The sequence below is a fragment of the Ensifer sp. LBL genome (assembly GCF_050435225.1).
Lineage (GTDB): Bacteria > Pseudomonadota > Alphaproteobacteria > Rhizobiales > Rhizobiaceae > Ensifer.
In genome coordinates this window covers 282583-337892 of sequence record NZ_JBNDJY010000006.1, presented here as the reverse complement: position 1 = coordinate 337892, position 55310 = coordinate 282583, and the positions used below count along the sequence as shown (strand labels likewise).

Here is a 55310-nt window from a genome sequence, read left to right as displayed (position 1 = left end):
ATGCGTTCGAGCCGCTCGGGCGACATTTCGTCGACCCGTTCGGTCGGGCCGACAATGCCGGCATTGTTGACGAGACCGTCCAGGCGACCGAAGGCGGCATCGACAGCCGCAAAGATCGCCTGGATATCCGCCTCGGAGCCGACATCGCCCTGAACCGCGATCGCCGTGCCGCCGGCTTGCTCGATCGCGCCGACGACCGCATCGGCCGCATCGCGGTTCGACGCATAGTTGACGGCGACCCGCCAGCCGGCTTTTGCGGCGCCAAGGCAGATCGCCGCGCCGATGCCGCGGCTGCCGCCGGTCACGAGGAGAACAGGGCCAGCGCTCATGCGGCGCATCCCTTGAAGGTGAAGGCATCCCAGCTGTCGGCCTCGGCCTTGCCCTTGCCCCAGGCGGTCGACGCGCGAAGCGACGGCCCGAAATCGGGAAGCAGCAGTTGCTCGGCCGCCGTCTCGGTCTCCTGCGGGATCTCGCTGATCGCGCCGGCCTTGTCGAGCGCGTAGACGACACCCTGCCACACCGTGCAGGCACGCAGCTCCTCGCCGGTCGCATCCCCTTCCGGGCAATTGTGCATGATCAGCCCGGTCGCGCGTTCCGGCTCGCCCGCCGGCATCACAACGCCGTCGAGTAGCAGGCCGGGCTTCAGCACCGCCACCTTGAAGTGGTTGCTGGTCGCCGCACTCGCCGATCCGACCGGCTCGAAGCGCAGTTCATAGCCACCGTCGCGGTCGCCGTAGATCGCGTGCGACTGCTTGCAGTCGGCGGCGATCGCCGGCGCAACAAAGACAAGGGCGAACAGGGCTGAAAGGAGACGACCGGAGCGCATGATCAGACAGCCTTCTCCGTCGCAAGCTTGAGGCCGAGCGCGATGAACACCACGCCGCTGGCGCGGTCGATCCACTTGCTGGCGCGAGTGAAGGCGGCGCGCATGCGCGGCGTCGTCATGAACATGCTGACGCCGACGAACCACGCGATCAGGCAGGTCGCCATGACAAGGCCGTAACCGAACTTGATCATCATCGGCGTATGGGCGTGAACGACCGTCGAGAAGATCGACAGGAAGAAGAACACCGGCTTGGGGTTGAGCGCGTTGGCGGCAAAGCCGAGGCCAAAGGCCTTGGCCGCCGACTGGCCCTTGGCCGACCCGCTACCTTCCGTGTGGTCGACCCTGATCTCCGTCTGGCCGGCGCGCAGCGCCTTGATGCCGATATAGATCAGGTAAGCGACGCCGCACCATTTGACGATGTTGAACAGATAGATCGACTGCGAAATGATCAGCCCGAGGCCGAGGATCGTGTAGGTCACATGGAACATCAGCGACGTGCCGATGCCGAAGGACGTGATGATCGCCGGGCGGCGGCCATGCACGATCGATTGGCGCATGACCATGGCGAGATCGGCGCCGGGGGAGACGATGGCGAAGGCGAAGATCGCCATCAGCGATGCGAGTTCGAAGAAATACTGGCTCATGGGTTTGCGACCGGTGCGTTGAAGGCCCAGACGTGGCCGAAGGGATCCTTTATGCGCGCGTAGCGTGCGTGCCAGAAGGTATCCTGCGGCTCCAGAACTGTCGATGCCCCGGCGGCCATCGCCTTGTCGTAGGCTGCGTCGACATCGGCAGGCTTTGCCAGGTTGATGCTGATCGCAACGCCGGTACCGCCGATCGTGTTGGGCGACAGCACGCTGCCGCCGAATTCGGGGAATTCGTCGTGCAGCATCACCTCGCCGCCGTAGATCGCCAGATTGGCGTGCATGACGCGTTTGCCGTCCTCGGCCATCGCGTGGAAGGTATTCACCGCACCGAGCGCCTTATCGTAAAAGGCGATGGCGGCAAGCCCGTCCTTGACGCAGATATGCGCCTGGATCGGCGGAACGTCGGGTCCGAATGCCATGCCAGTCTCCTCTTGCCTTGTCGCCGGGATGCTATGCCATGAGCCTGACGACCATCAGCACAAGCGCGATGATCGATACGAACCAGACGAGGGTACGCAGGACCGGAACGCCGGCCATGTAGAGAGCGGTGTAAACCACCCGCGCCAGAAGCCAGGTCGCCGCGCCGATGGCGCCAAGACCGCCGGTCTTGCCGGTCACCGCCAGCGCAAGGACGAGAGCGACGAAGGCCGGATAGGTCTCCAGCATGTTGTGAAGCGAGCGCAGCAGACGACCGGACACCACGCTCTTGGGCGCCCGTTGCTCGTCGCGCGGGCCGAGCAGGTATCTGATCGTGAAATCGCCGGACAGATCGAGCGACAGCGCCTGCACCAGGATATGCGCGATCAGGAATACCACGCTCCAGCCAAGCACCCAGATTTCAGTCGACGCTGCAGCGGCTTCCATCATCCCTCGCAATCGCAGGAGCGGTTCGGATCGGCATCATCGGCCCCGAGGGCCACTCTCCCCGGCCAGGCCGCAGAGACGGTTCTCGCCGTGCGTGATCGCGGACGGCGAAGGGCGGGGGCATGAAGGACGCCCCCGCCGTATCCGGATATTAGAGATCGAGAACCAGACGTTCCGGATCTTCCAGGCTTTCCTTGACGCGGACGAGGAAGGTCACGGCTTCCTTGCCGTCGACGATGCGGTGATCGTAGGAGAGCGCGAGGTACATCATCGGACGGATGACGACCTGGCCGCCGATGGCGACCGGACGCTCCTGGATCTTGTGCATGCCGAGGATGCCCGACTGCGGTGCGTTGAGGATCGGCGAGGACATCAGTGAGCCGTAGACGCCACCGTTGGAGATGGTGAAGGTGCCGCCCTGCATGTCGGCCATCGACAGCGCGCCGTCACGGGCAGCCTTGCCGAGACGGCCGATGTCCTTTTCGACCTCGGCGATCGACATCTGGTCGGCATCGCGAACGATCGGAACGACAAGACCCTTGTCCGTGCCGACGGCGACGCCGATGTGGCAGTAGTTCTTGTAGATGATGTCGGTGCCGTCGATCTCGGCGTTGACGGCCGGGATTTCCTTCAGCGCGTGGGTGACGGCCTTGGTGAAGAAGCCCATGAAGCCGAGCTTCACGCCGTGCTTCTTTTCAAAGATGTCCTTGTACTTGTTGCGCAGCGACATGACCGCGCTCATGTCCACCTCGTTGTAGGTGGTGAGCATGGCAGCAGTGTTCTGCGCGTCCTTGAGGCGACGGGCGATCGTCTGGCGCAGGCGGGTCATCTTGACGCGCTCTTCGCGAACGACATCTTCCGCCGTCGAAGGTGCACGGGCCTGGACCTTGGCCGGCTCGGACGCGGCCGGGGTCGAGATGCCCTTGGCAACGGCAGCAAGCACGTCGCCCTTCAGCACCTGGCCACGCTTGCCGGAGCCGTCGACCTGGTCGGCCGAGAGATTGTTTTCGGCAAGCAGCTTGCCGGCCGACGGTGCCGGCGGCATCGACGAGGCGGCAGGTGCTGCAACAGCAGCCGGGGCAGCCGGAGCGGCGGCAGCCGGCTCGGCCTTCTTTTCAGCGGCAGCAGCCGGAGCCGCAGCGGCGCCGGCGGCACCTGCAGCGATCTGGCCCAGCAGCGCGCCGAGACCGACGGTCTCGCCGGCCTGCGCGACGATTTCCGACAGCGTGCCTGCGGCCGGCGCCGGAACCTCGATCGTCACCTTGTCTGTTTCGAGTTCGAGCAGGGGTTCATCGGCCTTGATGGCGTCGCCGACCTTCTTGAACCAGGTGCCGACGGTCGCTTCGCTGACGGATTCGCCAAGGGTGGGAACGCGGATTTCTGTTGCCATGATTTTTGTTCCGTTGATCAGATATCTGTTTCTATTGGCTCAGAGCGAGGGGAGCATCAGCCCCCCAGCGCGTCCTCGAGGAAGGCGGCAAGCTGCGCTTGGTGCTTCGACATCAGGCCCGTCGCCGGCGATGCGGCGGCCGGACGGCCGGTGTAGCGCACGCGCTGATACTTGGCGTCGATATGGGCGAGAACCCATTCCAGGTACGGGTCGATGAACGACCAGCCGCCCATGTTCTTCGGCTCTTCCTGGCACCAGACCATCTCCGCGTTGCGGAAGCGGCTGAGCTCGTTGATGAGCGCCTTGGCCGGGAACGGATAGAGCTGTTCGACGCGCAGCAGGTAGATGTCGTCGATGCCGCGCTTTTCGCGTTCTTCGAGCAGGTCGTAGTAGACCTTGCCCGAGCAGAGCACGACGCGACGGATCTTGGAGTCCTTCTGCAGCTTGATCGGGCCATCCTTGATCACCTCGGCGTCGTCCCACAGCAGGCGGTGGAACGAGCTCTCGCCGGCCATTTCCGACAGGCTGGAGACCGCACGCTTGTGACGCAGCAACGACTTCGGCGTCATCAGGATCAGCGGCTTGCGGAAGTCGCGCTTCACCTGGCGGCGCAGGATGTGGAAGTAGTTCGCCGGCGTCGTGACGTTGGCGACCTGCATGTTGTCTTCGGCGCAAAGCTGCAGGAAGCGCTCGAGGCGGGCCGACGAGTGCTCCGGACCCTGGCCCTCATAGCCGTGCGGCAGCAGGCAGACGAGACCCGACATGCGCAGCCACTTGCGTTCACCCGACGAGATGAACTGGTCGAAGACGACCTGCGCACCGTTGGCGAAGTCGCCGAACTGGGCTTCCCAGAGGGTCAGCGCGTTCGGACGAGCGAGCGAGTAGCCGTATTCGAAGCCGAGAACCGCCTCTTCCGAAAGCATCGAGTTGATGACTTCGTAACGCGCCTGGGTCGGCGACAGGTTGGCGAGCGGGATGTAGCGCTCTTCGGACTGCTGATCGTAGAGAACCGAGTGGCGCTGCGAGAAGGTACCGCGTTCGCAGTCCTGGCCCGACAGGCGGATCTTGGTGCCCTCGACGCAGAGCGTGCCGAATGCGAGCGCTTCAGCCATGGCCCAGTCGACACCTTCGCCGGTCTGGATCATGTTGGCGCGGTTTTCCATGAAGCGCTGGATCGTGCGGTGCGCGTTGAAGCCTGCCGGGATCTCGGAGATCTTGCGGCCGACTTCCTTCAGCTGCTTCATCGGTACCGAGGTCTTGCCGCGGCGCTGTTCGTCCTGGTTGTCGGCCGAGCGCAGACCAGACCAGGCACCATCGAGCCAGTCGGCCTTGTTCGGCTTGTAGGACTGGCCGGCCTCGAACTCCTGCTCGAGGTGGGCGCGCCAGTCGGCCTTCATCTTTTCGACTTCGCCTTCGGAGATCAGGCCTTCGGCGATCAGTCGGTCCGAATAGAGCTGGACGACGGTCTTGTGGCCGCGGATGACCTTGTACATCTTCGGCTGCGTGAACGCCGGCTCGTCGCCTTCGTTGTGGCCGAAGCGGCGGTAGCAGAACATGTCGATGACGACAGGCTTGTGGAACTTCATCCGGAATTCGGTGGCGATCTTGGCCGCGTAGACGACCGCTTCCGGATCGTCGCCGTTGACGTGGAAGATCGGCGCTTCGATCATCTTGGCAACGTCGGACGGATAGGGCGACGAGCGCGAGAAGGCCGGATTGGTGGTGAAGCCGATCTGGTTGTTGATGATGAAGTGGACCGTGCCGGCAACGCGGTGGCCGCGCAGACCGGAAAGGCCGAGGATTTCGGCAATGACGCCCTGGCCGGCGAAGGCCGCGTCACCGTGCAGCAGCAGCGGCATGACCTTGGAGCGTTCGCGCAGCGGAATGATGTCGCCTTCGAACACGGTCGCCATCTGGTCCTGCTTGGCGCGGGCCTTGCCCATGACCACTGGGTTGACGATTTCCAGGTGCGACGGGTTCGCCGTCAGCGACAGGTGAACCTTGTTGCCGTCGAATTCGCGGTCCGAGGACGCACCGAGGTGGTACTTCACGTCGCCCGAACCTTCGACGTCGTCAGGTGCGTAGGAGCCGCCCTTGAACTCGTGGAAGATGGCGCGGTGGGGCTTTGCCATGACCTGGGAAAGCACGTTCAGGCGGCCGCGGTGGGCCATGCCGAGAACGATTTCCTTGAGGCCTTCCTGGCCGCCGCGCTTGATGATCTGCTCGAGCGCCGGGATGAGCGATTCGCCGCCGTCGAGACCAAAGCGCTTGGTGCCCTTGTACTTGACGTCGATGAACTGCTCGAAGCCTTCCGACTCGATCAGCTTCTGCAGGATCGCCTTCTTGCCCTCGGGGGTGAAGTCGACGCCCTTGTCCGGACCTTCGATGCGCTCCTGGATCCAGCCCTTCTCTTCCGGGTTGGACATGTGCATGAACTCGACGCCGATCGTCGAGCAGTAGGTGCGCTCGAGAATTTCGACCATCTCGCGAACGGTCGCGTATTCGAGGCCGAGCACGTTGTCGATGAAGATCTTGCGGTCGAGATCCTTGTCCTCGAAACCGTAGTTCGACGGCGACAGCTCGTTGTAGTCCTCAACCGCGGCAGCGAGGCCGAGCGGGTCAAGCTTGGCATGCAGGTGGCCGCGGGCGCGGTAGGCGCGGATCATCATGATGGCGCGGACGGAATCGCGCGTCGCCTGGTGGATGTCGGCGGCGCTGGCAACGGTACCGGTGGCGGCAGCCGTTTCCTCAACCTTCGCCTTGACCTTCTTCTCGATGACCTTTTCGACCGTGCCCCAGTCACCATCGAGCGCCGAGACCAGTTCGCCATTGGCCGGGATCGGCCAGTTGTTCTTTTTCCAGGAGGCGCCCTTGGCTGCCTTCACCACATCTTCCGGCCGGTCGGCGAGCGCCTTGAAGAAGGCCTGCCATTCGGCCGACACGGACGCCGGGTCCGCCTCGTAGCGTGCATGGAGCTGCTCGATATAGGCGGCGTTGGCGCCGTCCAGAAACGAAGTGAGCTGGAATTGCTCGTTGGCCTCTTGCCTTGTCATGGTCTCACGCGGACTGATCTGTCCGCCTCCTGACTGAAGTTGGGTTGCCGGGTATCCCGGTCGTTCATGTTCGTTCGGCGCGTCCGGGCGCCGGGCCTTTTTCCTACGATGCCGCGCATCCTCGAGGACGCGGCGGGTCACCGTGGCACTTCATTGCCGCGTATCCTGATCTTCAATCAGCCAAGGAAACACGCGGACTGCAGATTGACCGGGCCGGATCGCTCCGCCCCGGTCAGAGGTCTTGCGATCAGCCCTTGAGGACTTCGACGAGCGTCTTGCCGAGACGAGCCGGCGAAGGCGACACGCGGATGCCTGCCTGCTCCATCGCTGCAATCTTGGATTCCGCATCGCCCTTGCCGCCGGAAACGACAGCGCCGGCGTGACCCATGGTGCGGCCCTTCGGCGCGGTACGGCCCGCGATGAAGCCGGCCATCGGCTTCTTGCGGCCCTTCTTGGCTTCGTCGATGAGGAACTGTGCAGCATCCTCTTCGGCCGAGCCGCCGATTTCGCCGATCATGATGATCGAGGTCGTGGCTTCGTCGGCCAGGAACATCTCGAGCACGTCGATGAACTCGGTGCCCTTGACCGGGTCGCCGCCGATGCCGACAGCCGTCGTCTGGCCGAGGCCCTCGTTGGAGGTCTGGAACACGGCTTCATAGGTCAGTGTGCCGGAGCGCGAGACGATACCGACCGAACCCTTGCGGAAGATCGAGCCCGGCATGATGCCGATCTTGCATTCTTCCGGCGTCAGGATACCGGGGCAGTTCGGGCCGAGCAGGCGCGACTTGGAGCGGTCGAGGCGAGCCTTGACGCGCACCATGTCGGCGACCGGGATGCCTTCGGTGATGCAAGTGATGAACGGGATTTCCGCGTCGATCGCCTCGATGATCGCGTCCGCGGCGCCTGCCGGCGGAACGTAGATCACGGATGCGTCCGCACCGGTCTTCTCACGGCCTTCGGCAACCGAGGCGAAGATCGGCAGGGTTTCGCCCTTGGAACCGGTCCAGGTTTCGCCGCCCTTCTTCGGGTGGATACCGCCGACCATCTGCGTGCCGTAATAGGCAAGCGCCTGTTCGGTATGGAAGGTGCCGGTCTTGCCGGTCAGGCCCTGAACGAGGACCTTGGTGTTCTTGTTAACGAGAATCGACATGAGGTGGTCCTTCAGTTAGCCGTTGATCGCGGCGACGATCTTCTTGGCAGCATCGTCCAGATCGTCGGCGGCGGTGATCGCCAGGCCGGATTCGTTCAGGATCTTCTTGCCAAGCTCGACATTCGTGCCTTCGAGACGAACAACCAGCGGAACCTTGAGGCCGACTTCCTGCACGGCCGCAACGACGCCTTCAGCGATGACATCGCACTTCATGATGCCGCCGAAGATGTTGACGAGGATGCCCTCGACCTTCGGGTCGGCCGTGATGATCTTGAAGGCAGCCGCAACCTTCTCCTTGCCGGCGCCGCCGCCGACGTCGCAGAAGTTCGCCGGCTCCTTGCCGTAGAGCTTGATGATGTCCATCGTCGCCATGGCGAGGCCGGCGCCGTTGACCATGCAGCCGATGTTGCCGTCGAGCGCGACATAGGCGAGATCCCACTTCGAGGCCTCGATTTCCTTGGCGTCTTCTTCGGTTTCGTCGCGCAGCGCCTTGATGTCGTCGTGGCGGAACAGCGCGTTGCCGTCGAACGAAACCTTGGCGTCGAGAACGCGCATGCGGCCATTCTTCATGACGATCAGCGGGTTGATCTCGAGCAGGCTCATGTCCTTCTCGACAAAGGCCCTGTAAAGGATCGGGAAGAGCTTTTCGGCGTCAGCCTTGGCTTCGCCTTCGAGCTTCAGGGCCGCCGTGAGCTTGGCGAGATCAGCGGCGGTAACGCCGGCTTCCGGGTTGATCGCGACGTTGACGATCTTTTCCGGCGTGTCGTGCGCAACAGCCTCGATGTCCATGCCGCCTTCCGTCGAAACGACGAAGGCAACCTGGCCGACCGAGCGGTCGACGAGCAGCGACAGATAGAGTTCGCGTTCGATGTCGGCGCCGTCCTCGATGTAGAGGCGGTTCACCTGCTTGCCGGCCGGGCCGGTCTGGGCGGTGACGAGCGTGTTGCCGAGCATTTCCTTGGCATGAGCCTTGGCTTCGTCGATCGAGAAGGCAAGACGAACGCCGCCCTTGGCGTCGGCGGACAGTTCCTTGAACTTGCCCTTACCGCGGCCGCCGGCATGGATCTGGCTCTTGACCACGTAGAGCGGGCCCGGGAGCGACTTTGCAGCGGCTTCAGCTTCGTCAGCCGAGAAGATCGCGACACCTTCCGCGACCGGTGCGCCGTAGCTCTTCAGGAGAGCCTTGGCCTGGTATTCATGAATGTTCATGGTGTTTTTCCTGTCTGGAGCATTGTGCGGGCAGGTGGGGGCACCTACCCGCACCAATGCGGCAAAAACAAAGAGGCCGAGCGGCGACAGAGCGTCCGCTCAGCGGGACGCGATTACTGCTTCAGGCTCGGCGCAATGCCGATGCAGGCTTCGCAAAGACCGGCGACCGAAGCGACGGACTTGTCGAACGCTTCCTTCTCGGCCTTGTTGAGATCGATTTCGATGATGCGCTCGACGCCGCCGGCACCGATGACGGTCGGAACGCCGACATACATGTCCTTGACGCCATACTGTCCGGTCAGGTGCGCAGCGCAAGGCAGAACGCGCTTCTTGTCCTTGAGGTAGGCCTCAGCCATTTCGATCGCCGAAGCGGCCGGTGCGTAGTAGGCCGAACCGGTCTTGAGCAGACCGACGATTTCGGCGCCGCCGTCACGGGTGCGCTGGATGATTTCTTCCAGGCGCTCCTTGGTGACCCAGCCCATCTGCACGAGGTCGGTCAGCGGAATGCCGGCAACCGTCGAGTAACGGGCGAGCGGCACCATGGTGTCGCCGTGGCCGCCAAGAACGAAGGCGGTGACGTCCTGGACCGAAACGTTGAATTCCTGGGACAGGAACAGGCGGAAGCGCGAGCTGTCGAGAACGCCGGCCATGCCGACGACCTTGTTCTTCGGCAGGCCCGAGAACTTCTGCAGCGCCCACACCATGGCGTCGAGCGGGTTGGTGATGCAGATGACGAAGGCGTTCGGGGCATACTTCTTGATGCCGGCGCCGACCTGTTCCATGACCTTGAGGTTGATGCCGAGCAGGTCGTCGCGGCTCATGCCCGGCTTGCGGGCAACGCCGGCGGTGACGATGCAGACGTCGGCGCCTTCGATGGCGGAGTAGTCGCTGGCACCCGTCAGGTTCACGTCGAAGCCTTCGACCGGGGAGGACTGACCGATGTCGAGGCCCTTGCCCTGCGGAATGCCGTCGGCGATGTCGAAGAGGACGATGTCGCCCAGTTCCTTCAGGCCGGCGAGATGTGCCAGCGTACCACCAATCATCCCTGAACCGATAAGTGCGATCTTGTTGCGCGCCATGAAAGTGCTTCCTTTGTGATCCCAAATCTGATCGAGGCCTGGAACGCGGCAAACGCCAAACCTTCGCCGCAAGCCATTAAACGGCAAACGTTAAAATATCAATCGATACTTTTTGGCGAAGTAATTTCAATCGGTTAGATCATAAAATTCTTACGTAAACGTAAGAGTTTTCGCCACGATCACGTCACGAAACAGCAATATTGGCGGGGTGCGCGGCGGCATATTCCTCGCTTTGCATCTCGATCAGCCGCGAAACCGTACGGTCGAATTCGAAGCCTTCCGTGCCCTTCTTCTGGGTCAGCAGATCCTGCGGCTGCGCCGCGGCCGAGGCAAAGAGCCGGGCACCGTTGTCGTAGAGCGTGTCGACCAGGAGGATGAACCGCTTGGTCTCGTTGCGCATGTGCGGACCGAGATGCGGCACATGGTCGACGAAGATCGTCGAATAGCGCTCGAGGATCGCCAGATAGTCCGCAGCCCCAAGCGGTTGCTGGCAGAGGTCGGCGAAATTGAAGCGCGCACTCTTTCCGGACGCGGCCGGCACGGGGATCTTGCGCCCCTTGCGCGGCACCTCCGCCGGAGCGGCCGGTGCGTTGGCAGTCTCATGGGCCCAGGCCTTCGCCATCGCGGCATCGGCCTCGGGCCCGAGCGGCGAGAGCCACACCGGGCTGCCATCGGTCTTTGTCAGCCGGTAGTCGGTGTCCGTGTCCAGCGAGATGACCTCGGCATTCGCCTTCAGGAGATCGATGAAGGGCAGGAACAAGCCGCGGTTGAGGCCGTCGCGATAGAGATCGTCGGGCGCGACGTTCGAGGTCGCGACCAGCACGCAGCCCTTGGCGAAGAGTTCGCCGAACAGGCGGCCGAGGATCATCGCATCGGCGATATCGGTTACGGTGAACTCGTCGAAGCAGAGCAGCCGCGCTTCACCGAAGAGTTCCGAGGCGACCGGCGGGATCGGGTCGGCCTGCTTGGTCTCGCCGTTCTTCAGCTTCTGCCGGTGCTTGTAGATGCGCTCGTGCACATCGGCCATGAACTCGTGGAAATGCGCCCGGCGCTTGCGCTGGATCGGCACCGCGTCGAAGAACATGTCCATCAGCATGGTCTTGCCGCGCCCGACACCCCCGTGGATGTAGAGACCCTTGACCGGCGGATGGTCCTTCTTGCGCGAGGCAAACAGCCAGCCGAGCGCATTGGTCTTGCGCGACGGACGGCTGGCGAGCAGCTCGGCGGAGAGGTGATCGAACCGCCGGGCGATCGTAAACTGCGCGGGGTCACGCTTGCGCTCGCCGCTCGCGACGAGCGCTTCGAGCTTGCGGTAAATGCTGTCGTCAGGATTGAGCACGTCTCACCCGAGATGGGACGGAAAACAAAAGCCCGGCACGAGACCGGGCTGGAGAGGCATCAGCGGCTGAGGCTGACCGGCTGACCGCCATTGGTCGAGCCGTCGAAACGGGCGTCGGCCGTCTTGTAGAGGCGAGCGATGGCATTGCCGTTGCGATCCTTGAGGACCACCTGCTTGCCGGCCACTTCCCAGGAGCCCATGGTCGTCAGCTCGCCGGCGCAGCCGCGGGTGCCGCCGCGCGAACCGGAACCGAGATTGGTGAGCGTCAGGAACATGTCGCAGGAGCTGCCGGCGCTCGAAACACGCCAGTTGCCGACCATCGATTCCTTGGTGACGTCAAGTCCGCCGCCCGCCGCCGCAGCGACCTGCGTGCCGGGCTGCTGAACCGTACCGGGCATCGCCGTGCCGCTCGTCGGTGCAGCCGGGAATTGTGAGGTGTTTCCGGTCGGCGCCGGAAGCTGGTTCGACGAAACCGACGGAACCGGTGCTGCCTGGATGGGAGCGGGCGAGGCGTCCTGGGAGCTGAAACCGCCCATCGACGTCCGTTGGCATCCGGTCAGCGCAAGCACAACCGCCAGCCCCGCCGCCGCATGAATTACCCGCATATCCCTACTCCTGTTCGTGTCCGCGAACCATGATGCAACGCGATAATATAGGCCGAAATACAGCAAATCCACCTGACAAATCAAGGGACGACGATTCCTGGCGACCTGTTGCAGGATTGAAACGTCCGAACGGCCGGATCGCGCGGCCACGGCCTCGTCAGGTATCCTCACCTCCGACCGGCAACCCGCCTCTCCCGCGCCGGCACAATCACGAATTGTCCGCCGCCCTGGAGAGGGGCAAAACAGAAAACGGCGAGCCATGGCCCGCCGTTTCCAAAAGCTTCATCTCCGGTCCGACCGATCAGACGCGACGCTCGACCAGCATCTTCTTGATCTCGCCGATCGCCTTGGCCGGGTTCAGGCCCTTCGGACAGGCCTGGGCGCAGTTCATGATCGTGTGGCAACGATAGAGGCGGAAGGGATCCTCGAGGTTGTCGAGGCGCTCACCGGTCGCTTCGTCGCGGCTATCGATCAGCCAGCGATAGGCCTGCAGCAGAACCGCCGGACCGAGGTAACGGTCGCCGTTCCACCAATAGCTCGGACAGGAGGTAGAGCAGCAGGCGCACAGGATGCACTCGTAGAGGCCGTCGAGCTTGAGGCGGTCCTCGTGGCTCTGCTTCCATTCCTTGGCCGGCGTCGGCGATACCGTCTTCAGCCAGGGCTCGATCGAGCGGTGCTGGGCGTAGAAGTTGGTGAGGTCGGGAACCAGGTCCTTCACAACCGGCATGTGCGGCAGCGGATAGACCTTCACCGCGCCCTTCACCTCGTCCATGCCCTTGGTGCAGGCGAGTGTGTTGGTGCCGTCGATGTTCATGGCGCAGGAGCCGCAGATGCCTTCGCGGCACGAGCGGCGCAAGGTCAGCGTCGGGTCGATCTTGTTCTTGATGTAGAGCAGACCGTCGAGCACCATCGGGCCGCAATCGTCGACATCGATGTAGAAGGTATCGATGCGCGGATTGGCGCCGTCATCCGGGTTCCAGCGGTAGATGCGGTATTCGCGGACATTGGTCGCGCCGGAAGGCTTCGGCCAGACCTTGCCTTCCGTCATCTGCGAGTTCTTGGGGAGAGCGAGTTCAACCATGTGGCTTGTTCCTCAAGATCAATAGACGCGGGCCTTCGGCTCGATCTTCTTGGGATCGATGCCGTCGGCGATCAGGTCGGTATGGACGGGGCGGTAGTCGAGCTTGACGTCGCCGGCCTCGTTGACCCAGGCGAGCGTGTGCTTGCGCCAGTTGACGTCGTCGCGGCCGCCGAGCGGACCGTCGGTGTAGTCCTCGCGGGCGTGCGAACCACGGCTCTCCTTGCGCGCTTCGGCGCCGTAGATCGTCGTGATGGCGTTGGCCATGAGGTTTTCGAGTTCCAGCGTCTCGACGAGGTCCGAGTTCCAGATCATCGAGCGGTCGGTGACCTTGATGTCAGGCAGTTCCTTCCAGATCGCCGAGATGCGCTTGCAGCCCGATTCCAGCGATTCCTGGGTGCGGAACACGGCCGCGTCTTCCTGCATGGCGCGCTGCATCTTTTCGCGCAGCACCGCCGTCGGCGTCGAGCCGTTGGCGTTCCGCAGGCGGTCGAAGCGGTCCATGATCCGGTCGCAGGCGGCCTTGTTGACCTCCGGGATAGCCTCGTCGCGGTCGATGACCTGACCGGCGCGGATGGCGGCGGCACGGCCGAAGACCACGAGGTCGATCAGCGAGTTGGAGCCGAGGCGGTTGGCGCCGTGCACCGAGGCGCAGCCGGCTTCGCCGACGGCCATCAGACCGGGCGCGATGCGCTCGGGGTTCTGGGCGTCGGCGTTGAGCACCTCGCCCCAGTAGTTGGTCGGCACGCCGCCCATGTTGTAGTGCACCGTCGGCAGAACCGGGATCGGCTCGCGCGTCACGTCGACACCGGCAAAGATCTTCGCCGATTCCGAGATGCCCGGCAGGCGCTCGTGCAGGACCGCCGGATCGAGGTGATCGAGATGCAGGAAGATGTGGTCCTTGTTCTTGCCGACGCCGCGGCCTTCGCGGATTTCCATCGTCATGCAGCGCGAGACGACGTCGCGCGAGGCAAGGTCCTTGGCGGACGGGGCATAGCGCTCCATGAAGCGCTCGCCTTCGGAGTTGACGAGATAGCCGCCTTCGCCGCGTGCGCCTTCGGTAATCAGGCAGCCCGCGCCGTAGATGCCGGTCGGGTGGAACTGGACGAACTCCATGTCCTGCAGCGGCAGGCCGGCACGTGCGATCATGCCGCCGCCGTCGCCGGTGCAGGTGTGCGCCGAAGTGGCCGAGAAGTAGGCGCGGCCGTAACCGCCCGTCGCCAGCACCACCATCTTGGCGGAGAAGCGATGGATCGTGCCGTCGTCGAGGTTCCAGGCGACGACGCCGGTGCAGCGGCCGTCATCCGACATGATCAGGTCGAGCGCGAAATACTCGATGAAGAACTCGGCGTTGTTGCGCAGCGACTGACCATAGAGCGTGTGCAGGATGGCGTGGCCGGTACGGTCGGCAGCAGCGCAGGTGCGCTGTACCGGCGGGCCTTCGCCGTAGTTCTGCATGTGGCCGCCGAACGGGCGCTGGTAGATCTTGCCTTCGGCGTTACGCGAGAACGGCACGCCATAGTGCTCGAGCTCATAGACGGCCTTCGGCGCTTCCATGGCGAGATACTGCATGGCGTCGACGTCGCCGAGCCAGTCGGAACCCTTGACGGTGTCGTAGAGGTGCCACTGCCAGCTGTCCGGCGTCATATTCTGCAGCGAGGCGGCAATACCGCCCTGGGCCGCAACCGTGTGCGAGCGGGTCGGGAAGACCTTGGTGATGCAGGCGGTCTTCAGACCCTGCTCGGCCATGCCGAGGGTCGCGCGCAAGCCCGCGCCGCCGGCGCCGACGACGACCACGTCGAAGGCGTGGTCGACATATTGATAGGCCTTGCCGTTTGCAGCGGGCGAACTGTTCGATGCCATGGCGAAATTACCCTGCAAAAGCGATCTTCAGGATGGCGAAGAGACAGAGCCCGCCAACCGCGATCGTGAAAAATGTATTGAGCATGAGAAGCACGATCTTCATGCCTTCGCCATGCACGTAGTCTTCGATGATCACCTGCATGCCGAGCCGCATGTGAACGAGGCCCGAGAGCACGACGAGCGCCATGACGACGGCGACGAAGGGGTTCGCCAGCGCGGCAAGGACATCCGCATAAGGGGCGCCTGCGTAGCGAACGAGGAAGATGACGAAGAAGATCAACAGCGGAACGTTGGCGACGGCCGTCAGGCGCTGGCGCCAGAAATGATCCGTGCCTTCCTTGGCCGAGCCAAGACCGCGAACCTTGCCGAGAGGAGTGCGCATATCCATGAGTATTCTCCCCTCAGTCAGCGAACGAGGTAGCCGACCACCCAGATCAGCAGCGTCAGCGCCACCGAACCGATGATCGTTGCCTTGGCCATCTTGGTGGCGAAGTGCTTCTCGTAGCCGTAGCCGAGATCCCAGGCGAAGTGGCGCAAGCCACCGAGCATGTGGTGCACCAATGCCCAGGTATAGCCGAACAGCACCAGCTTGCCGATCAGCGTACCGAACAGCCAGCTGACCCAGTCGTAATAGGCAGCGCCCGACGCGGCGGCGATCAGCCACCAGGCGACGAGGATGGTCCCGAAGTAGAGCGCACCACCGGTGATGCGGTGCACAATGGACATGACCATTGTCGGGATAGGTTTATAGATTTGAAGATGCGGCGAGAGTGGCCGGCTTCTTGTGACATTCGTCATCGGAACCTCACGGAATGCCCGGATTTCCGCCCAAAAAACTGGACGATTTTAGTCCGGTATCGCACCTGATTGTGCGCAATTCAGTCATTCGGACCTTTAATCACCATAAAGCTTAACGACAAGTGTGTTTGCGGTGCAAAATCAATTTAATCGATTAGACGAATTGCGCCATTTTCCTGCCAGCCGGAGACATGGGCGCGCGTTAACGATAGCGACAAAAAGCCAAGCAATTCCGTGACTTTCCCGCCGATGTGGCTCAGAGTGCCCTTAACGATTTGTTAAGCGTCACCCGGAGGGCGGGCAGAATGATTCTGTTCAGGGCAATCCATGCGACCAAAGTGCTAGCGCTTGCCGGCCTGGTCATCGCCACCAGCTGCATTCCGATGGAAGCCCGAGACCGGGGCGGACTGCCGGAGGTGCAGACGCGAACGCGCCATGTCAGGATGAACGCCGATCGTCCCTACCCTCGTCACGATTTCGACCGCACCGGTTATCGCAACGACCGGGACCGCCATCGCGGACCGCGCAGCGACTGGGCGTCCAACGGTGGGCCGCCGGAAGTAAACACGCGCACCCGGCACGTTCGCCTGCCGCGCTACCGCCCCTACCCCGGCGCTTACGCCGGACGGTCTGAGCAGCGTGGCGGATGGGTGCGCGACGGAGCCGGTCGCGACTACTGGACGTCCGACGCCCGCCGGCACGACGGTCGCCCTGGCATCTATGACGTGCCGCCGCAGGTCTCGACCCGCACCCGCCATGTCCCCCTGCCGCAATATCGGGCCTATCCGGAGCGTTGGGGCAATGGCGGCGGATGGATGCGCGATCAGGCCGGGCGGGAGATCTGGACATCGAACAACCAGGGCCGTGACTATCGCCCGAACTATTACGGCGGCGATGAATATCCGGATGTCATTCCCGGTATCGGCACTTATGTCGGCGGGATTTCCGCCTATGTCGATGTCGGCAACGGCATCTATTTCAGCCAGGAAGGCGACTACGGCTATGCGGATGAGGCAGACTTTGCGCCTCAGCCCGAGGCGAGACGCGGCAAGATCATCGACGTCACGCCACAGACGATGAACAGCTCCTGCACCTACGAACACGGCGTCTGCGTCATCCGCCGGTAATCGCGGCGACGGGCCTTGTCAGGCTGTCAGGTCAGCGGCTTCGAAGATCGGGTGTATCGTCGGAGATGCGGGCACGATTATCATGTACGCCTGTGCCGAAGCGCCAGACGGTGGTGCGCTTGACCTCGCTGTCCTCCAGCGCCCGGGTGACGGGAACCTCGTAGGTGGCAAGGGACGTCATCATTTCGCGCGGGCAGTAGGAACGTCCGGGATCGCCGACGATCACGGAGGCGCCACTTGCGGCAAGCCCCGAAAACCACGGCTTCAACCGGTCGGCAAAAGCCTTGTCGTAAAAGACGTCGCCGGCGAGATAGACCTCGGCTTCAAGGTCGCGGCCGGTGATATCGTCGCCTGTATAGGAAAGGGTGACGTCGTTGAGTGCGGCATTGAGCCGGACGGCCGTTTCCGCCCAGGGGTCGATATCGGCGGCGAGCACCGATGCTGCGCCCGCCTTCATCGCCGCGATCGCCACCAGACCCGAACCGGAGGCAAAGTCGACGACACGGCGGCCGCGCACGACCTCGGGATGATCGAGGATGTAGCGGGAAAGCCCCTGCCCGCCAGCCCAGGCAAAGGCCCAGAACGGCGGCGGCAGGCCGATCTCCTGCAACTCTTCCTCGGTCTTCAGCCAGAGTTCATGCGCCTCCGTCGCCAAATGCAGGCGGATCTCCGGCACATGCGGCGGCGTGAGCACGTCGGTGTTTTCGAGGATGAAGCTTTCCGGATCGGTCTTCACGAAACTCTCCGCGCCTGCCCGAGCGTCCCGGACAGGCGGAAAACAGGACTAGCGCGGCGGATTGTCGAGCCCGCCCATGCGGCAGATCTCGATCCACTCGTCCTCGGTCACCGGCTGCACCGATAGGCGCATGGACGTGACCAAAGACATGTTGGCGAGCTTCGGATTGTCCTTGATCTCCTTCAGCGTCACCGGCCGCGGCATGTCCATCACGGCGCGGATATCGACGCAGTCCCATCGGGCGTCGCCCTCGGCGGTCGAGTCCGGATGCGACAGCGCGCAGACCTCGCTGATGCCGACGATCTCCAGCCCTTCGTTCGAGTGGTAGAAGAAGCCTTTGTCGCCGATCTGCATCGCCCGCATGTTGTTGCGCGCCTGGTAGTTGCGCACGCCGGTCCATTCGGTGCCCTTGGCGCCTGCGTCCTTCTGCATCTGCCAGGACCACTTGAACGGTTCGGATTTGTAGAGCCAGTGCGCCATGTTGGTTTCAAGCCTCCGGATTGTTGAAGACCCAGTTGAAGGCCTTGATCTCGACATTGGAAAAGAGCCCGGCCTTGGCATAGGGGTCGGCCTCAGCAAGCGCACGGGCTTCGTCGATCGTTTCCGCCTTGACGAGCACCAGGCTGCCGGTCGGCTTGCCGTCGTCTCCGAGGAAGGGACCGGCCATTTTCAGTACGCCCCTGGCGTTGAGATCGTTGAGATAGGCGACGTGATCGGGACGGGTGTCGAGCCGAAGCTGCAGCGCGCCCGGCTTGTCGGTGCAATGAAGTGCGAAGAGCATGCTTCCTCCTAGAGTTTTCGTTGGCGCGGGTGCGAGCGAAAGTCCGCCGCTCCCTTCATTCCTGGGTGATCGGGCGGGTCATCAACTGTTCGAGCGCGGTGCGGACATCGAGCTTGCCGTCGATGATCGCCGCCACCGCTTCGGTGATCGGCATTTCGACGCCAAGATCATGGGCGACGCGGGCGGCGACCGATGCGGCGAACGCGCCTTCGACCAGCTCGCCCTTGCGCCCGCTGGCCCGACCGTCCTTGCCGAGCGCGATGCCGAAACGCAGGTTGCGCGACTGGTGGCTGGTCGCCGTCAACACGAGATCGCCAAGGCCGGAAAGACCACGCACCGTATCGGCCTCGCCGCCCTCGGCAGCAATGAAGCGCGACATCTCGGCAAGGCCGCGCGAGATCAGCGCGGCACGGGCACTGTCGCCAAGGCCGGCGCCCTCGACGATGCCGCAGGCGATCGCCAGCACATTCTTCAGCGCGCCGCCGAGCTGCACGCCGATGCGATCCTCCGAGGGGTAGAGCCGGAAGGTCGGCCCCGAGAGCACCTCGGCCAGCATCGTCGCCGTCGCGGCATCGGCCGCTGCGATCACCATCGCGGTCGGCAGGCCCTTGGCGATGTCGGCGGCAAAACCGGGACCGGAGAGCACGCCGATCGAACGGCCGGACAGTTCCTCCGCCAGCACGTCGGTCAGCAAGCGGCCGGTCGCCTGCTCCATGCCCTTGGCACAGGTGACGATCGTGGCTGCAGCGTTGATCTGAGGGCCATACTGCCGTGCCGCATCCCGGTGCGCCTGCGACGGCATGACGAAGAGCACGACTTCGGCGTCCGCGAGCACGGAGACATCGGCCGTATGCTTCAGCGCCGCCGGCAGGTCGATACCCGGCAGGGCATCCTCATTGCGGCCGGTGTCGCGGCAGGCTTCGGCAATCTCCGGACGACGGGCCAGCAGCGTCACGTCGCTGCCTTCAGCCGAGGCGGCAACCGCGGCGAGTGCGGTGCCGAAGGCGCCTGCGCCGACCACGACGATCTTCGGCCCGTTCTTGGAAATGTCGCTCATGCTCTATCCGTATGCTTTAGATCTTGTCACGCCTTGGCGCCGCGCTTGCCGGAACCGAGCAGCGCCTGCGCCTGGGCGTCGAGCGGCCAGCGCGAGCGCGGCGCGACATCAAGGCCGTCGGCTGCGATGCCTGCCGCCAGCCGTTCGGCACCGGCCCAGGCGATCATCGCCGCGTTGTCGGTGCAGAGCGAAAGCGGCGGCGCGATGAACTCGAAGCCGTTCTTGTCACAGAGTTCCTGCAGCGTCGCCCGCAGCACCTGGTTGGCGGCAACGCCGCCGGCCACCACCAGCGCCGGGCGCGCAACACCGTCATGCTCCGCCTTGAAGCGCTTCAGGCCGCGACCGACGCGATCCTTGAGCGTGCGCGAGATCGCCCGCTGGAAGGAGGCGCAGATATCGGCGATGTCCTGCTCCGTGACCGGCTCCAGCGATTGCGCAGCCTGGCGCACCGCCGTCTTCAATCCCGAAAAGGAGAAGTCGAGCCTGGCGTCGCCGACGAGCGGGCGCGGAAAATTGAAACGCTGCGGATCGCCCGCAAGCGCTGCCCGCTCCACCGCCGGACCACCCGGGTAGGGAAGGCCGAGCAGCTTGGCTGTCTTGTCGAAGGCCTCGCCGAGTGCATCGTCGATCGTCGTGCCCCAGCGCTCGTAGTCGCCGACACCCTTGACGAGGATGAGCTGGGTGTGGCCGCCGGAGACGAGCAGCATCAGGTAGGGGAAGGAGAGCCCATCGGTCAGCCGCGCCGTCAGCGCATGGCCCTCGAGATGGTTGACGGCATAGAGCGGCTTGCCGGTTGCCCGCGCGATCGCCTTGCCGGTCATCAGCCCGACGATCAGGCCGCCGATCAGACCGGGACCACTTGTCGCAGCAATGGCGTCGATATCGGAAAGCGTGACGCCGGCCCTGAGCAGCGCTTCCTCGATCAGCGTATCGAGCGCCTCCACATGGGCGCGCGCGGCGATCTCCGGAACCACGCCGCCATAGGCGCTGTGCTCTTCCAGCTGGCTTAAGACCACGTCGCCGAGGATATGGCCCTTGCCGTCGGAATCGCGCAAAATGACGGAAGCAGCGGTTTCGTCGCAGCTTGTTTCTATGCCGAGGATGCGCAGGGGCGGAGACATCAGGGTTTACTCAAAGATTGCGGTCGCACCGAAAGGTGGGTACACGGAACTCCGGTAACAATGGATAGCCTTTGATGCAAACAAAACCTTTCCGGATCGGCACGCGCGGCAGCCCGCTGGCGCTCGCTCAAGCCCATGAAACGCGCGATCGCCTCGCAGCGGCGCATGGTCTTTCGCCGGAAATGTTCGAGGTCGTCATCCTCTCGACCAAGGGTGACCGGATCACCGACCGCTCGCTCGCCGAGATCGGCGGCAAGGGCCTGTTCACCGAAGAGATCGAGCAGCAATTGCTGTCGGGCGAACTCGATTTCGCCGTGCATTCGTCCAAGGACATGCCGACGAAACTGCCTGACGGGCTCTGTCTTTCCGCCTTCCTGCCGCGTGAGGACATTCGCGATGCCTTCATCGGCCGGACGGCAAAAAAACTGATGGAACTGCCACAGGGCGTGACCGTCGGCTCCTCGTCGCTGCGCCGCCAGGCGCTGATCCGCCGGCTGCGTCCGGATATCAATGTCATCACCTATCGCGGCCAGGTGGAGACGCGGCTGCGGAAGCTTGCCGAGGGCCAGGTCGACGCGACGCTGCTCGCCTATGCGGGCCTCAAGCGGCTCGGCATGACCGACGTTCCGACCGAACTTCTCGACCCCCAGGAATTCCCGCCGGCGCCGGCGCAAGGCGCGATCTGCATCGAGAGCCGCATCGGCGACAGCCGCATCAACGACCTGCTCGCAGCCATCGACGATGCCCGCACCCATGAGGCCGTCGCCTGCGAGCGTGGCTTCCTTGCGACGCTCGACGGCTCGTGCCGCACGCCGATCGCCGGTCTCGCCACCTCGGACGGCAGCCATCTCAGCTTTTCCGGCATGATCCTCACGCCAGACGGCCAGACCCATCACCGGGTTACGATCGAGGGCAAGGCCAGCGACGCCGAAGCGCTTGGGCAAAAGGCCGGCGAAGAGATCCGCGCCAAGGCCGGCCCCGGCTTCTTTGCAAGCTGGACTTAAAGCCATGCGCGTGCTCGTCACCCGGCCGCTTCCCGCCGCCGAGGCGACGGTACGCCGGCTGGAAGCCGCCGGCCACCGGCCGATCCTGCTGCCGCTGATGCAGGCGACCCATCTTGCTGCCGTCTCCGTCGCCGCGCTTGAAGTGCCGCATGCGGCGATCGTGCTCACCAGCGCCGAAGCCATTCGGGTGCTCGTATCGTCAGATGCAGACCTGTCACAGCATCTGGCGACCCCGTGCTTCTGCGTGGGCGCCGCCACGGCGCAGGCGGCAGCCGGGCTCGGTTTCTCCGATCTGCGCATAGCGGAGGGAACCGGCCAGTCCCTGGCGGAACTGATCGGCGCGACCATCGACACGCTGCCGCCACTTCCCCTGCTCTATCTGGCAGGAACGCCGCGCTCCGAAGGGCTGGAAATGGGCCTGAGGCAAAACGGCATCGAGCACCGGACGGTCGAGTGCTACCGCATGGAGCCGATCGCCCATTCGCGCGCCGCGATCGAAGATCTGCGGCGGAGCAGCCGTCCCGACGCCGTGCTTTTATACTCGCGAGAGACCGCGCGACAGTTCGTTCGCCTGCTTTCCGAAGCCGGTGTCGATGCTGCTTCCTTTGCGCCGCGCTACCTCTGCCTCAGCCCCGTGGTGGCCGAGGCGCTGCCGGGTAACGTCGTGGCAGAGACCGCCGCAAAGCCCGATGAAGACAGCCTTTTCAGTCTTCTCTAACATCGAATTCACCCAAAAACGGAACGGAGGGGCTTTCCCTCACCGTTCCGGCTGACTAGGTTTGAAGGAAGAGCCGACAGGCACCAACGGTAAGAGGTCACCATGGTATCGGAAAACCCGCCGCGCCGCTCGAAGTCCGAGAAGGAACCGCTGACGATCGACCTCGAAGCGGAGAAAACCGTTGCGGAACCGGCCGGCCCGGAAGCAACCCGCGAGACGCTGGCAGACGCTGCGACCGAAAGCGCATCGAACAAGACCGAGACGGATGAACCGGTAACGGACAGCAGCGACAACAGCGCCGCCGGATCCCGCCTGGACGAAGAAATCGAGGAGCAGCGCGCCGATGCCGCCGCCGACGCGGCCGCGGCCGTCTTCGCCGAAGAGCCGCCGCATGTGGCCCGCGAGCCGGAACCGGCACCGCCACAGAAACCGGTCTCCAATTCTGGAGCGCTTGCGGCCGGCATCGTCGGCGGTCTCGTGACGCTGCTCGGCTTCGGCGGCCTGCAATATGCCGGCATCGTCCCCGGGCTCGGGCCGACCCGCGGCGTCGAGCAGAACATTTCCGGCGAGCTGCAAGCCCTGCGCGACCAGATCGCGGCGCTGCCCACGCCCGCAGCCGTCGTCGACAACACCGCGCTCGAAGGTCGTATCGCCGCGCTCGAGCAGTCCGCCTCCCAGCCGGCCACAAACGGCGCACGCAGCGCCGAGGTCGAGACGCTGAAGGCGGAAGTCGACAATCTCACCAAGGAGCTTGCAGGCCTGAAGACGGCGCTCGCCGACGCGCAGCAGGCGGCAACCGCCGAGAAAGCGGAACTGACGAGCCGCATCGAGACCGCCGAGCAGAAGCTCAACGAGCCAGTCAACGATATCCAGATGGCGAAGGCCGTTGCGGTCACCGCACTGAAGTCGGCGATCGATCGCGGCGGGCCCTTCCTCGCCGAACTCGACGCGCTGCGCAGCATCGCGCCGGACGAACAGGCCGTCGCCGCGCTCGCCCAGGATGCCCAGGTCGGCGTGCCGACCCGCACGGATCTGCGCCGCGAATTCCCGAAAACCGCCGACGCCATGCTCGACGCTCTCAACCAGCCCGATCCGAACGAGGGCATCTTCGACCGGCTGGTGTCCAGCGCCATGTCCGGCATCCGCGTGCGTCCCGTCGGCAGCGTCGAGGGCGAAACACCCGAAGCCATCATCGCCCGGATCGAGGACAAGCTGAACAATGGCGACCTCAAGGGCGCCGCTCTGGAATGGGATGGGCTGCCGGATGCGGCCAAGCCGGTGGGCGAGGCGTTCAAGGCCAAGCTCGACCAGCGTTTGCGGGTCGAAGCCGCGATCGATGCCGCCGTCGCTGCGACGATGGCAAAACCAGGCACGGAAGGCTGAGGGAACCAGATATGATCCGCATTCTGATTTTCATCCTGATCGTGCTTGGTCTCGGCCTCGGCTTCGCCTGGCTCGCCGACCGGCCGGGTGAACTCTCGGTCGTCTGGCAGGGCCAGTTGATCGAGATGAGCCTGATGCGTGCCGCATCGCTGCTGATCTCGCTGATTGCCGCAGTGCTGATCGTCGTCTGGCTGGTGCGCACCATCTGGCTCTCGCCGCACACGGTCACCCGCTATTTCCGCGCCCGCAAGCGCGACCGCGGCTACCAGGCCCTCTCGACCGGCCTGATCGCCGCCGGCGCCGGCGACGCCAATCTTGCCCGCAAGATGACTGCCCGCACCCGCGGCCTGATCAGCGCCGATCAGGAACCGCTGATCCACCTGCTCGAAGCCCAGACAGCCCTGATCGAAGGCAAGTACGACGACGCCCGACGCAAGTTCGAGCTGATGGCCGACGATCCGGAGACGCGCGAACTCGGGCTTCGCGGCCTTTATCTCGAGGCCAAGCGGCTCGGCGCCCACGAGGCCGCGCGGCAATATGCCGAGCGCGCCGCCGAAAAGTCGCCGCACCTGCCCTGGGCAGCCCTTGCGACCCTCGACAGCCAGAGCCAGGCCGGACAGTGGGACGATGCGCTGCGCCTGCTCGACCAGAGCCGTGTCGCCCATGTGGTCGATCGCAAGGAGGCCGACCGCAAGAAGGCGGTGCTCTTGACCGCCCGGGCCATCGGCAAGCTCGACGGCGACATGAAGGCGGCGCGCGACGACGCGCTTGCCGCGCTGAAGCTCGACGAACATCTGGTGCCGGCGGCGCTGACGGCCGCCAAGGCGCTGTTTCGCGAGGACAACCTGCGCAAGGGCACCGCGATCCTCGAGAAGAACTGGAAGCACGAGCCGCATCCGGACGTGGCGCGGCTCTACGTGCGCGCCCGCGGCGGCGACACCGCCGTCGACCGGTTGAAACGGGCACGCAAGCTCGAAGCCTTGAAGCCCAACAATGCCGTGGCGATGGCTGCCGTCGCCGAGGCAGCACTCGAAGCGCGCGAGCTGCTTCTGGCGCGCACCAAGGCGGAAGCCGCCGCCCGGCTCGACCCGACCGAGAGCATCTTCCTGCTGCTTGCCGACATCGAAGAGGCCGACACCGGCGACGAGGGCCGCATCCGTCACTGGATGGCGCAGGCGCTGAAGAGCCCGCGCGATCCCGCCTGGACCGCCGATGGCGTGACCTCGCCGACCTGGCTGCCCGTCTCGCCGGTCAGTGGCCGTCTCGACGCCTTCGAATGGAAGGCACCGCCGCATACGCTTTCGGCCACGGTCGACCACGACCAGTCGAACGCCGACGAGGCGATCCGCAGCCTGCCCGCGGTGGTGGAGGCGCATGTGCACGAGCCGGCACCCGCAGCCCGGCGCAGCGAGGCGCCCGTGATCCTGGAGGCCGAGCGCGAGGAACAGCGTCCGGCGCCGCAGCCGATCAAGGTCGCCGAGCGCAAGGCGCCGGAACCGGTCGCCGACAAGCCTCCGGTCAAGGCGGAAAAGGAAGAAGGTGCGAATGGCGAACACATGCCCGATCCCTTCTTCGGCCGCCCGCCGGATGACCCCGGCGTGCGCGATCCGGCCGCCGGCGAGAAGGCGCCGGAAAAGACGACTTTCCGATTGTTCTGAATTCTCAAGGGGCTGTGGCAAAATACATGTTTGAACGCTTACGGACGTTTCTCGATGGCCTGACCGGCCCGGCGAAGCGGATAGAGCATGGCGATCCGCGCGTGGCGGTCATCGCTCTCTGTTTCCAGGTGATGGAGGCCGACGGCCGGATCCTCGCGTCCGAGCGGCGCAAGATGCGCAAGGTCGTCAAGGAGCACTACAAGCTCGACGATGCCTCGCTCTCGGCCTTGATCGAAGCCGGCGAGACTGCCGAAAGCGAGGCGATCGACTTCTATCAATTCACCGCCGAACTCAAGCGCCACCTCTCCGAGGAGCAACGCGTCGAACTCGTGGGCATGCTCTGGGACGTCGTCTATGCCGATGGCGAGCGCAGCGAGATGGAAGATCACGTGATCTGGCGCATCGCCGATCTGCTCGGCGTTTCCGGTCGCGACCGGGTGCTGCAGCGTCAGGAGGCGGCGGCCAGAAGCGACACGGTCGAGAAAGCCGAGTCACAACAGGATATCTGAAATGCCGATGCCCGACGACAGCGCGCGAAAACCCGTCCTGATCATCCTGCATCAGGAGCGATCGAGCGCCGGCCGCGTCGGCCAGATACTCGAACAAAAGGGTTTCGGGCTCGACATCCGTCGCCCGGCGCTTGGCGACGACCTGCCGGAAACGCTGGAACGGCACAGCGGCACGATCGTGTTCGGCGGCCCGATGAGCGCCAACGACGAGGAAGAGTTCGTCCGCCGCGAGATCGACTGGCTTTCCGTGCCGCTCAAGGAAAACAAGCCTTATCTCGGCATCTGCCTCGGCGCGCAGATGTTGGCGCGCAACCTCGGCGGCTCGGTGGCGCCGCATCACGAGGGCATGACCGAAATCGGCTGGTATCCGCTGGTTGCGACCGAAGCCGGAAAGGCGCTGATGGACTGGCCGGCCATGGTCTACCATTTCCATCGCGAGGGCTTCGACCTGCCCTCCGGCGCCGAGCTGCTTGCAACCGGCGACACCTATCCCAACCAGGCCTTCCGCTATGGCGACAATGCCTGGGGCATCCAGTTCCACGGCGAGCTTACCCGCGCCATGATGCACCGCTGGGTCGTGCACGGCGCGCACCGCTTCGAGATGCCCGGCGCGCAGGTGGGCAAGGCCCATCTCGACGGCCGCATGCAGCACGACGGGCCACTGCGCACCTGGATGGAAAACTTCCTGGAACTGATCTTCCTGCGCAATGAACGAAAGGCGGAAAGCGCGTAACGCGCCGTCCGCCCCCCACCCGTCTACTTGTGGTGATCGGGCACGTCGAGCGTGTCGATCTTGCGCAACTGCGGAAAGCCGAGCGCCCAAAGCCCTGAGACGAGCAGGGTGCCCATGCCGCCGAAGACAACGGCAAAGACCCCGCCGAAACCGGACGCCATCATGCCGGCGCGGAATTCGCCCAGCTCGTTCGACGCGCCGATGAAGACCATGTTGACCGCGTTGACGCGGCCGCGCAGCTCGTCCGGCGTCCAGAGCGTGATCAGGGTCTCGCGCACATAGACCGAAACCATGTCGGCAGCGCCCATGACGACGAGGGCGGCAATCGACAACCAGGGGGTTGCCGAAAGGCCGAAGATAACGGTGCCGAGGCCGAAGAGCGCCACGCCGACGAACATGTAGAAGCCGGCCCGGTGGCGGATCGGGTGGGCCGCCAGCCAGATGGCCATGCTGACCGCACCGATACCGGGTGCCGCCCGCAGCAGGCCGAGCCCCCAGGGGCCGAGGTCGAGGATATCGCGGGCAAAGACCGGCATCAGCGCCACAGCGCCCCCAAGCAAAACGGCAAAGAGGTCGAGCGATATGGCGCCGAGCACCACCTTCTCCGCCTTGATGTAGCGGAAGCCGGCGGTGATCGTTTCCCAGCTCTGGGCGGATGGCGCGGTGCGCGTCGCCGGCTTCGGAATGGCAAAGACCATGAATGCGGAGGCGAGGAAGAAGCCGAAGCCGATGGCATAGGGAAAGACCGCACCGAGCGCATAGATGAGACCGCCCGCGACCGGGCCGACGATCATCGCCGTCTGCCAGGAGGTGGAGTTCCAGGCGATCGCATTGGGTAGGTCTTCCGGCGGCACGAGGTTGGGCGCCAGCGATTGCGACGCGGGCGCCAGGAACGCACGCTCGATGCCGAAGACCACGAGAACCGCATAGACCGGCCAGGGCGAAAACAGCCCGGTGACCGTGAGTGCGAGCAGCGCCGCTGCGCAAAGCGTGCTGACGACCATGCAGACACCCATGATCATGCGCCGGTTGTAGCGGTCGGCCACGGATCCGGTGACGAGGATCAGCACCAATGACGGCAAAAACTGGAAGAGACCGATCAGGCCGAGATCGAAAGGATCGCGCGTCAGATCATAGATCTGCCAGCCGACGGCGACAGAGATGATCTGGATCGCGAAGTAAGCGAGGAAGCGGGAAAAGAAATAGCGGCGATAGCCGACATGCCGAAAGGCGGCAAAACGATGCGAGGCATGAACGGCAGACATGCGGAAGGAACTCCTGCTGAGGGCCGGTCATCACGCCTTCTCACGTTAAACATGATCGCGCCCGATAAACCGGCGTACTTGCTCGTTTAGGTCTCAATGTCTACATGTCTGTCAATAACGATTTGGAGACCGGCATGCTTGCTGTCATCGGCACCTTGAACTTCATCATCAACATCGCGTGGTTTCTGGTCATCGCGTCGGCCATCTTTTCCTGGCTCTACGCGTTCAACGTCATCAACGTGAACAACCAGGCGATCAACATGATCGGCCGTTCGCTCTACCAGCTGACCGAGCCGCTCTACCGTCCGATCCGCCGCGTGCTGCCGGACATGGGTGGCGTCGACCTGTCGCCGCTGGTCGTGCTGGTGATCCTCTATTTCATCCAGCTCTTCCTCAACACCACGATCGCGCCGGCCCTGCTCGGCTGACGATGGCCAATCCGGCCGTAACCGCGCACGGCGACCACGTTCGCCTGACGGTGCGCCTGACGCCGAACGGCGGCCGCGACGCCATTGATGGCCTGGAAGCGGCTGCCGATGGAGAAGAACATCTGAAAGTGCGTGTCAGCGCGGTTCCGGAGAAAGGCAAGGCCAACCAGGCGCTGGTTGCCTTTCTCGCGAAGAAGCTCGGGCTTGCCAAGAGCAAGCTCTCCCTCATCTCAGGCGATACGCAGCGTAAAAAAATCCTCCGGATCGAGGGCGACCCGGAGGATTTGATGAGGCAACTTGCCGAGCTGGTCGGCAAGTAAAAGATTACTTGGCGCCCTTGGCCCGTTCGACAGCTTCGGCGATCAGCTGCTTGGCGACGGAAGCATCCTTCCAGCCGAAGATCTTTACCCACTTGCCGGGCTCCAGATCCTTGTAGTGCTCGAAGAAGTGCTCGATCTGCTTCAGCGTGATTTCCGGCAGGTCGGTGTATTCGTGCACCTTGTCGTAGCGCTGCGTCAGGTGACCCGACGGAACGGCAATGATCTTTTCGTCCTTGCCGGAATTGTCTTCCATCATCATCACGCCGATCGGGCGCACGTTGATGACGCAGCCGGGAACCAGCGGACGGGTGTTGCAGATCAGAACGTCGATCGGGTCGCCGTCGTCCGAAAGCGTGTGCGGGACGAAGCCGTAGTTGCCCGGATAGGTCATCGGCGTATAGAGGAAGCGGTCGACAACCAGCGTGCCGGCTTCCTTGTCCATCTCGTACTTGATCGGATGGCCGCCGACGGGAACTTCAACGATCACGTTGACATCTTCTGGTGGATTCTTTCCGATGGAAATCGCGTCGATGCGCATGGATCTACTCCAGGGTCGGTTTGAGAAGTTTGCCCGTCGGATAAAGGGAAACATGCCGCGATGCAACATAACTTTCGTCCGTAGCGCAGATTCAACCGGTCGTTTCGCGCCTGTCGATCGATCGCCAAGGGTCTGCCAATCGCGTTTGAGGGAGTTTCGTATGAACGGAAGGGTTGCATGCCTGGCGCTGGTGCTTTTGTCCGCCGGCCCCGTCTTGGCCAATGAGAGCGTCTATACCGACTTAGGCCGCGACACGTGCAAGACGATCGCCGAAGAGGAGGGCATGTACGCGCTGATGACCTGCCCCGGTCATGCGGACTACCCCGTTCGCTTCAAGGAGGCCGACATCCGCCAGAGCGTCTCGTTCGGTCACCTGAACCAACGCTATGCCGACGATGCTTTCGAGAGTTTCATTCCGTTCAACCACGCCGGCACGACCGTGGAGTGGCGGATTGCCAAGGATGGCAAGGCCGTCGCGACGATCCTGCGCTGGTTCATCGAGAACACCGACGCGTCCGGCGCTTCGGTTCCTGCACTTCAGGGGCAGGTGCTCGTCATCTCCAAGGTGGCCGAGAAGGATGACGGCAAGGGCTGCGTCGCCGCCTACGTCGATGCGCTTGCCAATCCCGATCCGAATGCGCTCGCCCGCAAGATCGCCGACGAGGTGGCACCGACCTTCCGCTGCGGCATCGACAAGCCCGCCTATCACGGCACGCGGGGCGACAAGGCGGCCGCCCCCAACAACCAACTGCCTGAATAACTCTTTGATTTCAGTGTTGCGAAGGCATCGCGCCTAGTTCCAGGCGAAGCCGACCTTCTTCAGGTGCTTGTCGCCGAAATCTTCCATGCCTTCGGCGATGTCGGTACCGCCGGCACCCTGGAAGAACTGGTAGGCATGCTCGCTGTCCTCGAGGCACCAGACGACGAGGCCACGGCAGCCGAGCGAGCGCAGCAGGCTCTTGGCCTCGCCGAAGAGGATGCGCCCGAGGCCGATGCCCTGGTATTCCGGCCGAAGGTAGATCTCGTAAATCTCGCCTTCCTGCGGCAGGGCCTTGGCCCGGCTGAGGCCAAGCGTTGCATAGCCGGCAATGGTTCCGGCCACATCGACGACGAGCAGCGTGGCAGGCCCGCGGGTCGCCTTGCGCCACCAGGTCTCGTCGCGGCGATTGACCATCTGAACGAGCGGACGATGGGGGATGAGACCACCATAGGTCTGCAGCCACGAAACGCGGTGCACATCGGCAATTGCCGACGCTTCCTGCGGCTCCCCGGGCCGAATCTCTATCGAAACAGTCTTCATGACTCGCGACTCTAAACACACACAAGGCGAACAGGAATCCCGCCCGGTTGCCGGCCTGCGTTAACCCACAGGCAACTTTAACGGCACCCAATGGAAGGTTAACGCCTTTTTAACTTTATCCGCAAGTCGCCCATCGGTGGCACACACAGCAAAAAACCCCGGATCGCTCCGGGGTTTTTCTGAAAGTCATGGGATCGGTCAGGATCGATCAGGCAGCGCCGGCCGTGCGGGCCTTTTCGAAGCGCTTGCGATCGTTCGGGTCGAGGTGCAGCTTGCGCAGACGGATCGACTTCGGCGTCACTTCGACGAGCTCGTCGTCCTGGATCCAGGAGAGCGCGCGCTCGAGCGTCATGCGGATCGGCGGCGTCAGGCGAACAGCTTCGTCCTTGCCGGCGGCGCGCATGTTGGTGAGCTTCTTGCCCTTGAGAACGTTCACTTCGAGGTCGTTGTCGCGGGTGTGGATGCCGATGATCATGCCGGCATAGACCTTCTCGCCGGCGTCGATGATCATCGGGCCGCGGTCTTCCAGGTTGAACATCGCGTAGGCCACCGATTCACCGGCGTCGTTCGACAAGAGAACGCCGTTGACGCGACCACCGATCTCACCCTTGTAGGGCTGGTAGGCGTGGAACAGGCGGTTCATGATCGCCGTGCCGCGGGTGTCGGTCAGAAGTTCCGACTGGTAGCCGATGAGGCCGCGGGTCGGAGCGAAGAACACCAGACGGACGCGGTTGCCGCCGGACGGACGCAGCTCGACCATTTCGGCCTTGCGCTCCGACATCTTCTGCACGACGACGCCCGAATGCTCTTCGTCGACGTCGATGACGACTTCTTCGATCGGCTCGAGCAGCTGGCCGTTGTCATCCTTGTGCATGACGACGCGCGGACGCGAAACGGCAAGTTCGAAGCCTTCGCGGCGCATGGTTTCGATCAGAACCGCAAGCTGCAGTTCGCCGCGGCCCGATACGAAGAAGGAGTCCTTTTCCGAGGATTCTTCGATCTTCAGCGCGACGTTGCCTTCGGCTTCCTTGAACAGGCGGTCGCGGATAACGCGGCTCGTGACCTTGTCGCCTTCGGTGCCGGCGAGCGGACTATCGTTGACGATGAAGGACATGGTGACGGTCGGCGGGTCGATCGGCTGCGCGGTCAGCGCTTCGGCGACCGACGGGTCGCAGAAGGTGTCGGCGACGGTGCCCTTGGTAAGGCCGGCAATCGCGACGATGTCGCCCGCATGCGCTTCCTCGATCGGCTGACGCTCGATGCCGCGGAAGGCGAGGATCTTCGAGATGCGGCCATTTTCGAGCAGCTTGCCGTCCTGACCCAGAACCTTGACGGCCTGGTTCGGCTTCAACGTGCCGGAATGGACGCGGCCGGTGATAATGCGGCCGAGGAAGGGGTTGGCTTCAAGGATCGTGCCGATCATGCGGAACGGGCCTTCGGCAACCGTCGGCTCCGGCACGTGCTTGAGCACGAGATCGAGCAACGGCGCCATGCCCTGGTCCTTCGGACCTTCCGGGTTGACGTTCATCCAGCCGTCGCGACCCGAACCGTAGAGGATCGGGAAGTCGAGCTGCTCGTCGGAAGCGTCGAGGTTGGCGAAGAGGTCGAAGACTTCGTTGATGACTTCTTCGTGGCGACCATCCGGGCGGTCGATCTTGTTGATCGCGACGATCGGCTTCAGGCCGACTTTCAGCGCCTTGCCGACGACGAACTTCGTCTGCGGCATCGGGCCTTCGGAAGCGTCGACGAGAACGATGGCGCCGTCCACCATCGACAGGATGCGCTCGACTTCGCCGCCGAAGTCGGCGTGGCCGGGGGTGTCGACGATGTTGATGCGCGTTCCCTTCCACTCGACCGAGGTCGCCTTGGCGAGAATGGTGATGCCGCGTTCTTTTTCGATGTCGTTGGAGTCCATGACGCGTTCGGCAACGCGCTGGTTTTCGCGGAACGAGCCCGACTGCTTCAGGAGCTCGTCAACAAGGGTCGTTTTCCCATGGTCGACGTGCGCGATAATCGCGATGTTACGAATGCTCATTTTTCGTCTCGGAAGGTTCAGGGCAAGCCCCGATGGGCCACGCCGCTTTTTCAATGGTCGCGCTCATACAGGTTTTTTTGCGATTGCGAAAGGGGGGCGCACGCATGAGCGTCGTGGTCAAATGCCGGTAGGCCATGGGTTTGAACTCGCCAGGGGTCTCGCGAACGCCGTTTGGAAAGCTGTTGGCCGCGACCGAATTCCTCATGCAATTGCGGCCGGATCGAGCGTCACGCGCCAGAGTTCCTGGTCCTGCCGGTCCATCAGCCGCACCGTCATTTGCTGCGTCTGGCCGTTGATATCGACGATGCCAAAGAACTGCAGGCCGGCCGACGGCGGCAGGTTGCTGTCGATGCCGCCGCCAGACGCCTTGATGAAGCGAACCTCCGGCCCGAAGGTCATGTCGAGCTCCTTCGGCCCGTAGGTGCCGGAATGCAGCGGCCCGGACACAAACTCCCAGAACGGCGTGAAATCCTTGAAGCCGGCGCGCGCCGGATCGTAGTGATGCGCGGCCGTGTAGTGCACGTCCGCGGTCAGCCAGACGAGATTGTCGATGCCGTTGTCGCGGATGAAGCGCAGAAGATCGGCAAACTCGCGCTCGCGCCCCGTGGGCGGACCGTTGTCGCCATTGGCGATCGCGTCCGAACCGCGCCGGTTGGTGTAATCGTCCCAGACGACGAGACCGATCGGCATGTCGCAGGCAATCACCTTCCACGTGGCCCGCGAGGCAGCCAGCTCACGCTTCAGCCAGTCGACCTGCCGCCAGCCGAACAGCGCGCCGCCGCCGTCTTCCTGGTTTGCGCCGCGATAGGATCTGAGGTCGACGAAGAACACGTCGAGCAATGGACCATAGGCGATCTTGCGAAAGATGCGGCCGGGCTGCGTCGCAACGTTGCGGATCGGCGTCATCTCGTTGAACGCTCGTGCCGCCCGCTCCGCATAGACGGCGACATCCTTCTCCGGATAGCGGGCATCGTCGCGAAGGTCGGTGGAGGCCGACCAATTGTTCAGCACCTCGTGGTCGTCCCACTGGTAGAAGGTGGGGCACATGGCGTTCAGCTGCCGCACATGCTCGTCGAGCAGATTGTATTTCCATTGTCCGCGATATTCTTCGAGCGTGCGCGCCACGTCACGTTTCTCGTGCGTCACCACCCGGTTCTTCCAGATGCCGCCGTCGCGAAGCTTGATCTCGTCGGGGATCGGGTTGTCCGCATAGATCGTATCGCCGGAGTGAATGAAGAAGTCCGGCTCGTGCTGGCGCATCGTCGAATAGGTCTTCATGCCGACATCGTCGATGCCCCAGCCCTGCCCGGCGGTATCGCCAGACCAGACGAAGCGGATCGAGCGCTTGCGCAAGGGGGCCGTGCGGAACCGGCCGGTGACCGGCTCGGAGACGCGGTTCACGTCGTAGAGATCCGTGGCGGTGAAGCGATAGAAGATGTCCTGGTCCGGCAACAACCCATCGAGCGAGCACTTGACCGCACAGTCCGTCTGCGGCGTCGCGGTCAGATCGGCAAGGCGAAAGGGGTTGGTGAAGCTCTCTGTCGTCGAATATTCGACTGACACCTTCGACGGGCGATCCACTCGCGTCCAGATCATGCCGGAGGATGTGTCGACATCGCCCGATTGCACGCCATGAATGAATTCCGGCCGACCGTAGCCGCGCGCATAGAAGGGAGTCGCGAGACCGGATGAGGCCACGAAGCCCGCGGCACCGGCGGAAAACAGGAAAGAACGCCTTGAAAGCGTCTTGAGGATATCGGCCAAACAGACCTCCGATTCGGCAGCGCCACCGCGCGTGCCGGACCTTTGGTCATCTGGGTGTCAGCGACGTAACAGGGCCATGAAACTATTTGAACGGTTTGGCGACAGTTCGGTGAAGGTCGGCGCCGGCCGCGGCGACAATGGCACGATGGCAATCGCCACCAATACTGCTATCAAGGTGACCGTCGTTGACCTCGGCGAACCCAGGCAACGACCCCGCCCCTGCCGCCGATGGCGGCGCCCTATTCGACAGGTGATCATCGTGCCCCACGCCGCCAACGTCTCCGTCCGCGACCGCCTGGAACAGATCCTGAGCCGGCTCAACGATCGCCGGCACGCGGAAAAGGCTTTCGTCCGCCTCTATGAAGAGAGCGCGCGCCGCGAGGCCGACGCAGCCGACCGTCGCCGGCAGGCGGGGGACAGCCTTGGACCGCTCGACGGCAAGATCATCTCGATCAAGGACCTGCTGGATGTCGCCGGCGAACCGACGCTTGCCGGCTCCATCATTCGCCGCGGCGCGCCGCCGGCCCAAGAAGACGCGCTCGTTGTCCAGCGGCTGCGTGCTGCCGGCGCCGTGATTATCGGCAAGACGCATATGACAGAGTTCGCCTTCACGGCGGTCGGGCTCAATCCGCACTACCCCGCGCCCGGCAACGCCGCCGACGAAAGCCTGATCCCCGGTGGCTCATCCTCTGGCGCCGGTGTCTCGGCGGCCGAAGGCACCTGCGACATCGCCATCGGCTCCGACACCGGCGGCTCCATCCGCATCCCTGCGGCGCTGAACGGCATCGTCGGCTTCAAGCCGACGGCGAACCGCATCCCGCTCGACGGTGCCTTTCCGCTCTCGCCGGTTCTCGATTCGCTCGGACCGCTCGCCCGGACCGTTGCCGATTGCGTTGCAGCTGACGCCGTGATGGCCGGCGAGCAGCCAAAACCGCCCGTCGGCCGTTCGATCGCAGGCCTACGGATCGGCATCCCCCGCGGCAGGTTGTTTGAAGACCTCTCCCCCGAAGTCGCCGATGCCTTCGCCGCAAGCCTCGACCGGTTGGAGAAAGCGGGTGCTGAGATCGTCGACTGCACCATCGACGACCTGATCGAGAAACTCGGCGAAGCGACACGCATCGGCTCGATTGCGGGCCTGGAGGCAAGCCGTGTCCACGCGGACTGGCTGGGCGACGAGACCGCCCCCGTCGACGACAGGGTCAAAGTCTCGCTTCGCCGCCGCATTTTGGTGCCCGATGCGGCAATCTCGGCCCTGCTGCAAACCCGGCTTGCGCTTGCAGCCGCCATGGACGAGCGGCTTTCGCCCTATGACCTCATCGCACTGCCGACAACGCCGATTGCCGCCGTGTCGATTGCCAGCGTCGACAACGACGCCAAAGAATACGACCGCGTGGAAAGTCTGCTGCTGCGCAACTGCCAGGTCGCCAACCAGTTCGATCTCACCGCCATTACCCTGCCGAAGCCGGGCCTCGTGCGTCCGGCTGGACTGATGCTGGTGGGGAGAAACGGAACCGATGCGACGGTTCTATCCGTCGCTCTTTCGGCCGAAGCGTTGCTGCAGGAAAACTGAGCAGCAGCCGCTGGTCATGCCACGGCCCGTCGGCCTGTAAGCAGGCCGGGGCGGCAGTCGTTACGGACAAGGGTGCGGGAGTGACGATCGGGCCGTCCAAACAGGATCCGCAGAGCCTTGTCCTTTGCAGCCGCGCGCCCGCCTGCCTGCGGGCGCATCGCGTCAACGCTTCAGGGCGCGAAGGATCAGCCAGACGGGCACACCGATGACCAGCAAAATCACCACCCAATGCCAGATAGAAATTGTCATCATGCGCCTCCACCTCTTGCGCTAGCGACGCGCATTCCGAGCTCTCTCGAAAGGTCGACACGCCGCCGGTTAGAATCGGGCGAAGATAGGATGTTTCCTCACCGATTCGCAACCGATGGTGGATCAGCCCGGAGGGGTAGCCCGCCGGGGAGACGCGCGCTGCTTCAATGCATCGTTTCGCCGGAGATCTCGTCGCTCAGGATGCGGAAGGCATCTTCAAGGGCAGCGACCAGCACGTCGGTCAGTTCGTCGCCGTCATTGTTCGCGAGATAGAGGGCAACCATCGAATCGGATGGATCGCGGTAGTGCTCGATATCGTTTGACATATCATTGTCCTTTATTCGCCGTGTCACATCCCGGCCATTGAGGTGACGATAGGCGAAGGGACTTGCGTAAAGCTGGATGCATGATGTCCGGCAAAAGGCATTCTGCACGCAACGTCGCGTTACTCTCCCTGCGTTCCCTAACGAGGCCGGCCGACAAAGGATAGAGGATAGCGACCTATTTCGCTCGCGCCGGGCGGCCGAGCACGCTAGAGCATGTCGCGGACGAACGGCGCGGGAATGAGCATGTCGAAGAAAACCAAGAGCGACGAAACCGCGGACGTGCAGCGCCTGAAGCTCGATTTCCCTGATATCCATGCGGATCTCATCGCCGGGCGCATCCCGTCGCTGCGCAAGGCGCTTATCGTGGCAGGGCTCAAGGACGAGCGCACGCGCCTCGACAAGCTCAAGAATTCCTGGACCAAGGCAAGCCCGGCCGAGCGTGAAACGTTCCTCAATTGGCTGAGCAGCAACGGCGCCGCTGACGGGCTTGCTCCGCGCACTCAAATCGATCCACCGCTTGCATCGCCCCCGGCGATTGCCAGCGGTCGCTACCTGCTTCCCGAAACAGTCGCCGAAATCCGCGCGATCATGAACCGCCGCCGGATGCGGGCGAACGACATCATGGCCGAGATGGGATTTGCCGGCGACGACCTGTCCCTCACCCGCGCCCTGTCGAAGGGCGCGAGCCTGCGGCTCTCGGTGATTGCCGCGCTGGAAACCTGGCTGCGCAACAACGCGGCGGAATAACCCACAGGTCAGTCGTCCGCTTTCGACGCCCCATTTCTCCGCCGCTGCAACCCGCATTGCCGGCGCCGCGACCGGTGCGCGCGTTCAGCAAAAGAAAATTGCAACTTAAACCTGAGTAGATCCTTGAAAGCACGAAAGCGGTGCTTTATGTTATTGCTCATGGCTCAGAGCAACCACACGTCGATCTTGTGCTACGACCTCGCGCCGGACGCGGACGCCAGACACGCGCTGGAAGAAACCTTCGTGGCCTACGCCGACATGCTGGCGATGCTCGATGAACTCGCCGGCGAAAAGGCCGGCGCCAACCTCGTAACGCTGCATGAACTTGCCTACGAAACGGTCCGGGAGCGCACCGGGCTTCCGGCACGCATGGTCACGCTCGGATTGCGTGACTTCGCCGCAAATCGCGGACAGCAGGCCAATGCCGGCCGGCTGCCGCTCGACGACAAGCTTTTTGCAATCAAGGGACCGTCGGACCTGACCGTCGCCACCGTGCGCGGTCGCGTCGCGATCCCATACGACGTCGCCGGTTATACGTCCGGCACCCTGAATATCTTCGCCGCCCAGCTCGTTGCGCAGGACGGCGGCTATCAGATCCACATCGGCGTCACCCCGCATTCCGACCGAACGGAGAAGAAAATGATGACGAATGAAGGCATCCTATCCCGCATGGGCCGCTTGATCGCCGGTCTCGCCAATGCCGCCGTCGACAAGGCGGAAGGCAGCAACAAGATCGTGATCGTCGAGCAGGCACTCCGCGAAATCGACGCGGCCGCCGAAGAGGCCCGGGTCGATATCGGCCAGGCGCGCGCCGAGGAGTATCGCATCCTCAGCCGCCGCGACGAAATCGGCGCCGATCTCGAAAAGCTGGACGAAAAGATCCGGACCGCGATCTCCGCCGCGCGAGAGGACCTCGCCAAGGCCGGCGTCGCCCGCCAGATCGACCTGGAATCGCAGCTGGCCGCGCTGGACAAGGCGCTCGCCGGCGCCCGCACCGATCTCGAAGAGGGCCAGCAGGCGCTGCAGGCGGTGCTCGCCACCCGCCGCGAGGCCGAGGCGCGGCTTGCCGATCTCAAGCGCAGCATCGCCCAATTCCCCGACAGCAAGGTTTCGGGCCTGGCGAAGCCCAGCCCGGTGGACGGTGCGGCCCGCGCCGCTGCCGCCGTCTCCCGCGCCACGGGGGTACCGGGCGGAGAACACGGCAGCAGCGCCGAGCTGGACGAACTCGACCGCCTGCATCGCGACCAGGCGATCGAGGCAAGGCTGGCCGCGCTCAAGGCAAAGCAGCACTAACGCCCATGCTGTTCTTCCTCGCCCCGGAATCCCTACCCTTCGCGGTTGCGGCGGTGATGTTGGCCGCCTTCACCGGCATCGAGCTCCTTTGCCTGCTGCTCGGCTTCTCGCTGGGCGAGGCGATCGACAAGGCCTGGCTGGACGACCACAACGCACTGGGCGGACTAATGTCCTGGTTCAATGTCGGCGGCGTGCCGCTGCTGGTCCTCCTGATGCTTTTCCTCGGCCTCTTCGCGATGACCGGCTTTGTCATTCAGGCGGTGGCCGGGGCCCTGTGGGCGCCGTTGCCGGCCCTTGTCGCGGCGCTGCCGGCCCTCGCCGTCTCACTGCCTGCGGTTCGGATGTCGAGCCGATGGGTGGCAAAGATCGTGCCGCGTGACGAAAGCTATGCCGTCGATCTCGGTGACTTCGTCGGCCGCAGCGGCGAAGTCACCGTCGGCCCGCTGGACCAGGGCCTGCCTGGACGCATCCGCCTCAAGGACCGCCACGGCAACTGGCATGTGCTGCGCGCACGCGCCGCCCGCAACGAGCAACCGATCGCCATCGGCGCGCAGGTGCTCGTCGTCGATCGTGTTTCCAACATTTTCATTGCGATATCGGCGCCGGCAGACCTGCTGACGCCGCCCAATCCTTAATATTCCCTCGTCTTAAAGTCTCACGGAGCAACCATGTTTTATGAACTCTTGGTGCCGGCCGGCATCGGCATCGTCCTGATCCTCGGCATCGGCTTTGTTCTTGCATCGCTCTATACCCGCTCGAGCCGCGACGAAGCCTATGTGCGCACCGGCCTCGGTGGCCAGAAGGTGGTCCTCGACGGCGGCTCGATCGTGCTGCCGATCTTCCACTCGATCGCCCGCGTCAACCTCAAGACGCTGCGCCTCGAAGTCCGGCGCGGCGAAGGCGATGCGCTGATTACCAAGGACCGCATGCGCGTCGATATCGGTGCGGAATTCTACGTGCGCGTGAAGCCCGATGCCTCCTCGATCGCGCTTGCTGCCCAGACGCTCGGCGACCGCACCAACGACGCCGAACAGCTGCGCGTGCTGATCGAGGCCAAGTTCGTCGACGGCCTGCGCTCGGTTGCCGCCACGATGAGCCTCGACGCGCTGCAGGAACAGCGCATGGATTTCGTCAAGGCGGTGCAGGAAGCCGTCGGCGCCGACCTGCAGTCGAACGGTCTCGAACTCGAATCCGTTTCGCTGACACGGCTCGACCAGACGGATATCAAGCACTTCAACGCCAACAACTTCTTCGACGCCCATGGTCTCGCAGCGCTGACCCGCATCACCGAAGGCCGCAAGAAGGAGCGCAACGAGATCGTGCGCGATACCGAAGTCGCGATCGCCCAGAAGGACCTGGAAGCCCGTCAGCAATCGCTGACGATCGAGCGCACCAAGCGCGAAGCGGAACTGAACCAGGAACGCGACATCGCCAACAAATCGGCCGCCACGCGCGCCGAAACCGCGCAGCAGGAACAGGCGGCCAAGCGCGCCGAGGAAGAAGCCCGCATCGCCGCAGAACAGGCGATCGCGGAGCGCGAAGCGCTTGCCAAGCAGGCGCGTGAAAGCGCCAACATCGACGCCACCCGCGCCGTGCAGCAGCGCGACACCGAAGCCCGCCGCGACCTGCAGATCGTTTCGCAGGAGAGCGCCATCGCCGTTGCCAACAAGAGCCGTGAAGAGTCCGAGGCCAAGGCCCAGGCTGAAACCGCCCGCGCGCTCGCCATTGCCGCGGAAGAAAAAGTGGAGACGGCAAAGGCCGTTGAAATCGCCGAACGCGAACGCCAGATCGCCGTCATCGACGCCCGCAAGAACGCCGAAACCGAAGCGACGGCCGTGACCGTTGGCGCGGAAGCCGAAAAGCAGGCGGCCCTCGACCAGGCCGATGCGATCAAGACGCTTGCCACCGCTGAGGCCGACGCCGCCATCATCAAGGCCAAGGGCGTACTCGAAACCGGCAAGGCCGCGGCCGAAAGCGAGGCGCTGCTCAACGACGCCCGCAACAAGCTGAGCTCCGCCATCATCGAGTTCGAGATCCTGCGCGAACGCATCCGCATCATTCCCGAAGCACTCGCCGAAGCGGTCAAGCCGATCGAGAAGATCTCCGACATCCGCATCTTCGACACCGGCGGCATGCTCGGCCGCAACGGCGGCGGCGACGGTGCTGCGAACGGCATCGGTCTTGGCGACGGCCTGGCGGGCCAGCTCCTGTCCTACCAGGCCAACAAGCCGATCGTCGACCAACTGCTGAAGGAGGCCGGCTTCAACGGCGAAAACGCTATTTCGTCGCTGCTAGGTAACCTGCAGCCGCCGGCAGCACCGGCAGAGAAGACACCGAAGAAATGATGTGGCCTGGCCTTCCCTGATCGATCTGACGGTCGGAGGGCAAAGCCGAACGGCCCGATCCTTCGGCAAAATTGCAGGAAGGCGGCAATCGCCGCCTTCCTCCTCGACATCTGATGCTAGCGGCGCTTCTTGCGCCAGGGCGCATCCTTCTGCCAGTCGCCCGCCATGATGCATCCGTAAGGGATGACCTCGTCGACGATGTCGGCAAGGCCGTACTCGGCGATCTGCTCCCGAACGGCCGCCGCGTTCTTGTAGGCGCTCGGCAACTCGGAAACGTCGGGGTGGCCGGAAAAGAAGCGTGCGTCGAGGCCGACGGTCTCGCGCTCCATGACGGCAGCGATGTTGTTCGGGCTGAGCCCGCGACCGTCTGCACCGAAATCGTCGCCGAGCCGGCGCATATGTGCCGTACGCGAAAAATTCCGGCCGGCCCCGTGCGGCGAAAACCCGAGCCCGTGAGCCGCATTGGACCCGCGCACGATCAGGATCGGCTCCGCCATGTTGAGCGGAATGATCGTCAGATCGGTCGCATCGCCAGCCCATCCGTCAAAGGCGGGCGTTGCCCCCTTGCCGTGATAGAACAGGCCGTCGGACTTTCTGAAAACGAAGTTATGCTCGTTCCAGAAGCGATCGCCGACACGCGTAGCCAAGCGTTCCGCCGTCATGTCATGGATCGCGTAGTGGTTCTCCTTCGTCCACTGGCGGATCGTCTGCAATGCCGACCAGTACATTTCCCCCTCGTCGCTGTCGGCCGGAATCCAGGCATTGTCCCGGAGCGTTTCGGGCGACAGCTCCTCACGGAACCGGTTGGCGATCTTCATGCCGCGATCGTAAAGCCGCGCGCCGGGGGCACGCGACCCGTGATGCGTGACGAGCGCCGTCTCGCCGGTCGACTTCATCTGTCCGACATAGGCGAAGTGGTTGCCGTCACCCTGGGTGGCGAAGTGGTCGATGCCGATGCTGATGAAATCCTTCAACAACGGGTTTTCCTCAAACGCCGACAGGGTCGCTTCCGAAGGCTTGATCTGGGAGCCGCGCGGACGACCACCCGGACCGAAATGCGTCACCGCATGCACGGCATCGAGCAACGCCTTCGGGGCCACGCCCGGAAAGATGGAGATCGCCATCGAGCAGCAGATATCGGCCGAATGCATGCCCGGATGGATCGCTTCGGACGCGACCACGCCGCCAACCGGGATCGTTCCGACCGGCCCGGACGGGCAGGCGTCAGGCATGATCGCCGCCGACCGCACGACCGGCGTGCGGGCGAGCTCGCGCATGGTCGCGCGCACCTTTTCGATATTCTCCTGTTCGTAGGCGTTCTCGGCGCGGATGTTCATGTGGATCGGCACGTCGTTGGCGGCCTTCAGCGGCAGGGTCGGCCCCGGCTGATAGCCGCGAGCGATTTCCAGCGCATCGGTCATGGAGCTGCCGGCGCTAAGCGCCCTGTTGGCGGCGTCCAGCGCATCGCGAAACCACTTGCCCTGGCTCATGCCGGCATCGATCAAATCCTGTCCGCTCATTATCTCGGTCATCTTCTTTTCTGCGTTCGCAGTCCTTCTGTGCTCTGTGTTTCATCTTGTCCCCAACCGACAAGCGTAGGCCGGAAACATTGCCGCTCGCATTCCACGGTCGTGGCGCGATGCGACCCCAATGGTGTCTCCAGCGGCATTCGCCGTGGGTCGTCTCCCGGCGACGAGTTTTGGCAGGACGGTTTGCTGAGCTACGCTCCGCCTTTCGGGGAAGCGGGATGACTTGAACATCCGACCTGCCCGCCGAAACCGGCGAGCCGCTCTACCTGTAGTCCTGCCGGCATTCGCCGGGCATTTCACGCCCGCCAGGCGGACGTCATTGAAAGCCATGCAGCGGCGACGAGGGTGGACGAAACCGGATGGCCCCGCTCGTGCCAGAGAGCGTATGCCGAGGAGGAGTCGAACCTGCCAGGCCATCCAGTTGTGGTGGCGATGTAGTTCCGTCCGGCATTCGCCGCTGCATTCGGCCATGGCGAAAAGTGATTGAGAAACGCCCCGCTACCGAAGGGATGCGTGATCCCTTGCAGGATTCGAACCTGCCGCGGCCATGTAGTTCCTCTTGCATTCGCCATGTCTGTGGTCCGTGACGACGAGGTGTGGTGAAACGTCCTGCTCTGTCCACTGAGCTACGGGTCCACAAAGTGGAGGACCCGACGGGATTCGAACCCGCGACCTGGAGATTAACGATCTGTAGTTTCAACCGGCATTCGTCACGGTCCCCCGCGCCGTTCACGGCGGCGCGAGGGTATTGCCTTGTTTTTAGAGTTCGGTCGCCTCGATGGTTTTCACCCAGCCGTCCGCACCGTTGGTGCCGGCGGCAAAGGACGCGATGACCCCATAGACGGCATCCGAGAAGCCGCCGATGTTGAGAACGTCGTCCCGTGTCGGCGCCTGCGTCGTGGCATAGGGCTGGATGTCGAGGCAGACCAGCTTCGCAGCCGGGTTGACCCGCTTGATCCTTGCCCATTCCTCCATGACCGCCGTGGCGTGACCGCCCCGGGTCGCATCCATCCAGGATTCGTTGTCCGAGATGAAAACGACGAGATCGACCTTGGCCTTCTCATTTGCGAGCGCCCTCAACGGTGCGGAGCAGTTCGTTCCGCCACCGCCGACGGCAACCAGTTTCTCGGCATTGGTCATGACCGTGTCTCGCCGGTTGAGGCTGACGTTCACCACGTTGTTCGCGAACGGCAACACGCGTGCTTGCGGGTTGCGCTGCAGGAATGCGGCCGTCATCAGCGCGGCAACGTCAATGCAACGAACCGCGGATGTGGCGCCCTGGCGGTAGCCGGTCACGGACGAACCCATCGAGCCGGAAACATCCGGGCACAACACCACATGGCCGGCGAGCGACGGCACATTGCCGATGGCAATATCCATCGCATCCTGCAATGCGTCTCGCACGACTTCCGGCACCTGACCGTCGACCATCTTCCACGCCATCATCAACTGATAGGGGAAGACCTTCGACCTATGGATCTCGTCCGGATCCGCCAGGCGCCGAGCGATCGCCTCGGCGACCCCCTCCGCCTCGAACACGCCGTTGCGCGCGAAGGTGTTGAGGTTCTGCCGCAGCATCTGCCAGCCGCCCTTGGCTGCGATCTCGACCCAATGCTCCCGCGTCAGGGCAAGAGACGTCAGCAACTGGAACGGAACGTCCGGCAGCGGCTGGGTCTGATCGCGCCTGAAGGCCTGCAGAGCTTTCACCACGTCCGGCAGCGCCGCGTAATCGTGCGGCTTGCCGAGCGCCCAGGCATAGAATGCCTGTCGTTCCGGCGTGGCCGGTCGCGGATGAACCATGCGGATCACATCGGCCAAGGATGGATCGTTGCCCACCATTGCCCTGAGGACCTGCATCGTGCTGGCGTGCTCCAGCCAGGCCTGCACCGCCTTCTTCGGCCGCGTGCCGAGCGACTTGCGCCCTGCCGCGCCCGAACGCATCACCTGCACGAAGCCGCGCAGCATCTTGCCGCTCTTGACCACACGCGGGAATGCGCGGGCAAAAACGTCGCTTTGCAGGCTCGAAAGCAGGGCCAGCAGCATCACCGGCATATCCTTCATGTGACCACGCTCGGCCGCATAGACTGCCACCTTGGCCACGAATTCCGGCTCGACCTCGACTGCCAGCGCCCTGACCGCCTCGAGCTGTTCTGCGCCGTCGGCGTAAAACGTGCCGTTGAAGGTTCCCGTCACCGCATACTGCGCCAGCGCTTCGCGCGGGGTCAGCCTATAGGCCGGCGCGGCTGCGTGGTTTTTCGTGTCCGTGCCCGGAAGCAATTTTCCGAGATAGGTTTTGAAGATCGCCTTGTTGACCATGACGGCACCTCTTGTTCGTTTCATGCCAGATACAATTCAAGAGGCGTGCCAGTTCCGAAAACTCCGCAGAAAAATCGATCTCTGCTCACTCATCGTGTTGTTTTAAAACGATAAAAATTTTCGGCGACTAATTTCGATGAAAATTTGCGAAACGACGCAACGCAAGATATCTTATCCTTCAATATATTAACTTATAATTTTGGATAATCATGAAACGTCGCGTCGTCATCAGCATACTGGGAACCACGCTCGACGTGGGCAAATGGGAGGACCGCTGGAATCGCTGGCGGCCCAATGTCGGGCTATGCCAACAGCCCGGGCTTTTCGTCGACCGGCTGGAACTGATCCACGACAATCACGCCTCGCCGCTGGCCCGGCGGATCATCGGCGACATCGAAACCGTATCGCCGGCCACGCAAGTGCGCAGCAACACCATCAATTTCCGCGATCCCTGGGATTTCTCGGAGGTCTATACCAGCCTCAGGGACTTTGCCCGCAGCTATGCCTTCGACCCGGATGCCGAAGACTATCTCATCAACATAACCACCGGCACGCACGTGGCGCAGATCTGCTGGTTCCTGCTCACCGAGGCCCGCATCATTCCCGCCCGACTGCTTCAACTGTCGCCACCGCGCGACCGCGAGCCGGGCCAGGATTTCGCCGGCACGCACCGGATCATCGATCTGGACCTGTCGCGCTACGACGAGATCGCCAAACGCTTTGCCTCGGAACGTGAGGACGCCGCCTCTTTCCTGAAGTCGGGCATCTCGACCCGCAACGTCGCCTTCAACCGGATGATCGACGAAATCGAACGCGTGGCGATCCGCTCGACCGCGCCCGTTTTGCTGACCGGACCGACCGGCGCCGGAAAATCGCAGCTTGCCCGCCGTATCTATGAACTGAAGAAATCGGAGCGGAAGGCCAGCGGCGCCTTCGTCGAAGTCAATTGTGCGACGCTCAGGGGCGACCAGGCGATGTCGACCCTGTTCGGGCACGTGAAAGGCGCCTTCACGGGGGCCGCCACCGAACGGGCCGGCCTGCTCAAATCGGCGGACCAGGGCGTGCTCTTCCTCGACGAAATCGGCGAACTCGGGCTCGACGAACAGGCCATGTGCCTGCGGGCGATCGAGGAGAAACGTTTCCTGCCGGTCGGGGCCGACCGGGAAGTTTCCGCGGACTTCCAGCTTCTCGCCGGCACGAACCGCGACCTCGGCGCGGAGGTCGCCAAAGGGAGATTCCGCGAAGACCTTTATGCGCGCCTCAATCTCTGGACATTTCGGCTACCGGCCCTGCGCGAACGCCGGGAGGACATAGAGCCTAATCTGGAGTTCGAACTGAAACGCTTTCTCGAACGCGAGGGTGAGAACATCACCTTCAACAAGGAAGCCCGCGAACGCTATCTGGCCTTTGCAACCGGGCCTCGGGGCGCCTGGAATGCCAATTTCCGCGACCTCTCGGCCTCCGTCACCCGGATGGCGACGCTGGCGCCGCACGGACGCATCACGACTGACGTCGTCGATGACGAAGTCCAACGCCTGAACGCGTTCTGGCACACGTCGTCGGTCAAGGACGCAGACGATGCGACCCTTCAGGACCTGCTCGGCACGGAAGCCGCCGCTCGCCTCGACCGCTTCGACGCCGTTCAGCTCTCCGCCGTCATCCGCGCCTGCCGCGACCACCCGACGCTCAGCGCCGCCGGCCGCGCCCTGTTCGCTCAGTCACGGCTGGAAAAGAAAAGCAGCAACGACGCCGACCGCCTGAGCAAATACCTGGCGCGCTTCGACATCAGGTTCGACGATATAAGAAGGCGGAACTAGGTGGTTGCGGAGGAAACGTCACGGCGCCCGCAGGCAAGCACGCGGCAGACCAGTGAGAACGATATCTTCAAGAACAAAGGAGATCGCCGCAGCGGCATAAAAGAACGCCGAAACCGGAGTTCAGCATGGCGGAGAGGGTGGGATTCGAACCCACGGTACGGTTGCCCGTACGCCGCATTTCGAGTGCGGTGCTTTCGACCACTCAGCCACCTCTCCGCTTTGCTGGTCGGCGCTTGTTCGGCGCGGTCGGGTTCATAGCGGCAGATTCGGGTGCTGGCAAGGGCCTTGTTTGAAGAATATGTAACGGTCCCGTTGCTTTCGCCTTGACACACCTGTGCAAATCCTTGTAATCCGCGCAATGAAGTGGTGTGGCCTAGCTCACCGCATCGGGTGTGATTTGCGCCCATTCACCGGTGGATATCCGAAAAGGAGATCCACTCAACTGTCGACTGAGAAAAAGACGGCCTTGTCTTCGGGCAGAGAGCCGGATCGAACATGAAAGGATAAAAAATGTTCGCAGTCATCAAGACCGGCGGTAAGCAGTACCGCGTGGCCGCCAACGACGTCCTCACCATCGAAAAGCTGGAAGGCGTTGCAGGCGACAAGATCGAATTCACCGAGATCCTGATGGTCGGCGTTGGCGCCGATGCAACCATCGGTGCTCCGTTCGTTGAAGGCGCCGTAGTCAGCGCTGAAGTTGTTGAGCAGGGTCGCGCCAAGAAGGTCATCGCCTTCAAGAAGCGTCGCCGCCAGAACTCCAAGCGCTCGCGCGGTCACCGCCAGCACCAGACGACCGTCCGCATCCTGGACATCGCTGCTGCCGGTGGCAAGGCAAAGAAGGCTTCGAAGAAGTCTGAAGCTGCCGCTGAAGCCGCTGCAAACTGAGTTCCTGGATCTAAGGTTTAAAGGAGAACACCAATGGCACACAAAAAAGCTGGCGGTTCGTCGCGTAACGGTCGCGATTCTGAGTCCAAGCGCCTTGGCGTGAAGAAGTTCGGCGGCGAGCAGGTCATCGCCGGCAACATTATTCTGCGTCAGCGCGGCACCAAGTGGCATCCGGGCGCCAATGTCGGCCTCGGTAAGGACCACACGATTTTTGCACTTACGGCCGGCAACGTGAACTTCCGTACGAAGGCCAATGGCCGCGTGTACGTGTCTGTAATGCCGAAAGCCGAAGCAGCGGAATAAGCCGGTAGCGCTCTAAAACAGCCGGCGTCTCATCGACCCGGCTGACGCACCTGATGGTTCCAAGCCAGACTTCAAAGGGGAGATGGGGCAATACCCAACTCCCCTTTTTCGTTTCTGGAGGAAACCATGCAAACCGAGTTGTTGAGGGAAGACCAATCCCGGTCTCCCGAGCAGAGGCTGCGGCCCCAACGGTCAAGGACCGATTGCCCGATATTGTTGTCACCCCGGCTCGTTCTGCGCGCGCCCCATGAAGACGATATCGACGCCCTTGCCCATCTTGCCAACAATGCCAATGTCGCGACCATGGTCTCGCGCATGCCGCACCCGTATACGACGGCCGACGCCGCCGACTTCGTGCGACGCGCGAAAGCCGGCACGATTGGCAAGTGCGTCTACGCGATTACCAAAGCGGACAATGGCGCATTTCTCGGTTGCTGCGGTATCGAGCCGCATCCCGATGGCAAGACGGCGGAACTCGGCTACTGGCTGGGCGAGCCTTACTGGAACCAGGGCTATGCCACCGAGGCGGCCCAGGTCCTGACCGACATGGCCTTCCGCACCCGCGACATCGACCAGATCGATGCGCGCTGCCGCGTCATGAACCTCGCGTCGCGCCGGGTCATCCAGAAGTGCGGCTTCCAGTTCCAGGGAAGCGGCATGGTCGGCAGCCTGGCACTCGGCGGCTCGATATCAGTCGAATGGTACCGGCTCGACCGCAAGACCTGGGTCTCCTTGAGAAGCTGGGGAGGCATGCGATGAACGCGCTCGCTTCCGAACGCCAGCGGGTCGTTGCTCGCCCCGGTCCCGGCCCCTGCCCGGTCATCGAGACCAAGCGCCTGGTCCTGCGCCCGCACCGACGCAACGACGCCGAGGCGATCGCCCAGTCGCTCGGTGATTTCCAGGTGGCGCGCATGCTGGCGCGCGTTCCGGCACCCTACGATCAGCAGGACGCGCTCGACTGGTTGACGGCGCAGACCTCGGGGCTGACGCCCGACTGGACCTTCGCCGTCACCACCGGTGACGACGTGCATATCGGCTGCGTCGGCATCGAGCTCCGTCACGGCCAATGGCACGTCGGCTACTGGCTGAACCGCTTCTACTGGGGCAAGGGCTTTGCCTCTGAGGCGGCCTATGCGGCCGTCGAGCGCTTCTTCCGTCGCATGCCCGAAACGACCCTGCATTCCGGCGTTTTTGCCGACAATCCGGGATCGCTGAAGGTGCAGGAGAAGATCGGCTTCCAGATCACCGGCTGCACCCAGGTCTATGCGCTCGCGCGCAACGCCATGGTTGCCCATATCGAGACTCGGCTGACCGCCGCCGATCTGCGCCGACCGCACTGAAGAACATCCCCGCGAAGCTCTGGCTTCGCGGGGACTTTTTCTGTCATGCGAGCGTGAAACCGACAGGCAGGTGGTCGGAACCCTTGGCTTCATAGTCGGTCCAGGCATCGGTGAGACGGGACGCAAGGCCCGCGCTTACGAAACAATAGTCGAGATGCATGCGTTTTTCGGGGTTTTCGGGATGGATCCAGCTATAGCTTTCCGGTGTCAGACGGCCGAGATGGGCGAGCGCATCGACCGGGTTTTCAAGTCGAAGCGAGCGGCCGTAGAAGGCGTCGCGCGAACCGGCCATGGCGCAATATTCCGGGCTCTCCGGCTGCATGTTGAAGTCGCCCATGACGACGAAATCTTCGGGGTGCGGCGGCTCGGCAAGGCCGAAGTCGGCTGCCCCGGTGATCGCGCCGCCTTCGAGCGGATAACCGAGCAGCCGATCCTTCAGGTGGCGGATCTGGGCGATGCGTTCGGCCGGCAGCACGTGATCGAGATGCACGGAATAGACCCGAAGCGGACCAGCGGGGGTCACGATCAGCGCTTCAGTCGCCCCGCGCTGCAGGTTCATCGGGCTGATCGTGCGGGTGCGCGGCAAGGGGATGAGCCTCGTCGCAAGGATTGGCCAGCGCGACAGGATCATGTTGCCGAACTGGAAGCGGCGACTGACGGCGCGTCCATCCTCGATCGCCGAACCGATGTCGATGTCGCAGGGCGCATGGAAGGCGGAGAAATGGCCGGGAAACAGCTTTTCGAAGCGGGTGACGAGATCGACATGGCCGTTGCGGTGAAAGCCACGCGTCACTTCCTGAAGCGCAATGATGTCGGCGTCCCCGATCGAAGCGGCGATACGTTCGGGATCAAAGTGGCCGTCGAGGCCGATGCCGTATTGGATGTTGTAGCTGACGAACCGCACGATATTCTTTGACCTCCGAATAAACCGCCTATATCGATGGCGGCAAATTACAGCGCCGTGCATCCTTTAGGACCTGCAAAGGTCGCTGTAACACTTTCTAAGACCACGCACTTACACCGAACCAGATGGCAGCCCAATGAAATTTCTCGACGAAACGAAAGTCTATATCCGCTCCGGCGACGGTGGCGCAGGCGCCGTCTCGTTCCGGCGCGAGAAGTTCATCGAGTTCGGCGGACCGGACGGCGGCGACGGCGGCCGTGGCGGCGATGTCTGGGTGGAGGCCGTCAACGGCCTCAACACCCTCATCGACTTCCGCTACCAGCAGCACTTCAAGGCCAAGACCGGCCAGCACGGCATGGGCCGCAACCGCACCGGCGCCGGCGGCGACGACGTGACGCTGAAGGTACCGGTCGGCACCCAGATCTTCGAAGAAGACAACGAGACCTTGATCGTCGACATGGTTGCCGAAGGCCAGCGCTACCGGTTGGCCGCCGGCGGCAACGGCGGCTTCGGCAACGCTCATTTCAGGTCTTCGACCAACCAGGCGCCGAACTGGGCCAATCCCGGCCTCGAAGGTGACGAGAAGACGCTGTGGCTGCGGCTGAAGCTGATCGCCGATGCCGGTCTCGTCGGGCTGCCGAATGCCGGCAAGTCGACCTTCCTTGCCGCCTGCACCCGCGCGCGGCCGAAGATCGCCAACTATCCGTTCACGACGCTGCATCCCAATCTCGGCGTCGCCACCATCGACGGCAACGAGTTCATCATCGCCGACATTCCGGGCCTCATCGAAGGCGCGCATGAGGGTGTGGGCATCGGCGACCGTTTCCTCGGCCATGTCGAGCGCACCCGCGTGCTGCTCCATCTCGTCTCCGCCCAGGAAGAAGATGTCGCCAAGGCCTATAAGACCGTCAGGCACGAGCTCGAAGCCTATGGCGGCGGCCTCGAAGACAAGCCGCAGATCGTCGCACTGTCGCAGATCGACGTGCTCGACGAGGACGAGCTGAAGGTAAAAGCCAAGGCGCTGGCGAAGGCCTGTGGAGAGCAGCCCCTGCTGCTGTCCGCCGCGGTCGGCAAGGGCATGACCGAAGCGCTGCGGGCATTGCGCAGCGTCATCGTCGCCGCCAAGGCTGGTGAAGGCTTCGGCGAGGAGAACCTCTGAGATGACCAAGACCCGCAAGCCGCTTTTGAAGTATCGCCGGGTCGTCATCAAGATCGGGTCGGCATTGCTGGTCGACCGCGCCACCGGGCTGAAGAAGGCCTGGCTCGACGCCATGTGCGCTGACATCGCCGGCCTCAAGGCCAAGGGCGTCGAAGTGCTGGTCGTCTCCTCGGGCGCAATCGCGCTCGGTCGCACCGTGCTCAACCTGCCGGCAGGTGCCCTGAAGCTGGAGGAGAGTCAGGCCGCCGCCGCCGTCGGCCAGATCGCGCTGGCGCGTGCCTGGTCGGAGAGCCTTTCGACCGACGCCATCGTCGCCGGTCAGGTGCTTTTGACGCTGGGCGACACGGAAGAACGCCGCCGGTATTTGAACGCCCGCGCCACCATCAACCAGTTGCTGAAGCTCGGCGCCGTGCCGATCATCAACGAGAACGATACGGTCGCCACCACCGAAATCCGCTATGGCGACAACGATCGCCTCGCCGCCCGCGTCGCCACCATGGTCGGCGCCGATTTGCTGGTGCTGCTCTCCGATATCGACGGGCTCTACACGGCCCCGCCGCATCTCGACCCCAACGCCCGGTTCCTCGAAACGATCGCCGAGATCACGCCCGAAATCGAGGCGATGGCCGGTGGTGCGGCATCCGAGCTTTCGCGCGGCGGCATGCGCACCAAGATCGATGCCGGCAAGATCGCCACGACCGCCGGCTGCGCCATGATCATCGCATCGGGCAAGCCCGATCATCCGCTTGCGGCGATCGAAGACGGTGCCCGCTCGTCCTGGTTCGCACCATCAGGGTCGCCGGTAACGGCGCGCAAGACCTGGATTGCCGGGCAATTGCTGCCGGCCGGAACGCTCCGCGTCGATGCCGGCGCCGAAGAGGCGTTGCGCTCGGGCAAGAGCCTGCTGCCGGCCGGCGTCCGTGACGTGACGGGCAGCTTCAGCCGCGGCGACACGATCGCCATTCTCGGCACTTCCGGCCGCGAGATCGCCCGTGGTCTTGCCGGCTACGATGCCGACGAGGCCCGCCAGATCGCCGGCAAGAAATCGGCCGAGATCGCCGCGATCCTCGGCTATGCCGGCCGCGCCGCCATGGTGCACCGCGACGATATGGTGATGACCGGAAAACGCGCTGAGGCCGAGGGTAGCCGGAAGGATGAAGTCCATGCTTGACGAGGTGAAGAACAGGCAAGACGTCGAAAGCGTCATGCTGGAGATCGGCCGCAACGCCAAGGCCGCCAGCCGACCGCTCGCCATCGCCAGCGCCGAACGCAAGCACGCCGCACTGATCGCCATGGCCGACGCGGTCGTCGCCCGCACGGACGCAATCCTGGCCGCCAATGCGATCGACCTTGAAAACGCCCGCGAAAGCGGCGTTGCCGCCTCTTTCATCGATCGCCTGACGCTGAGCGAAAGCCGCATCCGCGACATGGCGAGCGGCATTCGTGCGATTGCCGAGTTCAAGGATCCGGTCGGTGACGTCATTGCCGAATGGGATCGCCCGAACGGACTGCATATCGAGCGCGTGCGCACGCCGCTCGGCGTCATCGGCGTCATCTATGAAAGCCGGCCCAACGTGACGGCTGACGCCGGCGCGCTCTGCCTCAAGGCCGGCAATGCCGTGATCTTGCGGGGCGGGTCCGACAGCTTCCATTCTTCGGGCGCTATCCACGCCTGTCTAGTCGAGGGGCTGAAGGCCGCCGGTCTGCCCGAACATGCGATCCAGATGGTCCCGGTCGCCGACCGCGCCGCCGTCGGCGCCATGCTTTCGGGTCTTGGCGGCACGATCGACGTCATCGTTCCCCGCGGCGGCAAGAGCCTGGTGGCTCGCGTGCAGAACGAGGCGCGGGTGCCGGTCTTTGCCCATCTCGAAGGGCTCTGCCACATCTATGTCGACGCCTCGGCCGCTCTCGCCATGGCGGAAAAAATCGTCGTCAACGCCAAGATGCGCCGCACCGGTATCTGCGGTGCTGCCGAAACGCTGCTGATCGACCGCAACGACGCCGACCGGCTGGTCAAGCCGTTGCTGAACGCGCTGCTGGCAGCGGGCTGCGAAGTGCGCGTCTCCGACGAACTCGCAGGCACCGTCGACGGGTTGAAGGCCGCCAAGGACGAGGACTGGGCGACGGAATATCTCGACGCCATCATCTCGGTGAAGCTGGTTGACGGCATTTCGGGTGCCATCGAACACATCAGCACCTGGTCATCGGCGCATACGGAAGCGGTGATTGCCGAAGACCCGGAGGTCGTCGAGCGCTTCTTCTCGGAAATCGATTCCGCGATCCTCTTGCACAACGCCTCGACCCAGTTTGCCGATGGCGGCGAATTCGGCATGGGCGGCGAGATCGGCATCGCCACGGGCAAGATGCATGCGCGCGGCCCGGTCGGCGTCGAACAGTTGACCTCCTTCAAGTATCGGGTGCGTGGTGCTGGACAGGTCAGGCCCTGAGGTGACGGCGGGCAAGGTCAACGCCCGCTACCTGCGCATGCCCCATGTCGAAGACGGCATGGTGGTCGGCCTTTTCGGCGGATCCTTCAATCCGCCGCATGAAGGCCATGTGCTTGTTGCCGACACCGCGATCCAGCGGCTCGGGCTCGACCAGCTCTGGTGGATGGTCACGCCCGGCAATCCGCTGAAAGACCACAACAATCTGGCGCCGCTTGCCGACCGCATCGCCATGAGCGAGGAGATCGCGCGTAACCCGCGCATCAAGGTGACCGCTTTCGAAAAGGCGCTTGGGCAGAGCTATACCGCCCGCACGCTCGAGATCGTGCAGGCGCGCAACCGCGACATTCGCTTCGTCTGGATCATGGGCGCCGACAACCTGAAAAGTTTCCACCGCTGGCAGAACTGGCAGAAGATCGCCCGCACCTTCCCGATCGCCGTCATTGATCGGCCGGGCTCGACGCTCGCCTATCTCTCCTCGCGCATGGCGAAAACCTTCGACTATGCCCGCATCGACGAGGACGATGCGCGGCGCCTCCCCTTCCACCGCGCGCCCGCCTGGACCTTCATCCATGGACCGCGCTCATCGATGAGCTCGACGGCGCTGCGCGCCGCCGGTGGAGTATGATTTCCTGGGATTCAGTTCTGCTGTCTTGAAACAGCTACGGTTTGATGCCTACATTCATGGACGGTTCGATCTTTGTTCGAATCGAAAGTGCCTGTTCTGTTCATGTGGAAAGGAAAGACCCTGACAACAGCACACGCCAAGGGATATGCGATTACCGCATTCCCGCGCAGCACGGGATCTAGCGACGAAGCCGCTGTCCGTGCGCTTCAACTGGTCCTCGAGAGCCTAGAGGACTCGAAGGCAGAAGACATCGTCAGCATCAACATTGCCGGTAAGTCGGCGCTGGGAGACTTCATGGTCGTTGTCTCCGGGCGATCGAACAGGCATGTGATGGCCATAGCCGATCACCTGACGACCGACCTGAAAGACGGGGGCTTTGGCAATGCCCGTGTCGAAGGTCTGGAAGGTGGTGACTGGGTGCTGATCGACACCGGTGATGTGATCGTTCACATCTTCCGGCCGGAAATCCGGGAGTTCTACAACATCGAGAAGATGTGGGCGGCTCCCGAGATCGAGGACGGCACCTTGCATTGAGACCGACCGGGTCGCCGCGCAGCTAAATGCCGGACGAGCCGAGTTGCGGTCATGCATGAATGTGAAGGGCTGGCGCCGCCTTGGGCGGCGTTGTCAGCCGGATGTTTGTTGCGACTGATCGTAACTTTCAGGCCCGTCAACCGGACAAGGCGCGCAGCGGCGCTGCAAGGCTCCAGGAACGCGGCATAAGATTTTCCTTGAATCGACCCGATTTCAGGAACTATGCAGTGCGCGTTGCAGCACTACAGCGCCGCGCGTCTTATCGGACGCGCAAAGGACGCTGTAGCACTTTGAATCGCTTCCTGTTTCCTTTAATCGGCTGCGATTAAAGGAAACATGCAGTAGCGAGGACGGACAAGGTCATGCGTATTGGACTTTTCGCAGTCGGCCGCCTCAAGGCGGGGCCGGAAAAGGATCTTGCGGTCCGTTATCTCGATCGCTTCTCCAAGGCCGGTCCAGCGATCGGGCTTGAGCTTTCCCGCGTCGTCGAAGTCAACGAAAGCCGCGCTTCGAACGCCGAGACGCGCAAACGCGAGGAAGCCG

57 protein-coding genes and 1 tRNA gene (2 of these 58 only partly in view) are annotated in these 55310 nt (G+C 63.6%); 26 read left to right on the top strand and 32 right to left on the bottom strand.

Annotation, left to right across the window (positions count from 1 at the left end):
• From OKW20_RS24705 to sdhC, 16 genes are all read right to left on the bottom strand, one after another.
• Positions 1-329 carry the 5' portion of an SDR family oxidoreductase gene (locus OKW20_RS24705; RefSeq protein ID WP_429176428.1) on the bottom strand. It extends 424 nt beyond the left edge of the window, so only the first 329 of its 753 coding nucleotides appear in the window; it begins with the start codon at positions 327-329; its stop codon lies off the left edge, out of view.
• Positions 326-826 carry a hypothetical protein gene (locus OKW20_RS24700; RefSeq protein WP_429176426.1) on the bottom strand — a complete coding sequence of 167 codons (501 nt, stop codon included), beginning with the start codon at positions 824-826 and terminating at the stop codon, positions 326-328. The genes OKW20_RS24705 and OKW20_RS24700 overlap by 4 nt, the downstream gene beginning before the upstream one ends.
• Positions 827-828: 2 nt before the next feature.
• Positions 829-1470 carry a LysE family translocator gene (locus OKW20_RS24695; protein ID WP_429176423.1) on the bottom strand — a complete coding sequence of 214 codons (642 nt, stop codon included), beginning with the start codon at positions 1468-1470 and terminating at the stop codon, positions 829-831.
• Positions 1467-1892, bottom strand: coding sequence for a VOC family protein (locus OKW20_RS24690; protein ID WP_429176421.1), 426 nt, complete (start codon positions 1890-1892; stop codon positions 1467-1469). The genes OKW20_RS24695 and OKW20_RS24690 overlap by 4 nt, the downstream gene beginning before the upstream one ends.
• 31 nt (positions 1893-1923) lie before the next feature.
• Positions 1924-2340 (bottom strand): MAPEG family protein, encoded by a 417-nt coding sequence (locus OKW20_RS24685; protein ID WP_429176418.1) that lies wholly within the window; start codon positions 2338-2340, stop codon positions 1924-1926.
• 148 nt (positions 2341-2488) lie between these two features.
• Entirely contained in the window at positions 2489-3727 is a 1239-nt protein-coding gene (gene odhB / locus OKW20_RS24680) for a 2-oxoglutarate dehydrogenase complex dihydrolipoyllysine-residue succinyltransferase (RefSeq protein ID WP_043613954.1), read from the bottom strand.
• Between the two features lie 56 nt (positions 3728-3783).
• Entirely contained in the window at positions 3784-6780 is a 2997-nt protein-coding gene (locus tag OKW20_RS24675) for a 2-oxoglutarate dehydrogenase E1 component (RefSeq protein WP_043613956.1), read from the bottom strand.
• Positions 6781-7027: 247 nt separating this feature from the next.
• Entirely contained in the window at positions 7028-7930 is a 903-nt protein-coding gene (gene sucD / locus OKW20_RS24670) for a succinate--CoA ligase subunit alpha (protein WP_058321727.1), read from the bottom strand.
• A 15-nt stretch (positions 7931-7945) separates the two neighbouring features.
• On the bottom strand, positions 7946-9139 hold the full coding sequence (gene sucC, locus OKW20_RS24665) for an ADP-forming succinate--CoA ligase subunit beta (protein WP_429176414.1): 1194 nt from the start codon (positions 9137-9139) through the stop codon (positions 7946-7948).
• 113 nt (positions 9140-9252) lie between these two features.
• Entirely contained in the window at positions 9253-10218 is a 966-nt protein-coding gene (gene mdh, locus OKW20_RS24660) for a malate dehydrogenase (RefSeq protein WP_034802565.1), read from the bottom strand.
• A gap of 184 nt (positions 10219-10402) precedes the next feature.
• Positions 10403-11557: a cell division protein ZapE gene (zapE, locus tag OKW20_RS24655; RefSeq protein ID WP_043613964.1), complete on the bottom strand. Its 1155-nt coding sequence runs from the start codon at positions 11555-11557 to the stop codon at positions 10403-10405.
• 59 nt (positions 11558-11616) lie between these two features.
• A complete protein-coding gene (locus OKW20_RS24650) occupies positions 11617-12162 on the bottom strand; it encodes a protease inhibitor Inh/omp19 family protein (RefSeq protein WP_043613967.1) in 546 nt (181 codons plus the stop codon).
• A 301-nt stretch (positions 12163-12463) separates the two neighbouring features.
• Positions 12464-13243 (bottom strand): succinate dehydrogenase iron-sulfur subunit, encoded by a 780-nt coding sequence (locus tag OKW20_RS24645; protein ID WP_429176413.1) that lies wholly within the window; start codon positions 13241-13243, stop codon positions 12464-12466.
• 18 nt (positions 13244-13261) lie between these two features.
• On the bottom strand, positions 13262-15103 hold the full coding sequence (gene sdhA / locus OKW20_RS24640; RefSeq protein ID WP_429176410.1) for a succinate dehydrogenase flavoprotein subunit: 1842 nt from the start codon (positions 15101-15103) through the stop codon (positions 13262-13264).
• A 7-nt stretch (positions 15104-15110) separates the two neighbouring features.
• Positions 15111-15491 carry a succinate dehydrogenase, hydrophobic membrane anchor protein gene (gene sdhD / locus OKW20_RS24635; RefSeq protein WP_043613972.1) on the bottom strand — a complete coding sequence of 127 codons (381 nt, stop codon included), beginning with the start codon at positions 15489-15491 and terminating at the stop codon, positions 15111-15113.
• A gap of 17 nt (positions 15492-15508) precedes the next feature.
• The gene (gene sdhC / locus OKW20_RS24630) at positions 15509-15901 is read right to left on the bottom strand and encodes a succinate dehydrogenase, cytochrome b556 subunit (protein ID WP_034802580.1); all 393 of its coding nucleotides are present in this window, start codon (positions 15899-15901) and stop codon (positions 15509-15511) included.
• A 305-nt stretch (positions 15902-16206) separates the two neighbouring features.
• Between sdhC and OKW20_RS24625 the strand changes: the two genes are divergently transcribed.
• Positions 16207-17028 (top strand): hypothetical protein, encoded by an 822-nt coding sequence (locus OKW20_RS24625; protein WP_429176407.1) that lies wholly within the window; start codon positions 16207-16209, stop codon positions 17026-17028.
• Between the two features lie 31 nt (positions 17029-17059).
• Here OKW20_RS24625 and OKW20_RS24620 read toward each other — a convergent pair whose 3' ends face one another.
• The 5 genes from OKW20_RS24620 to tsaD are packed head-to-tail and all read right to left on the bottom strand — an operon-like array spanning position 17060 to position 20723.
• On the bottom strand, positions 17060-17764 hold the full coding sequence (locus OKW20_RS24620) for a class I SAM-dependent methyltransferase (RefSeq protein ID WP_429117151.1): 705 nt from the start codon (positions 17762-17764) through the stop codon (positions 17060-17062).
• Between the two features lie 48 nt (positions 17765-17812).
• Positions 17813-18244 (bottom strand): EVE domain-containing protein, encoded by a 432-nt coding sequence (locus OKW20_RS24615; RefSeq protein ID WP_429176404.1) that lies wholly within the window; start codon positions 18242-18244, stop codon positions 17813-17815.
• A gap of 7 nt (positions 18245-18251) precedes the next feature.
• Complete coding sequence (locus OKW20_RS24610; protein ID WP_429176401.1) at positions 18252-18545, bottom strand: YciI-like protein; 294 nt, start codon at positions 18543-18545, stop codon at positions 18252-18254.
• A gap of 55 nt (positions 18546-18600) precedes the next feature.
• Entirely contained in the window at positions 18601-19602 is a 1002-nt protein-coding gene (locus OKW20_RS24605; RefSeq protein ID WP_429176398.1) for an NAD(P)H-dependent glycerol-3-phosphate dehydrogenase, read from the bottom strand.
• 26 nt (positions 19603-19628) lie between these two features.
• Complete coding sequence (gene tsaD, locus OKW20_RS24600; protein ID WP_429176395.1) at positions 19629-20723, bottom strand: tRNA (adenosine(37)-N6)-threonylcarbamoyltransferase complex transferase subunit TsaD; 1095 nt, start codon at positions 20721-20723, stop codon at positions 19629-19631.
• 74 nt (positions 20724-20797) lie between these two features.
• Here tsaD and hemC point away from each other — a divergent pair, with 74 nt between their 5' ends.
• From hemC to OKW20_RS24570, 6 genes are all read left to right on the top strand, one after another.
• Positions 20798-21727 carry a hydroxymethylbilane synthase gene (hemC, locus tag OKW20_RS24595; RefSeq protein ID WP_429176392.1) on the top strand — a complete coding sequence of 310 codons (930 nt, stop codon included), beginning with the start codon at positions 20798-20800 and terminating at the stop codon, positions 21725-21727.
• 4 nt (positions 21728-21731) lie between these two features.
• Complete coding sequence (locus tag OKW20_RS24590) at positions 21732-22445, top strand: uroporphyrinogen-III synthase (protein ID WP_429176390.1); 714 nt, start codon at positions 21732-21734, stop codon at positions 22443-22445.
• A gap of 102 nt (positions 22446-22547) precedes the next feature.
• Positions 22548-23828: a COG4223 family protein gene (locus OKW20_RS24585; protein WP_429176387.1), complete on the top strand. Its 1281-nt coding sequence runs from the start codon at positions 22548-22550 to the stop codon at positions 23826-23828.
• Between the two features lie 11 nt (positions 23829-23839).
• On the top strand, positions 23840-25486 hold the full coding sequence (locus OKW20_RS24580; protein ID WP_429176385.1) for a heme biosynthesis protein HemY: 1647 nt from the start codon (positions 23840-23842) through the stop codon (positions 25484-25486).
• A gap of 26 nt (positions 25487-25512) precedes the next feature.
• Entirely contained in the window at positions 25513-25995 is a 483-nt protein-coding gene (locus OKW20_RS24575) for a TerB family tellurite resistance protein (RefSeq protein ID WP_429176382.1), read from the top strand.
• 1 nt (position 25996) lies between these two features.
• Positions 25997-26728 (top strand): glutamine amidotransferase, encoded by a 732-nt coding sequence (locus OKW20_RS24570; protein WP_371258898.1) that lies wholly within the window; start codon positions 25997-25999, stop codon positions 26726-26728.
• A gap of 23 nt (positions 26729-26751) precedes the next feature.
• Here OKW20_RS24570 and OKW20_RS24565 read toward each other — a convergent pair whose 3' ends face one another.
• Entirely contained in the window at positions 26752-27993 is a 1242-nt protein-coding gene (locus OKW20_RS24565) for an MFS transporter (RefSeq protein WP_429176378.1), read from the bottom strand.
• Between the two features lie 134 nt (positions 27994-28127).
• Here OKW20_RS24565 and OKW20_RS24560 point away from each other — a divergent pair, with 134 nt between their 5' ends.
• On the top strand, positions 28128-28421 hold the full coding sequence (locus tag OKW20_RS24560; RefSeq protein ID WP_139108271.1) for a YggT family protein: 294 nt from the start codon (positions 28128-28130) through the stop codon (positions 28419-28421).
• Between the two features lie 2 nt (positions 28422-28423).
• Positions 28424-28741: a DUF167 domain-containing protein gene (locus OKW20_RS24555; protein ID WP_429117129.1), complete on the top strand. Its 318-nt coding sequence runs from the start codon at positions 28424-28426 to the stop codon at positions 28739-28741.
• A gap of 4 nt (positions 28742-28745) precedes the next feature.
• Here OKW20_RS24555 and ppa read toward each other — a convergent pair whose 3' ends face one another.
• Positions 28746-29279, bottom strand: a complete 534-nt coding sequence (ppa, locus tag OKW20_RS24550) for an inorganic diphosphatase (protein WP_429117127.1) — start codon at positions 29277-29279, stop codon at positions 28746-28748.
• A 160-nt stretch (positions 29280-29439) separates the two neighbouring features.
• On the opposite strand from ppa, the gene OKW20_RS24545 reads away from it, so the two are divergent.
• A complete protein-coding gene (locus tag OKW20_RS24545; protein ID WP_429176376.1) occupies positions 29440-30039 on the top strand; it encodes a hypothetical protein in 600 nt (199 codons plus the stop codon).
• Positions 30040-30072: 33 nt separating this feature from the next.
• Here OKW20_RS24545 and OKW20_RS24540 read toward each other — a convergent pair whose 3' ends face one another.
• The 3 genes from OKW20_RS24540 to OKW20_RS24530 form a co-directional block, all read right to left on the bottom strand.
• Positions 30073-30579, bottom strand: coding sequence for a GNAT family N-acetyltransferase (locus OKW20_RS24540; protein WP_034802619.1), 507 nt, complete (start codon positions 30577-30579; stop codon positions 30073-30075).
• A 208-nt stretch (positions 30580-30787) separates the two neighbouring features.
• Positions 30788-32614 carry a translational GTPase TypA gene (typA, locus tag OKW20_RS24535; protein WP_043619962.1) on the bottom strand — a complete coding sequence of 609 codons (1827 nt, stop codon included), beginning with the start codon at positions 32612-32614 and terminating at the stop codon, positions 30788-30790.
• A gap of 201 nt (positions 32615-32815) precedes the next feature.
• Positions 32816-34378 (bottom strand): alkaline phosphatase D family protein, encoded by a 1563-nt coding sequence (locus OKW20_RS24530; RefSeq protein ID WP_429176374.1) that lies wholly within the window; start codon positions 34376-34378, stop codon positions 32816-32818.
• Between the two features lie 76 nt (positions 34379-34454).
• On the opposite strand from OKW20_RS24530, the gene OKW20_RS24525 reads away from it, so the two are divergent.
• Positions 34455-35948 (top strand): amidase, encoded by a 1494-nt coding sequence (locus OKW20_RS24525; RefSeq protein ID WP_429176372.1) that lies wholly within the window; start codon positions 34455-34457, stop codon positions 35946-35948.
• A gap of 162 nt (positions 35949-36110) precedes the next feature.
• Here OKW20_RS24525 and OKW20_RS24520 read toward each other — a convergent pair whose 3' ends face one another.
• Both OKW20_RS24520 and OKW20_RS24515 read right to left on the bottom strand, forming a co-directional pair.
• Positions 36111-36200 carry a twin-arginine translocase TatA/TatE family subunit gene (locus OKW20_RS24520; protein ID WP_192450990.1) on the bottom strand — a complete coding sequence of 30 codons (90 nt, stop codon included), beginning with the start codon at positions 36198-36200 and terminating at the stop codon, positions 36111-36113.
• A gap of 161 nt (positions 36201-36361) precedes the next feature.
• Positions 36362-36523 (bottom strand): hypothetical protein, encoded by a 162-nt coding sequence (locus OKW20_RS24515; RefSeq protein WP_192450991.1) that lies wholly within the window; start codon positions 36521-36523, stop codon positions 36362-36364.
• Positions 36524-36766: 243 nt separating this feature from the next.
• On the opposite strand from OKW20_RS24515, the gene OKW20_RS24510 reads away from it, so the two are divergent.
• The 4 genes from OKW20_RS24510 (at position 36767) to OKW20_RS24495 (ending at position 40908) form a co-directional block, all read left to right on the top strand.
• Entirely contained in the window at positions 36767-37270 is a 504-nt protein-coding gene (locus tag OKW20_RS24510; RefSeq protein ID WP_429176370.1) for a hypothetical protein, read from the top strand.
• A 159-nt stretch (positions 37271-37429) separates the two neighbouring features.
• Entirely contained in the window at positions 37430-38563 is a 1134-nt protein-coding gene (locus OKW20_RS24505; protein WP_429176367.1) for a PspA/IM30 family protein, read from the top strand.
• A gap of 5 nt (positions 38564-38568) precedes the next feature.
• Positions 38569-39198, top strand: a complete 630-nt coding sequence (locus OKW20_RS24500) for an OB-fold-containig protein (protein ID WP_043619967.1) — start codon at positions 38569-38571, stop codon at positions 39196-39198.
• 33 nt (positions 39199-39231) lie between these two features.
• A complete protein-coding gene (locus tag OKW20_RS24495) occupies positions 39232-40908 on the top strand; it encodes a flotillin family protein (RefSeq protein WP_429176362.1) in 1677 nt (558 codons plus the stop codon).
• A 116-nt stretch (positions 40909-41024) separates the two neighbouring features.
• Here the strand turns inward: OKW20_RS24495 and OKW20_RS24490 are convergent, their stop codons facing one another.
• On the bottom strand, positions 41025-42428 hold the full coding sequence (locus OKW20_RS24490; RefSeq protein WP_429176575.1) for an RtcB family protein: 1404 nt from the start codon (positions 42426-42428) through the stop codon (positions 41025-41027).
• 768 nt (positions 42429-43196) lie between these two features.
• The gene (locus tag OKW20_RS24485; protein ID WP_429176572.1) at positions 43197-44753 is read right to left on the bottom strand and encodes a vWA domain-containing protein; all 1557 of its coding nucleotides are present in this window, start codon (positions 44751-44753) and stop codon (positions 43197-43199) included.
• Positions 44754-44962: 209 nt separating this feature from the next.
• On the opposite strand from OKW20_RS24485, the gene rtcR reads away from it, so the two are divergent.
• Positions 44963-46570, top strand: a complete 1608-nt coding sequence (gene rtcR, locus OKW20_RS24480) for an RNA repair transcriptional activator RtcR (protein ID WP_429117116.1) — start codon at positions 44963-44965, stop codon at positions 46568-46570.
• Positions 46571-46696: 126 nt separating this feature from the next.
• Here the strand turns inward: rtcR and OKW20_RS24475 are convergent.
• Positions 46697-46786, bottom strand: a tRNA-Ser gene (locus OKW20_RS24475).
• Positions 46787-47080: 294 nt separating this feature from the next.
• On the opposite strand from OKW20_RS24475, the gene rplU reads away from it, so the two are divergent.
• The 4 genes from rplU to OKW20_RS24455 all read left to right on the top strand — a co-directional run bounded on the left by rplU (position 47081) and on the right by OKW20_RS24455 (position 49098).
• A complete protein-coding gene (gene rplU, locus OKW20_RS24470) occupies positions 47081-47455 on the top strand; it encodes a 50S ribosomal protein L21 (protein WP_034802644.1) in 375 nt (124 codons plus the stop codon).
• A 33-nt stretch (positions 47456-47488) separates the two neighbouring features.
• Positions 47489-47758, top strand: coding sequence for a 50S ribosomal protein L27 (gene rpmA / locus OKW20_RS24465; protein WP_043619976.1), 270 nt, complete (start codon positions 47489-47491; stop codon positions 47756-47758).
• Positions 47759-47884: 126 nt separating this feature from the next.
• Entirely contained in the window at positions 47885-48517 is a 633-nt protein-coding gene (locus tag OKW20_RS24460) for a GNAT family N-acetyltransferase (RefSeq protein WP_043619979.1), read from the top strand.
• Entirely contained in the window at positions 48514-49098 is a 585-nt protein-coding gene (locus tag OKW20_RS24455) for a GNAT family N-acetyltransferase (protein WP_043619981.1), read from the top strand. Before OKW20_RS24460 ends, OKW20_RS24455 begins: the two co-directional genes overlap by 4 nt.
• Positions 49099-49141: 43 nt before the next feature.
• Here OKW20_RS24455 and OKW20_RS24450 read toward each other — a convergent pair whose 3' ends face one another.
• Positions 49142-50002: an endonuclease/exonuclease/phosphatase family protein gene (locus OKW20_RS24450; protein WP_429176359.1), complete on the bottom strand. Its 861-nt coding sequence runs from the start codon at positions 50000-50002 to the stop codon at positions 49142-49144.
• Between the two features lie 136 nt (positions 50003-50138).
• Between OKW20_RS24450 and obgE the strand changes: the two genes are divergently transcribed.
• The 6 genes from obgE to rlmH all read left to right on the top strand — a co-directional run.
• Complete coding sequence (obgE, locus tag OKW20_RS24445; protein ID WP_043619985.1) at positions 50139-51161, top strand: GTPase ObgE; 1023 nt, start codon at positions 50139-50141, stop codon at positions 51159-51161.
• Between the two features lies 1 nt (position 51162).
• Positions 51163-52332, top strand: a complete 1170-nt coding sequence (gene proB, locus OKW20_RS24440) for a glutamate 5-kinase (protein WP_429117091.1) — start codon at positions 51163-51165, stop codon at positions 52330-52332.
• Positions 52325-53608: a glutamate-5-semialdehyde dehydrogenase gene (locus OKW20_RS24435; RefSeq protein WP_429176356.1), complete on the top strand. Its 1284-nt coding sequence runs from the start codon at positions 52325-52327 to the stop codon at positions 53606-53608. Before proB ends, OKW20_RS24435 begins: the two co-directional genes overlap by 8 nt.
• 37 nt (positions 53609-53645) lie before the next feature.
• The gene (locus OKW20_RS24430) at positions 53646-54233 is read left to right on the top strand and encodes a nicotinate-nucleotide adenylyltransferase (protein ID WP_429176569.1); all 588 of its coding nucleotides are present in this window, start codon (positions 53646-53648) and stop codon (positions 54231-54233) included.
• A gap of 102 nt (positions 54234-54335) precedes the next feature.
• The gene (gene rsfS / locus OKW20_RS24425) at positions 54336-54767 is read left to right on the top strand and encodes a ribosome silencing factor (RefSeq protein WP_043619991.1); all 432 of its coding nucleotides are present in this window, start codon (positions 54336-54338) and stop codon (positions 54765-54767) included.
• A 362-nt stretch (positions 54768-55129) separates the two neighbouring features.
• A protein-coding gene (gene rlmH / locus OKW20_RS24420) for a 23S rRNA (pseudouridine(1915)-N(3))-methyltransferase RlmH (protein ID WP_429176354.1) crosses the window boundary here: on the top strand, positions 55130-55310 show its start. The gene runs 302 nt beyond the window's last position; 181 of the gene's 483 nt are visible here — the first part of the coding sequence; the start codon lies at positions 55130-55132; its stop codon lies off the right edge, out of view.

Excerpts from the sequence above, each read along its gene's own strand:
- OKW20_RS24430 (WP_429176569.1), top strand. The coding sequence starts at position 53,646 with ATGCCCCATGTCGAAGACGGCATGGTGGTCGGCCTTTTCGGCGGATCC.
- OKW20_RS24590 (WP_429176390.1), top strand. The coding sequence starts at position 21,732 with ATGCGCGTGCTCGTCACCCGGCCGCTTCCCGCCGCCGAGGCGACGGTA.
- mdh (WP_034802565.1), bottom strand. The coding sequence starts at position 10,218 with ATGGCGCGCAACAAGATCGCACTTATCGGTTCAGGGATGATTGGTGGT.
- OKW20_RS24615 (WP_429176404.1), bottom strand. The coding sequence starts at position 18,244 with ATGGCGCACTGGCTCTACAAATCCGAACCGTTCAAGTGGTCCTGGCAG.
- OKW20_RS24700 (WP_429176426.1), bottom strand. The coding sequence starts at position 826 with ATGCGCTCCGGTCGTCTCCTTTCAGCCCTGTTCGCCCTTGTCTTTGTT.
- sdhC (WP_034802580.1), bottom strand. The coding sequence starts at position 15,901 with ATGACGAATGTCACAAGAAGCCGGCCACTCTCGCCGCATCTTCAAATC.
- proB (WP_429117091.1), top strand. The coding sequence starts at position 51,163 with ATGACCAAGACCCGCAAGCCGCTTTTGAAGTATCGCCGGGTCGTCATC.
- typA (WP_043619962.1), bottom strand. The coding sequence starts at position 32,614 with ATGAGCATTCGTAACATCGCGATTATCGCGCACGTCGACCATGGGAAA.
- OKW20_RS24675 (WP_043613956.1), bottom strand. The coding sequence starts at position 6,780 with ATGACAAGGCAAGAGGCCAACGAGCAATTCCAGCTCACTTCGTTTCTG.
- OKW20_RS24545 (WP_429176376.1), top strand. The coding sequence starts at position 29,440 with ATGAACGGAAGGGTTGCATGCCTGGCGCTGGTGCTTTTGTCCGCCGGC.
- rpmA (WP_043619976.1), top strand. The coding sequence starts at position 47,489 with ATGGCACACAAAAAAGCTGGCGGTTCGTCGCGTAACGGTCGCGATTCT.
- OKW20_RS24490 (WP_429176575.1), bottom strand. The coding sequence starts at position 42,428 with ATGAGCGGACAGGATTTGATCGATGCCGGCATGAGCCAGGGCAAGTGG.
- OKW20_RS24570 (WP_371258898.1), top strand. The coding sequence starts at position 25,997 with ATGCCGATGCCCGACGACAGCGCGCGAAAACCCGTCCTGATCATCCTG.
- rplU (WP_034802644.1), top strand. The coding sequence starts at position 47,081 with ATGTTCGCAGTCATCAAGACCGGCGGTAAGCAGTACCGCGTGGCCGCC.
- OKW20_RS24485 (WP_429176572.1), bottom strand. The coding sequence starts at position 44,753 with ATGGTCAACAAGGCGATCTTCAAAACCTATCTCGGAAAATTGCTTCCG.
- OKW20_RS24645 (WP_429176413.1), bottom strand. The coding sequence starts at position 13,243 with ATGGTTGAACTCGCTCTCCCCAAGAACTCGCAGATGACGGAAGGCAAG.
- OKW20_RS24435 (WP_429176356.1), top strand. The coding sequence starts at position 52,325 with ATGCTTGACGAGGTGAAGAACAGGCAAGACGTCGAAAGCGTCATGCTG.
- obgE (WP_043619985.1), top strand. The coding sequence starts at position 50,139 with ATGAAATTTCTCGACGAAACGAAAGTCTATATCCGCTCCGGCGACGGT.
- OKW20_RS24685 (WP_429176418.1), bottom strand. The coding sequence starts at position 2,340 with ATGATGGAAGCCGCTGCAGCGTCGACTGAAATCTGGGTGCTTGGCTGG.
- OKW20_RS24525 (WP_429176372.1), top strand. The coding sequence starts at position 34,455 with ATGAAACTATTTGAACGGTTTGGCGACAGTTCGGTGAAGGTCGGCGCC.
- OKW20_RS24650 (WP_043613967.1), bottom strand. The coding sequence starts at position 12,162 with ATGCGGGTAATTCATGCGGCGGCGGGGCTGGCGGTTGTGCTTGCGCTG.
- rsfS (WP_043619991.1), top strand. The coding sequence starts at position 54,336 with ATGTGGAAAGGAAAGACCCTGACAACAGCACACGCCAAGGGATATGCG.
- OKW20_RS24555 (WP_429117129.1), top strand. The coding sequence starts at position 28,424 with ATGGCCAATCCGGCCGTAACCGCGCACGGCGACCACGTTCGCCTGACG.
- OKW20_RS24460 (WP_043619979.1), top strand. The coding sequence starts at position 47,885 with ATGCAAACCGAGTTGTTGAGGGAAGACCAATCCCGGTCTCCCGAGCAG.
- OKW20_RS24625 (WP_429176407.1), top strand. The coding sequence starts at position 16,207 with ATGATTCTGTTCAGGGCAATCCATGCGACCAAAGTGCTAGCGCTTGCC.
- sucC (WP_429176414.1), bottom strand. The coding sequence starts at position 9,139 with ATGAACATTCATGAATACCAGGCCAAGGCTCTCCTGAAGAGCTACGGC.
- OKW20_RS24610 (WP_429176401.1), bottom strand. The coding sequence starts at position 18,545 with ATGCTCTTCGCACTTCATTGCACCGACAAGCCGGGCGCGCTGCAGCTT.
- OKW20_RS24560 (WP_139108271.1), top strand. The coding sequence starts at position 28,128 with ATGCTTGCTGTCATCGGCACCTTGAACTTCATCATCAACATCGCGTGG.
- OKW20_RS24520 (WP_192450990.1), bottom strand. The coding sequence starts at position 36,200 with ATGATGACAATTTCTATCTGGCATTGGGTGGTGATTTTGCTGGTCATC.
- sucD (WP_058321727.1), bottom strand. The coding sequence starts at position 7,930 with ATGTCGATTCTCGTTAACAAGAACACCAAGGTCCTCGTTCAGGGCCTG.
- OKW20_RS24500 (WP_043619967.1), top strand. The coding sequence starts at position 38,569 with ATGCTGTTCTTCCTCGCCCCGGAATCCCTACCCTTCGCGGTTGCGGCG.
- OKW20_RS24605 (WP_429176398.1), bottom strand. The coding sequence starts at position 19,602 with ATGAGCGACATTTCCAAGAACGGGCCGAAGATCGTCGTGGTCGGCGCA.
- OKW20_RS24690 (WP_429176421.1), bottom strand. The coding sequence starts at position 1,892 with ATGGCATTCGGACCCGACGTTCCGCCGATCCAGGCGCATATCTGCGTC.
- sdhD (WP_043613972.1), bottom strand. The coding sequence starts at position 15,491 with ATGGATATGCGCACTCCTCTCGGCAAGGTTCGCGGTCTTGGCTCGGCC.
- OKW20_RS24585 (WP_429176387.1), top strand. The coding sequence starts at position 22,548 with ATGGTATCGGAAAACCCGCCGCGCCGCTCGAAGTCCGAGAAGGAACCG.
- sdhA (WP_429176410.1), bottom strand. The coding sequence starts at position 15,103 with ATGGCATCGAACAGTTCGCCCGCTGCAAACGGCAAGGCCTATCAATAT.
- OKW20_RS24565 (WP_429176378.1), bottom strand. The coding sequence starts at position 27,993 with ATGTCTGCCGTTCATGCCTCGCATCGTTTTGCCGCCTTTCGGCATGTC.
- OKW20_RS24575 (WP_429176382.1), top strand. The coding sequence starts at position 25,513 with ATGTTTGAACGCTTACGGACGTTTCTCGATGGCCTGACCGGCCCGGCG.
- OKW20_RS24540 (WP_034802619.1), bottom strand. The coding sequence starts at position 30,579 with ATGAAGACTGTTTCGATAGAGATTCGGCCCGGGGAGCCGCAGGAAGCG.
- ppa (WP_429117127.1), bottom strand. The coding sequence starts at position 29,279 with ATGCGCATCGACGCGATTTCCATCGGAAAGAATCCACCAGAAGATGTC.
- odhB (WP_043613954.1), bottom strand. The coding sequence starts at position 3,727 with ATGGCAACAGAAATCCGCGTTCCCACCCTTGGCGAATCCGTCAGCGAA.
- OKW20_RS24695 (WP_429176423.1), bottom strand. The coding sequence starts at position 1,470 with ATGAGCCAGTATTTCTTCGAACTCGCATCGCTGATGGCGATCTTCGCC.
- hemC (WP_429176392.1), top strand. The coding sequence starts at position 20,798 with ATGCAAACAAAACCTTTCCGGATCGGCACGCGCGGCAGCCCGCTGGCG.
- OKW20_RS24515 (WP_192450991.1), bottom strand. The coding sequence starts at position 36,523 with ATGTCAAACGATATCGAGCACTACCGCGATCCATCCGATTCGATGGTT.
- OKW20_RS24495 (WP_429176362.1), top strand. The coding sequence starts at position 39,232 with ATGTTTTATGAACTCTTGGTGCCGGCCGGCATCGGCATCGTCCTGATC.
- OKW20_RS24505 (WP_429176367.1), top strand. The coding sequence starts at position 37,430 with ATGGCTCAGAGCAACCACACGTCGATCTTGTGCTACGACCTCGCGCCG.
- OKW20_RS24510 (WP_429176370.1), top strand. The coding sequence starts at position 36,767 with ATGTCGAAGAAAACCAAGAGCGACGAAACCGCGGACGTGCAGCGCCTG.
- tsaD (WP_429176395.1), bottom strand. The coding sequence starts at position 20,723 with ATGTCTCCGCCCCTGCGCATCCTCGGCATAGAAACAAGCTGCGACGAA.
- OKW20_RS24455 (WP_043619981.1), top strand. The coding sequence starts at position 48,514 with ATGAACGCGCTCGCTTCCGAACGCCAGCGGGTCGTTGCTCGCCCCGGT.
- rtcR (WP_429117116.1), top strand. The coding sequence starts at position 44,963 with ATGAAACGTCGCGTCGTCATCAGCATACTGGGAACCACGCTCGACGTG.
- OKW20_RS24580 (WP_429176385.1), top strand. The coding sequence starts at position 23,840 with ATGATCCGCATTCTGATTTTCATCCTGATCGTGCTTGGTCTCGGCCTC.